Source organism: Streptomyces sp. NPDC005262 (assembly GCF_042872425.1).
Lineage (GTDB): Bacteria > Actinomycetota > Actinomycetes > Streptomycetales > Streptomycetaceae > Streptomyces.
On the sequence record NZ_JBIAKK010000008.1, the window covers coordinates 1 to 56941 of the forward strand.

General features: G+C 70.0%; 52 protein-coding genes and 4 pseudogenes (1 of these 56 cut by a window edge). 33 read left to right on the top strand and 23 right to left on the bottom strand.

What is annotated here, in order from left to right; all coding sequences use genetic code 11:
- Positions 1 to 81, bottom strand: a pseudogene (locus ACFYP5_RS20720) (electron transfer flavoprotein subunit beta); the annotation flags it as partial.
- A 107-nt stretch (positions 82 to 188) separates the two neighbouring features.
- Between ACFYP5_RS20720 and ACFYP5_RS20725 the strand changes: the two are divergent.
- The 5 genes from ACFYP5_RS20725 (at position 189) to ACFYP5_RS20745 (ending at position 5320) form a co-directional block, all read left to right on the top strand.
- Positions 189 to 905, top strand: coding sequence for a TetR family transcriptional regulator (locus tag ACFYP5_RS20725; protein WP_389037932.1), 717 nt, complete (start codon positions 189 to 191; stop codon positions 903 to 905).
- A 110-nt stretch (positions 906 to 1015) separates the two neighbouring features.
- The gene (locus tag ACFYP5_RS20730) at positions 1016 to 1405 is read left to right on the top strand and encodes a Zn-ribbon domain-containing OB-fold protein (protein ID WP_389037934.1); all 390 of its coding nucleotides are present in this window, start codon (positions 1016 to 1018) and stop codon (positions 1403 to 1405) included.
- A gap of 323 nt (positions 1406 to 1728) precedes the next feature.
- Entirely contained in the window at positions 1729 to 3447 is a 1719-nt protein-coding gene (gene ctaD / locus ACFYP5_RS20735) for a cytochrome c oxidase subunit I (protein WP_389038657.1), read from the top strand.
- Positions 3448 to 3483: 36 nt separating this feature from the next.
- A complete protein-coding gene (locus ACFYP5_RS20740; protein WP_389037937.1) occupies positions 3484 to 3825 on the top strand; it encodes a hypothetical protein in 342 nt (113 codons plus the stop codon).
- A 133-nt stretch (positions 3826 to 3958) separates the two neighbouring features.
- Positions 3959 to 5320, top strand: a complete 1362-nt coding sequence (locus tag ACFYP5_RS20745; protein WP_389037940.1) for an NAD(P)/FAD-dependent oxidoreductase — start codon at positions 3959 to 3961, stop codon at positions 5318 to 5320.
- Between the two features lie 281 nt (positions 5321 to 5601).
- Here the strand turns inward: ACFYP5_RS20745 and ACFYP5_RS20750 are convergent.
- From ACFYP5_RS20750 to ACFYP5_RS20775, 6 genes and pseudogenes are all read right to left on the bottom strand, one after another.
- A pseudogene (locus ACFYP5_RS20750) lies at positions 5602 to 6472 on the bottom strand (sigma factor).
- A 160-nt stretch (positions 6473 to 6632) separates the two neighbouring features.
- A complete protein-coding gene (locus ACFYP5_RS20755) occupies positions 6633 to 7631 on the bottom strand; it encodes an aldo/keto reductase family protein (protein ID WP_389037943.1) in 999 nt (332 codons plus the stop codon).
- Between the two features lie 72 nt (positions 7632 to 7703).
- Complete coding sequence (gene rho, locus ACFYP5_RS20760; protein WP_389037946.1) at positions 7704 to 8843, bottom strand: transcription termination factor Rho; 1140 nt, start codon at positions 8841 to 8843, stop codon at positions 7704 to 7706.
- Positions 8844 to 9163: 320 nt separating this feature from the next.
- A complete protein-coding gene (meaB, locus tag ACFYP5_RS20765) occupies positions 9164 to 10150 on the bottom strand; it encodes a methylmalonyl Co-A mutase-associated GTPase MeaB (protein WP_389037948.1) in 987 nt (328 codons plus the stop codon).
- A gap of 12 nt (positions 10151 to 10162) precedes the next feature.
- Positions 10163 to 12364 (bottom strand): methylmalonyl-CoA mutase, encoded by a 2202-nt coding sequence (gene scpA, locus ACFYP5_RS20770; protein ID WP_389037951.1) that lies wholly within the window; start codon positions 12362 to 12364, stop codon positions 10163 to 10165.
- The gene (locus ACFYP5_RS20775) at positions 12364 to 14223 is read right to left on the bottom strand and encodes a methylmalonyl-CoA mutase family protein (protein ID WP_389037954.1); all 1860 of its coding nucleotides are present in this window, start codon (positions 14221 to 14223) and stop codon (positions 12364 to 12366) included. The genes scpA and ACFYP5_RS20775 overlap by 1 nt, the downstream gene beginning before the upstream one ends.
- A gap of 420 nt (positions 14224 to 14643) precedes the next feature.
- On the opposite strand from ACFYP5_RS20775, the gene ACFYP5_RS20780 reads away from it, so the two are divergent.
- From ACFYP5_RS20780 to ACFYP5_RS20805, 6 genes are all read left to right on the top strand, one after another.
- On the top strand, positions 14644 to 14808 hold the full coding sequence (locus ACFYP5_RS20780; RefSeq protein WP_389037957.1) for a hypothetical protein: 165 nt from the start codon (positions 14644 to 14646) through the stop codon (positions 14806 to 14808).
- Between the two features lie 62 nt (positions 14809 to 14870).
- On the top strand, positions 14871 to 15299 hold the full coding sequence (locus ACFYP5_RS20785; protein ID WP_389037959.1) for a DUF6325 family protein: 429 nt from the start codon (positions 14871 to 14873) through the stop codon (positions 15297 to 15299).
- A gap of 91 nt (positions 15300 to 15390) precedes the next feature.
- Complete coding sequence (locus ACFYP5_RS20790) at positions 15391 to 15690, top strand: SHOCT domain-containing protein (RefSeq protein WP_389037961.1); 300 nt, start codon at positions 15391 to 15393, stop codon at positions 15688 to 15690.
- 86 nt (positions 15691 to 15776) lie between these two features.
- The gene (locus tag ACFYP5_RS20795; protein ID WP_389037964.1) at positions 15777 to 16640 is read left to right on the top strand and encodes a tyrosine-protein phosphatase; all 864 of its coding nucleotides are present in this window, start codon (positions 15777 to 15779) and stop codon (positions 16638 to 16640) included.
- Between the two features lie 222 nt (positions 16641 to 16862).
- Complete coding sequence (locus tag ACFYP5_RS20800; RefSeq protein ID WP_389037967.1) at positions 16863 to 17267, top strand: DUF1992 domain-containing protein; 405 nt, start codon at positions 16863 to 16865, stop codon at positions 17265 to 17267.
- Between the two features lie 227 nt (positions 17268 to 17494).
- A complete protein-coding gene (locus ACFYP5_RS20805) occupies positions 17495 to 17986 on the top strand; it encodes a GNAT family N-acetyltransferase (RefSeq protein ID WP_389037969.1) in 492 nt (163 codons plus the stop codon).
- Positions 17987 to 18059: 73 nt separating this feature from the next.
- Here the strand turns inward: ACFYP5_RS20805 and ACFYP5_RS20810 are convergent, their stop codons facing one another.
- Positions 18060 to 18449, bottom strand: a complete 390-nt coding sequence (locus ACFYP5_RS20810; protein ID WP_389037971.1) for a VOC family protein — start codon at positions 18447 to 18449, stop codon at positions 18060 to 18062.
- 220 nt (positions 18450 to 18669) lie between these two features.
- On the opposite strand from ACFYP5_RS20810, the gene ACFYP5_RS20815 reads away from it, so the two are divergent.
- Positions 18670 to 19197, top strand: coding sequence for a DUF6328 family protein (locus ACFYP5_RS20815; protein WP_389037974.1), 528 nt, complete (start codon positions 18670 to 18672; stop codon positions 19195 to 19197).
- Between the two features lie 56 nt (positions 19198 to 19253).
- Here ACFYP5_RS20815 and ACFYP5_RS20820 read toward each other — a convergent pair whose 3' ends face one another.
- Together ACFYP5_RS20820 and ACFYP5_RS20825 are read right to left on the bottom strand one after the other, a co-directional pair.
- Positions 19254 to 20078, bottom strand: a complete 825-nt coding sequence (locus tag ACFYP5_RS20820) for a VOC family protein (RefSeq protein WP_389037977.1) — start codon at positions 20076 to 20078, stop codon at positions 19254 to 19256.
- 116 nt (positions 20079 to 20194) lie between these two features.
- Positions 20195 to 20527: a DUF6479 family protein gene (locus ACFYP5_RS20825; RefSeq protein ID WP_389037979.1), complete on the bottom strand. Its 333-nt coding sequence runs from the start codon at positions 20525 to 20527 to the stop codon at positions 20195 to 20197.
- Between the two features lie 172 nt (positions 20528 to 20699).
- Between ACFYP5_RS20825 and ACFYP5_RS20830 the strand changes: the two genes are divergently transcribed.
- From ACFYP5_RS20830 to ACFYP5_RS20855, 6 genes are all read left to right on the top strand, one after another.
- Positions 20700 to 21086, top strand: a complete 387-nt coding sequence (locus ACFYP5_RS20830; protein ID WP_389037982.1) for a hypothetical protein — start codon at positions 20700 to 20702, stop codon at positions 21084 to 21086.
- A gap of 99 nt (positions 21087 to 21185) precedes the next feature.
- A complete protein-coding gene (locus ACFYP5_RS20835; RefSeq protein ID WP_389037985.1) occupies positions 21186 to 21752 on the top strand; it encodes a 2Fe-2S iron-sulfur cluster-binding protein in 567 nt (188 codons plus the stop codon).
- The gene (locus ACFYP5_RS20840) at positions 21749 to 22735 is read left to right on the top strand and encodes an FAD binding domain-containing protein (RefSeq protein ID WP_389037988.1); all 987 of its coding nucleotides are present in this window, start codon (positions 21749 to 21751) and stop codon (positions 22733 to 22735) included. The genes ACFYP5_RS20835 and ACFYP5_RS20840 overlap by 4 nt, the downstream gene beginning before the upstream one ends.
- Before the next feature lie 19 nt (positions 22736 to 22754).
- Positions 22755 to 24854 carry a xanthine dehydrogenase family protein molybdopterin-binding subunit gene (locus tag ACFYP5_RS20845; RefSeq protein WP_389037990.1) on the top strand — a complete coding sequence of 700 codons (2100 nt, stop codon included), beginning with the start codon at positions 22755 to 22757 and terminating at the stop codon, positions 24852 to 24854.
- A gap of 186 nt (positions 24855 to 25040) precedes the next feature.
- Complete coding sequence (locus tag ACFYP5_RS20850) at positions 25041 to 25517, top strand: ATP-binding protein (RefSeq protein WP_030929128.1); 477 nt, start codon at positions 25041 to 25043, stop codon at positions 25515 to 25517.
- A gap of 209 nt (positions 25518 to 25726) precedes the next feature.
- Positions 25727 to 27154, top strand: coding sequence for an NADP-dependent succinic semialdehyde dehydrogenase (locus ACFYP5_RS20855; protein ID WP_389037993.1), 1428 nt, complete (start codon positions 25727 to 25729; stop codon positions 27152 to 27154).
- Positions 27155 to 27343: 189 nt separating this feature from the next.
- Here ACFYP5_RS20855 and ACFYP5_RS20860 read toward each other — a convergent pair whose 3' ends face one another.
- Positions 27344 to 27667 (bottom strand): plasmid stabilization protein, encoded by a 324-nt coding sequence (locus tag ACFYP5_RS20860; protein WP_389037995.1) that lies wholly within the window; start codon positions 27665 to 27667, stop codon positions 27344 to 27346.
- 423 nt (positions 27668 to 28090) lie between these two features.
- Between ACFYP5_RS20860 and ACFYP5_RS20865 the strand changes: the two genes are divergently transcribed.
- The 3 genes and pseudogenes from ACFYP5_RS20865 (at position 28091) to glsA (ending at position 30574) form a co-directional block, all read left to right on the top strand.
- The gene (locus ACFYP5_RS20865) at positions 28091 to 28621 is read left to right on the top strand and encodes a DUF1269 domain-containing protein (RefSeq protein WP_389037998.1); all 531 of its coding nucleotides are present in this window, start codon (positions 28091 to 28093) and stop codon (positions 28619 to 28621) included.
- A gap of 30 nt (positions 28622 to 28651) precedes the next feature.
- Positions 28652 to 29215, top strand: coding sequence for a hypothetical protein (locus ACFYP5_RS20870; protein ID WP_389038001.1), 564 nt, complete (start codon positions 28652 to 28654; stop codon positions 29213 to 29215).
- A gap of 14 nt (positions 29216 to 29229) precedes the next feature.
- A pseudogene (gene glsA / locus ACFYP5_RS20875) lies at positions 29230 to 30574 on the top strand (glutaminase A).
- A gap of 18 nt (positions 30575 to 30592) precedes the next feature.
- Here the strand turns inward: glsA and ACFYP5_RS20880 are convergent.
- A complete protein-coding gene (locus ACFYP5_RS20880) occupies positions 30593 to 31423 on the bottom strand; it encodes an endonuclease I family protein (protein ID WP_389038004.1) in 831 nt (276 codons plus the stop codon).
- Between the two features lie 219 nt (positions 31424 to 31642).
- On the opposite strand from ACFYP5_RS20880, the gene ACFYP5_RS20885 reads away from it, so the two are divergent.
- From ACFYP5_RS20885 to ACFYP5_RS20895, 3 genes are all read left to right on the top strand, one after another.
- Positions 31643 to 31849: a hypothetical protein gene (locus ACFYP5_RS20885; RefSeq protein ID WP_389038007.1), complete on the top strand. Its 207-nt coding sequence runs from the start codon at positions 31643 to 31645 to the stop codon at positions 31847 to 31849.
- Between the two features lie 61 nt (positions 31850 to 31910).
- Positions 31911 to 33068, top strand: coding sequence for a methyltransferase (locus tag ACFYP5_RS20890; protein ID WP_389038010.1), 1158 nt, complete (start codon positions 31911 to 31913; stop codon positions 33066 to 33068).
- 102 nt (positions 33069 to 33170) lie between these two features.
- Positions 33171 to 34361: an acyl-CoA dehydrogenase family protein gene (locus ACFYP5_RS20895; protein WP_389038013.1), complete on the top strand. Its 1191-nt coding sequence runs from the start codon at positions 33171 to 33173 to the stop codon at positions 34359 to 34361.
- Between the two features lie 164 nt (positions 34362 to 34525).
- Here ACFYP5_RS20895 and ACFYP5_RS20900 read toward each other — a convergent pair whose 3' ends face one another.
- Genes ACFYP5_RS20900 through ACFYP5_RS20910 form a run of 3 tightly spaced genes read right to left on the bottom strand, consistent with a single transcriptional unit; the run spans position 34526 to position 37099 of the window.
- Positions 34526 to 35293, bottom strand: coding sequence for an FAD:protein FMN transferase (locus ACFYP5_RS20900; protein ID WP_389038016.1), 768 nt, complete (start codon positions 35291 to 35293; stop codon positions 34526 to 34528).
- Complete coding sequence (locus ACFYP5_RS20905; protein ID WP_389038019.1) at positions 35286 to 35726, bottom strand: FMN-binding protein; 441 nt, start codon at positions 35724 to 35726, stop codon at positions 35286 to 35288. The genes ACFYP5_RS20900 and ACFYP5_RS20905 overlap by 8 nt, the downstream gene beginning before the upstream one ends.
- An 11-nt stretch (positions 35727 to 35737) precedes the next feature.
- Positions 35738 to 37099 carry a ferric reductase-like transmembrane domain-containing protein gene (locus tag ACFYP5_RS20910; protein WP_389038022.1) on the bottom strand — a complete coding sequence of 454 codons (1362 nt, stop codon included), beginning with the start codon at positions 37097 to 37099 and terminating at the stop codon, positions 35738 to 35740.
- Positions 37100 to 37272: 173 nt separating this feature from the next.
- Here ACFYP5_RS20910 and ACFYP5_RS20915 point away from each other — a divergent pair, with 173 nt between their 5' ends.
- Both ACFYP5_RS20915 and ACFYP5_RS20920 read left to right on the top strand, forming a co-directional pair.
- Positions 37273 to 38010 (top strand): response regulator transcription factor, encoded by a 738-nt coding sequence (locus ACFYP5_RS20915; RefSeq protein ID WP_389038025.1) that lies wholly within the window; start codon positions 37273 to 37275, stop codon positions 38008 to 38010.
- A complete protein-coding gene (locus ACFYP5_RS20920) occupies positions 38007 to 39431 on the top strand; it encodes a sensor histidine kinase (protein ID WP_389038028.1) in 1425 nt (474 codons plus the stop codon). Before ACFYP5_RS20915 ends, ACFYP5_RS20920 begins: the two co-directional genes overlap by 4 nt.
- A gap of 117 nt (positions 39432 to 39548) precedes the next feature.
- Here the strand turns inward: ACFYP5_RS20920 and ACFYP5_RS20925 are convergent.
- From ACFYP5_RS20925 to ACFYP5_RS20950, 6 genes and pseudogenes are all read right to left on the bottom strand, one after another.
- Positions 39549 to 39881: pseudogene (locus ACFYP5_RS20925) on the bottom strand (acetate--CoA ligase family protein); the annotation flags it as partial.
- 164 nt (positions 39882 to 40045) lie between these two features.
- A complete protein-coding gene (locus ACFYP5_RS20930) occupies positions 40046 to 41014 on the bottom strand; it encodes a glycosyltransferase family 2 protein (RefSeq protein WP_389038031.1) in 969 nt (322 codons plus the stop codon).
- A gap of 134 nt (positions 41015 to 41148) precedes the next feature.
- The gene (locus ACFYP5_RS20935; protein ID WP_389038033.1) at positions 41149 to 41526 is read right to left on the bottom strand and encodes a hypothetical protein; all 378 of its coding nucleotides are present in this window, start codon (positions 41524 to 41526) and stop codon (positions 41149 to 41151) included.
- 162 nt (positions 41527 to 41688) lie between these two features.
- Positions 41689 to 44058 carry a glycosyltransferase gene (locus tag ACFYP5_RS20940; RefSeq protein WP_389038036.1) on the bottom strand — a complete coding sequence of 790 codons (2370 nt, stop codon included), beginning with the start codon at positions 44056 to 44058 and terminating at the stop codon, positions 41689 to 41691.
- A 192-nt stretch (positions 44059 to 44250) separates the two neighbouring features.
- Positions 44251 to 45186 carry a LysR family transcriptional regulator gene (locus ACFYP5_RS20945; protein WP_389038039.1) on the bottom strand — a complete coding sequence of 312 codons (936 nt, stop codon included), beginning with the start codon at positions 45184 to 45186 and terminating at the stop codon, positions 44251 to 44253.
- A gap of 10 nt (positions 45187 to 45196) precedes the next feature.
- Positions 45197 to 46162, bottom strand: coding sequence for a DMT family transporter (locus ACFYP5_RS20950; RefSeq protein ID WP_389038042.1), 966 nt, complete (start codon positions 46160 to 46162; stop codon positions 45197 to 45199).
- 269 nt (positions 46163 to 46431) lie between these two features.
- On the opposite strand from ACFYP5_RS20950, the gene ACFYP5_RS20955 reads away from it, so the two are divergent.
- Genes ACFYP5_RS20955 through ACFYP5_RS20965 form a run of 3 tightly spaced genes read left to right on the top strand, consistent with a single transcriptional unit; the run spans position 46432 to position 51237 of the window.
- Positions 46432 to 47319: an oxygenase MpaB family protein gene (locus ACFYP5_RS20955; RefSeq protein WP_389038045.1), complete on the top strand. Its 888-nt coding sequence runs from the start codon at positions 46432 to 46434 to the stop codon at positions 47317 to 47319.
- Positions 47320 to 47346: 27 nt separating this feature from the next.
- Positions 47347 to 49632, top strand: coding sequence for a tetratricopeptide repeat protein (locus ACFYP5_RS20960; RefSeq protein ID WP_389038048.1), 2286 nt, complete (start codon positions 47347 to 47349; stop codon positions 49630 to 49632).
- Between the two features lie 60 nt (positions 49633 to 49692).
- Complete coding sequence (locus tag ACFYP5_RS20965; protein WP_389038050.1) at positions 49693 to 51237, top strand: phytoene desaturase family protein; 1545 nt, start codon at positions 49693 to 49695, stop codon at positions 51235 to 51237.
- 19 nt (positions 51238 to 51256) lie between these two features.
- Here ACFYP5_RS20965 and ACFYP5_RS20970 read toward each other — a convergent pair whose 3' ends face one another.
- Positions 51257 to 51484 (bottom strand): acetylxylan esterase, encoded by a 228-nt coding sequence (locus ACFYP5_RS20970; RefSeq protein ID WP_389038052.1) that lies wholly within the window; start codon positions 51482 to 51484, stop codon positions 51257 to 51259.
- Between the two features lie 3 nt (positions 51485 to 51487).
- Between ACFYP5_RS20970 and ACFYP5_RS20975 the strand changes: the two genes are divergently transcribed.
- The gene (locus ACFYP5_RS20975; RefSeq protein ID WP_389038055.1) at positions 51488 to 51898 is read left to right on the top strand and encodes a MurR/RpiR family transcriptional regulator; all 411 of its coding nucleotides are present in this window, start codon (positions 51488 to 51490) and stop codon (positions 51896 to 51898) included.
- A 226-nt stretch (positions 51899 to 52124) separates the two neighbouring features.
- Positions 52125 to 52760, top strand: a complete 636-nt coding sequence (locus tag ACFYP5_RS20980) for a LysE/ArgO family amino acid transporter (protein ID WP_389038057.1) — start codon at positions 52125 to 52127, stop codon at positions 52758 to 52760.
- A 74-nt stretch (positions 52761 to 52834) separates the two neighbouring features.
- Here the strand turns inward: ACFYP5_RS20980 and ACFYP5_RS20985 are convergent, their stop codons facing one another.
- Positions 52835 to 54694 (bottom strand): serine hydrolase, encoded by a 1860-nt coding sequence (locus ACFYP5_RS20985; RefSeq protein ID WP_389038060.1) that lies wholly within the window; start codon positions 54692 to 54694, stop codon positions 52835 to 52837.
- Between the two features lie 182 nt (positions 54695 to 54876).
- On the opposite strand from ACFYP5_RS20985, the gene ACFYP5_RS20990 reads away from it, so the two are divergent.
- Together ACFYP5_RS20990 and ACFYP5_RS20995 are read left to right on the top strand one after the other, a co-directional pair.
- On the top strand, positions 54877 to 55986 hold the full coding sequence (locus tag ACFYP5_RS20990; RefSeq protein WP_389038062.1) for an NAD(P)H-dependent flavin oxidoreductase: 1110 nt from the start codon (positions 54877 to 54879) through the stop codon (positions 55984 to 55986).
- A protein-coding gene (locus tag ACFYP5_RS20995; RefSeq protein ID WP_389038064.1) for an acyl-CoA synthetase crosses the window boundary here: on the top strand, positions 55983 to 56941 show its 5' portion. The gene runs 592 nt beyond the window's last position; only the first 959 of its 1551 coding nucleotides appear in the window; its start codon is at positions 55983 to 55985; its stop codon lies off the right edge, out of view. The genes ACFYP5_RS20990 and ACFYP5_RS20995 overlap by 4 nt, the downstream gene beginning before the upstream one ends.

A 56941-nucleotide genomic window follows, 5' to 3' on the forward strand; every position in this document is an offset into this window, starting at 1 on the left:
CAGCGTCAGGTCATCAGCGAAATGCCGGTCACCGGTGGCGTCGGGCACGTACTTCACACAGACAACGATCCTCAAGCTCACGCCGGCTCTCCTACCTGGGTGTGGTTCGTAAGGCGACCATATGGCACTCAGTACCCTCTGTAAAGGTACGTAGTGTCAAAAGCTGTGGTTGGTGTTAGGTTCCGGGCATGACCGAGGCGCGCAGAACAGTGAAGAAGCCCCCCATGCGGGAGGTGCTCGCCGAGGCGGCGTTCCAGCTCTTCCTGGAACGGGGCTTCGAGCGGACGACGGTGGACGACATCGTTGCGCGCGCGGGCGTCGGACGGCGTTCGTTCTTCCGCTATTTCCCGTCCAAGGAGGACGTGGTCTTCCCCGACCACGAGAGCTGTCTCGCCGATATGACCGCGCTCCTGGAGGCGGCCGGCGACGGCGACCCGGTGGCCACGGTGTGCGACGCGGCCAGGCTCGTGCTGCAGATGTACGCCGCCAATCCGGAGTTCTCCGTCCAGCGTTACCACCTCACGCGGGAGGTGCCCGGCCTGCGCACCTATGAGCTTTCGGTGGTGCGTCGCTACGAACGGACGATGGCCGAGTACCTCCGGGGCCGATATCTCGGCGACACGGACGGTCCGCTGCACGCCGAGGTGATCGCCGCGGCCGTGGTCGCCGCGCACAACAACGGCCTGCGGGCGTGGCTGCGTTCGGGTGGCGAGGGCGACCCGGAGGCCGCGGTGGACCATGCCCTCGCCTTCGTGCAGCGATTGTGGGGCGCCGCGGCAGGGGGCGCCGCCGTGCAGACAGTGCACCACCGCCAGAACGACGACGTCGTCGTTCTGGTCACTTCCAAGGGCACGCCGATGTGGCGCGTGGTGCAGAAGGTCGAGTCGGCTCTCGCCGAGGACTGACGTCAGGACAGGCACTCAGTACCTTTATTTTTTGGCACTCGGTGCCATAAGGTGCGTCTGCGTCGAGGTACGGCGTCGACGCACCCGAGCCGAGTCCAAGGGGTCGAGACGTGTCTCATTCAGTTTCAGCCGGCAATGCCGCACCGACGGCGCAGAGTGAACCCGGATTGATCTACCAGTGTTGCCGCTGGTGCGGCACGGCTTCCTTCCGACGGTTGTTGTGCCCCGTGTGTGCGTCGAGCGACCTGGATTCCGTACGCAGTGACGGTCTCGGCGTCGTCGTACGGACCGGAGTGGTGCACCGCTACACCGAGTCCGCCCGCAACGAGTCCCTGGTGCGGCTGCCCGAAGGCTTTGTCTTCCGGTGCCGGGTCGTGGGTGCCGCACCGCATCTGGTGCATGTGGGCGCGCGGGTGCGCCCCGTCGTCGGCGCGGACCCGGACGCGGGGGAGCCCCACTTCGAACTCTGTGACCCGGTCGACCACCTCGCATGGCAGTAACGCCGCCGATGACGACCCTGCGCCTTGCGATGCCCCGCATCTGACGCCGCGCGCTGATCCACCAGGGATCACGGGACGGCCCTCGGGCCGGTCCGGGCGGATCGAAACCGGCCGACGCAGTGAGTCGGCACGTCCTGACGAGTGAAAGTCACGCCCCGGCGGGCGCCGGGCCGCCCATGACGGCTCCGCGGCTGATTTGCTGCAGCTGGAAAACTGGCGCGACGCCTCGGGGGGCCGCCCGGCCGCCCCGGTGGGTGTGGCGCTCTGCCGGGTGCCGAGCCCACCCGCGAAGGACCGATCGAAGGAGCGTCGCAGTGACGACGATGGGCACACCTGGGGCGGACGAGACAGAGGAGGCGTACGCGAACGAACTGCCGCTACGCAGCAGGGAACCGGGAAACGTCGTCGTCAGGTGGATGAGCACCACCGATCACAAGACGATCGGCACGATGTATCTGGTCACCTCGTTCTCCTTCTTCGTCGTCGGCGGCGTGCTGGCTCTCGTCATGCGCGCCGAGCTGGCCCGTCCCGGCACGCAGATCGTCTCGAACGAGCAGTTCAACCAGGCGTTCACGATGCACGGCACGATCATGTTGCTGATGTTCGCGACGCCGCTGTTCGCAGGCTTCGCGAACTGGATCATGCCGCTGCAGATCGGCGCGCCGGACGTGGCGTTCCCGCGGCTGAACATGTTCGCGTACTGGCTGTACCTCTTCGGCTCGATCATCGCGGTGGCCGGCTTCCTCACCCCGAACGGCGCCGCGGACTTCGGCTGGTTCGCCTACTCCCCACTGACCGACGCGGTCCATTCGCCGGGGATCGGCGGTGACATGTGGATCATGGGTCTGGCCTTCTCCGGCTTCGGCACGATCCTCGGTTCGGTCAACTTCATCACCACGATCATCTGCCTGCGCGCACCCGGTATGACGATGTTCCGCATGCCGATGTTCGTGTGGACCGTGCTACTGACGGGTGTGCTGGTCCTGCTGGCCTTCCCGGTGCTGGCGGCGGCACTTCTGGTGCTGGAGGCGGACCGCAAATTCGGGGCGCACGTATTCGACGCGGCCAACGGCGGCGCGTTGCTCTGGCAGCACCTCTTCTGGTTCTTCGGCCATCCGGAGGTGTACATCATCGCGTTGCCTTTCTTCGGGATCGTCAGCGAAGTCATTCCTGTCTTCAGCCGCAAGCCGCTCTTCGGCTACGTCGGTCTGATCAGTGCCACCATCGCGATCGCGGGCCTGTCCGTGACCGTGTGGGCGCACCACATGTACGTCACCGGCGGTGTGCTGCTGCCGTTCTTCTCGTTCATGACGTTCCTCATCGCGGTACCGACCGGTGTGAAGTTCTTCAACTGGATCGGCACGATGTGGAAGGGATCGCTGTCCTTCGAGACGCCGATGCTCTGGGCCATCGGCTTCCTGGTGACGTTCCTCTTCGGTGGTCTGACAGGCGTCATCCTGGCCTCGCCCCCGCTGGACTTCCATGTCTCGGACTCGTACTTCGTCGTCGCGCACTTCCACTACGTCGTCTTCGGCACCGTGGTCTTCGCGATGTTCTCCGGATTCCACTTCTGGTGGCCGAAGTTCACCGGCAAGATGCTGGACGAGCGGCTCGGCAAGATGACGTTCTGGACGCTGTTCGTGGGCTTCCACGGCACGTTCCTGGTGCAGCACTGGCTCGGTGCCGAGGGCATGCCGCGTCGCTACGCGGACTACCTCGCCGCCGACGGCTTCACCGCGCTGAACACGATCTCGACGATCTCCTCGTTCCTGCTCGGCCTGTCGATGCTGCCGTTCTTCTACAACGTGTGGAAGACCGCCAAGTACGGCAAGAAGGTCGAGGTCGACGACCCGTGGGGGTACGGCCGTTCGCTGGAGTGGGCGACCTCCTGCCCGCCGCCGCGGCACAACTTCCTCACCCTGCCGCGGATCCGTTCCGAATCCCCGGCGTTCGACCTGCACCACCCCTCGGTACGGACCCTCGACGAGGGTGCCCACCGTCCCGGCGCCACACCCGCGACCCCGGGAGACCGCCAGGCGTGAGTGCGGCCGCCCGCCGACAAGGAGGAAGGAGCCCGAGTGGACCCCGACAAGGAAAGCGCCCGCGGACTGGCACAGATGGAGGGCTATCTGCTCTGGAGCGCCGAGGTCGAGGAGGCACGCAGGCTGGCCCTCCGCTTCACCGACGAGCTGCCCTGGCTCACCACCACCCAGCGTGAGGAAGTGGCCCGCGTGTACACCGCGGACCGCGTCGCCGCATCCCGGGCGATGCTGGCCCGTATCGCCGCCCGCTCCATCGAACTGCGCGGCGAGTACAACGACCGCTACCGCAGGCTCAGGGCGCGCTGTGTGGCGGCCGCAGTCGTCACTGCCGGTGCGGTCAGCGGGACCTGTACGGCGCTCACCCTGCTGACCCGCTGACACCGGGCGCTCGTCCGTTCTGCCGTCCTCAGCAGGCGAACTCGGACCCGGTTCGTGAGGATGGTGGGTGATGGGCGCGCGCGACCGGGCAGGAGAACGGGCGCTCGCGCAGACCCGAGAAGGGACGAACACCGTGGCACGACCCAGGATTCTCGTCGTCGGCGCCGGATTCGGCGGGGTCGAGTGCGTACGCCGACTGGAGCGCGCACTCAAACCCGGCGAGGCGGACATCGCGCTCGTCGCCCCGTTCTCGTACCAGCTCTACCTGCCACTCCTGCCGCAGGTGGCGTCGGGCGTGCTCACACCGCAGTCGGTCGCCGTTTCACTGCGCCGCAGCCGTCGGCACCGCACCCGGATCATCCCCGGCGGGGCGATCGGCGTGGACACGACGGCGAAGATCTGCGTCATCCGCAAGATCACCGACGAGATCGTCGACGAACCGTACGACTACATCGTCCTTGCCCCCGGCAGTGTCACGCGCACCTTCGACATCCCCGGTCTGCTCGACAACGCCCGCGGGATGAAGACGCTGGCCGAGGCCGCCTACCTACGTGACCACGTGATCGCACAGCTGGACCTGGCGGACGCCAGCCACGACGAGGAGGAGCGGGCCTCCCGGCTGCAGTTCGTGGTGGTAGGCGGCGGATACGCGGGCACCGAGACCGCGGCCTGTCTGCAGCGGCTCACCACCAATGCCCTCCGGTACTACCCCCGGCTGGACCCGAAGCTCATCAAGTGGCATCTGATCGACATCGCCCCGAAGCTGATGCCCGAGCTGGGGGACAAGCTAGGGCTCAGCGCCCAGCAGGTGCTGCGCGCACGCGGGGTCGAGGTGTCGCTCGGAGTCTCGGTCGCCGAGGCGGGGCCGGACACGGTGACGTTCACCGACGGCCGGGTGCTGCCCTGCCGCACGCTCATCTGGACCGCCGGTGTCACCGCGAGTCCGCTGGTCGCCACCTTCGGCGCGGAGACCGTACGAGGGCGTCTGGCGGTGACCCCGGAGATGACCCTGCCGGGCTTCGACGGTGTCTTCGCACTCGGCGACGCCGCCGCCGTACCCGACCTGGTCAAGGGCGACGGCGCGGTCTGCCCGCCCACCGCGCAGCACGCCATTCGGCAGGGCCGCACGCTCGCCGACAACCTGATCGCCACACTCCGCCACGAGCCGCTGAAGCCGTACGAACACAGGGACCTCGGGCTCGTTGTGGACCTCGGCGGCAAGGACGCGGTCTCCAAGCCGCTCGGCTTCGAGATGCACGGGATCGCCGCACAGGCCGTGGCCCGCGGATACCACTGGTCGGCGATGCGGACCAATGTGGCCAAGGCACGGGTCATGACCAACTGGATGCTCAACGCCGTCGCCGGTGACGATTTCGTACGCACCGGATTCCAGGCCCGCAAGCGGGCCACCCTGCGCGACTTCGAGTACACGGACTCCTACCTCACCCCGGAACAGGTCCGCCAGCACACCGCCTCGTTGACCGCCCGCGGCTGATCCGGGGCGGGGTCCCTCCGCCGCCGGTCACATCCCTTCGGCGCCGCGGGTCGTGGCACCGGCGGACCGGATTCCGTCGCAGTGACATGAAGCATGAACAGCCACCTGATCGGCGGCGGCCGGCGTACCGCCTCGGTGAAGGACACGGACGGCAACGTGACCGTCCTCGTTCAGCTCACCCGAGGTCATGGACCGTGCTCGCAGGCCTTGCCGTTCGTTCGCCAAGGGGAGCGGCGAGGCCTGCCGCCTTCTCGTAGGGGCCGCCGCGGGCCGCCGGTCTCTCACACACCGCGGATCCGCAGATCCATCCGGGCGATGTGGTCGGCGTCCGCGACGAGGTCGATCGAGACGATCCGCCCGGCCTCGATGGTGAAGCCGATGACGATCCTCGGCCCTCCGCCCGGGGTCCAGACAGCGCCGGGAAGCCCGTCGATCAGGGCGGGCCGTGCCCGAGGCACGCCCCGCGAACGTGCCGGCGACCGCGGCGGCCCCCACTGCCCCCGCCGCGCCCGACAGAGCCGCCGCGGGGTCGACGCGGAGTACGACGTGCGGGTCGAGCAGGGCCGACAGCGCCTCGAAGTCGCCGCCGCGCGACGCGGCCAGGAATGCGTCGACGACTTCGCGCCGACGGGCCATGTCGGTCCCCGGATCCGGGACCGTACCCTGCACCCGCAGGCGCGCACGGGCGGCGAGCTGCCGGGTCGCGGCCGGGGTGAGTTCCACGACGGGGGCGATCTCGTCGAACGGCACGGCGAACATGTCGTGCAGCACGAACGCCAGACGTTCCGCCGGCGACAGCGTGTCCAGCACCACGAGCAGCGCCAGGCCGACCGAGTCGGTGAGCTCCTCCTGCTCCTCGGATCCGATGCCCTCGTCGTGGCGCAGGGCGGGCCCCGGCAGATGTGCTTCCCAGGGATCCTCGCGGCGGGCCTCGCGGCTGCGCAGCATATCGAGGGAGATCCGGGCGACGACCGTCGTCAGCCGGCGGCCGAGGTTCGCGGGGTCGCCGGCGTCGGAACGGGTGAGCCGCAGCCAGGTGTTCTGGACGGCCTCGTCGGACTCGGCGGCCGAACCGAGCATCCGGCAGGCCACTGCCCGCAGCCGGGGCCGGTGCTCCTCGAAGCGGGCTGCCAGAACTTCCTGTTCGTCCATCGGTCACCTTCCTCCGTCGCTCCGTGTCGTACAAGTGACCCATGGGACCAGGCCTCTGCGACACGCTCCGGGTGCCGACACGCCGCCGCGTCGCCCCGTGCGGGAGGCCGGTGACCGCCGGACAGCGGGCACCGGCCTCCCGGAGCCGTGACCGGCCGGCTCAGCCGTTGCCCTCGTGGCCCGCGGTCAGCGCCGGGTCGCTCTCCACCACGGGACCCAGTACGTCGTCGATGGCCTTCAGCAGATCCGCGTCGAACTTCACGCCTGCCGCCTTCACGTTCTCCGTGACCTGTTCGGGCCGGGAGGCGCCGATGATCGCGGCGGAGACGTTGGGGTTCTGCAGCACCCAGGCGACGGCCAGCTGAGCAAGGCTCAGACCGGCCTGGTCCGCCAGCGGCCGCAGCTGCTGGACCCGCTCCAGGACGTCGTCGCGGAGCCAGCCGGCGACGAACGATGCCCCGCCCTTGTCGTCCGTCGCCCGCGAACCGGCCGGCGGCTGCGCTCCCGGCTTGTACTTGCCCGTCAGCACGCCCTGGGCGATCGGCGACCAGACGATCTGACCGATGCCGAGCTCCTCGGACGCGGGCACGACTTCACCCTCGATGACCCGCCACAGAGCTGAGTACTGCGGCTGGTTGGAGACGAACGGAACGTTCAGCTCGCGGGCCAGGCCGTGTCCGGCGCGCAACTGGTCAGCAGTCCACTCGGAGACGCCGATGTAGAGGGCCTTGCCGGAGCGGACCACGTCGGCGAACGCCTCCATGGTCTCTTCCAACGGCGTGCTGTGGTCGTAGCGGTGTGCCTGGTACAGGTCCACGTAGTCGGTCTGCAGCCGGCGCAGCGAGTGGTCGATCGATTCGAGGATGTGCTTGCGGCCCAGACCGCGGTCGTTCTGCCCGGGGCCGGTCGGGAAGTAGACCTTGGTGAACACCTCGATGCTCTCGCGGCGCTGGTCCTTCAACGCCCGGCCGAGGACGGCCTCGGCGCGGGTCTCGGCGTAGACGTCCGCGGTGTCGAAGGTGGTGATCCCGGCGTCCAGGGCGGCCCGGATGCAGGCGGCGGCCGCGTCCTCCTCCACCTGGGAGCCGTGGGTGATCCAATTCCCGTATGCGATCTCACTGATCGTCAGACCGCTGCGGCCGAGTCGGCGGAATTCCATGTGCCTGCTCTCCCTGTACTGGTGCGTGAACACGTCATGCTATGCATGCACCACCGTTCCGGCCGGGAGGACTCAGGCGTCGGGTACGGTGCCCTGGATCCGGCGGAGGAAGGCCGCGTTGTCGGGTGTCTGCCGGATCCTGTCCAGCAGCACTTCCAGCATCGCCTGCGGGTCCCTGGTGTGCAGTGCGCGCCGCAGCCCTCGTACGGCGGTCAGTTCGGCGGCGGGGAGCAGCAGTTCCTCGCGGCGGGTGCCGGACTGAGGGATGTTCACGGCCGGGTGGATCCGTTTGTCCGCCAGTGCACGGTCCAGCCGGAGTTCCATGTTCCCGGTGCTCTTGAGCTCTTCGAAGAAGTAGTCGTCGGCGCGGGACCCGGTGTCCGCCAGCGCGGTGGCGAGGATGGTGAGCGAACCGCTCTCCTCGGTGCGGCGTGCGGCGCCGAAGAGCCGCTTGGGCCCGAGCAGGGCGGCGGCGTCCACACCACCGCTGAGGGTGCGGCCTCCGGCGGACGCCACGTTGTTGTGGGCGCGGCACAGGCGGGTAAGCGAGTCGAGCAGGATCACCACGTCCTGGCCCTGCTCGACGAGCCGCTTGGCTCGTTCCACCGCGAGTTCGGCGAGGGCGATGTGCTCCTTCGCGGGCCGGTCGAACGTCGAGGCGAGGACGTCGCCCCGTACGGAACGACGCATGTCCGTGACCTCCTCGGGGCGCTCGTCGAGCAGCACCACCATGAGATGGCACTCGGGATGGTTGGCTGCGACGGCGGCGGCGATCTGCTGCAGCAGCACTGTCTTGCCGGTCCTGGGCGGGGCGACGATCAGTCCGTGCTGTCCCTTGCCGACGGGGGCGACGAGATCGACGACGCGGGTTGCCGGGCTGCCGCCGGGTGTCTCCAGACGCAGGCGTTGCCCGGGGTGGAGCGGGGTGAGATCGGCGAAGTGCGGCCGGCCGCTCAGCGCCTGCGGGGGGCGGCCGTTGATCCGCTCGACCGCTGACAGGACGCGCGGCCGGTCGCAGAGGCCTTCGACGAGGTCGCCCGTGCGCAGGCCGTGCCGGCGGACGAGGGCCGCAGGCACCTGGATGTCGGCGGGGGAGGGGTGGCCGCCGTCGGTGCGCAGCGCCCCGTGCCCCTGGTGCGTCAGGTCGAGGACTCCTGTCACGTTCGTGGGGAGTTGTTGCCGGTCAAGAGGGTGCTTGAGGGTGGTGGTCATGCGGGGTGGTCCTTTCGCGACATGGCGAATGAAGGGGCCCGGCGGATGCGCGGGGGCGGTGGGATCACGCCCCGGACGACGGGCAGGAAAGTCCGTACCGGACTGGAGGAAGGTGGTGCGGGAAGCTGCCTCGCCGGTCGGAAAAGGACGGACGGAGCAGCTACAGAATGGAGAACCGGCACCGGCGCCCGAATCGGGCGTTACACACGTGCCGTTTCGCACTGTACCACCTGGCGGTCATGGTAGGTGCCGGGAATACGGGAGAGGGCAGTGGCTGCACGGCAGCCACCGCCCTCCCTCGCCTGCCCCGCCCGATCCGCTCAGTCGCCCCGGAAGGCGGCGAGGATCTCTTCGGCTGCGAGCGTTGCCGTCAACTCGCCGTCACGTACGCGCTGTTCGAGCGAAGGCGTGAGCGCACGCACCTGCGGATGGCTGCGCAGGCTGTCCAGCAGTTCGTCGCGCACCATCGTCCAGGTCCAGTCGACCTGCTGGTCACGCCGCTTCGCGGCCAGCCGCCCCGTCGAGTCGAGCAGCGCACGATGCTGCTCCAGCCGCTCCCACAGGGTGTCGAGGCCGGTGGACTCACGGGCGCTGCACGTCAGCACCGGGGGAGTCCAGGCCGCATCTGCCGGGTGCATCAGCCGCAGCGCGCCCGCCAGTTCACGGGCCGCCGCTCGCGCGTCGCGCTCGTGCGGACCGTCGGCCTTGTTCACCGTGATGGCGTCCGCCAGCTCCAGGACACCCTTCTTGATGCCCTGCAGTTGATCGCCGGTGCGGGCCAGCGTGAGCAGCAGAAACGTGTCGACCATCTGGGCCACGGCCGTCTCCGACTGGCCCACCCCGACCGTCTCCACCAGCACCACGTCGTAACCCGCCGCCTCCATCACCACGATGGACTCCCGGGTCGCCTTGGCCACCCCGCCCAGTGTCCCGGCGGTGGGGGAGGGGCGGACGAATGCCGCAGGATCGACCGCCAGCCGCTCCATCCTGGTCTTGTCGCCCAGGATGGAGCCGCCGGTCCGGCTGGATGACGGATCGACGGCCAGCACCGCGACCCGGTGCCCGAGCCGCGTGAGCATCGTGCCCAGTGCATCGATGAACGTGGACTTCCCGACCCCCGGCACCCCGCTGATTCCGATGCGCCGCGCGTTGCCGGAGCGCGGCAGCAACTCGCGCAGCAACTGCTGGGCCAACGCCCGGTGATCGGGGCGGGTGGACTCGACGAGAGTGATGGCGCGCGCGATGTGCGCCCGCTTCCCGTCGAGCACCCCCTTCACATAGCTGTCGATATCGATCGTCGGAGCCATCGGGTCAGCGGCTCACAGCTCATGGCCGAGCGCGGCACCGAGCCGCGTCACCAGATCGAAGGCGGCATCGGGGATCACCGTGCCCGGCGGGAACACGGCCGCCGCACCCGCCTCGTGCAGCGCTTCGACGTCCTGCGGCGGGATCACCCCACCCACCACGATCATGATCTCGTCGCGGCCCTCGGCGGCCAGCTCCTCACGGAGCGCCGGTACGAGAGTGAGGTGCCCGGCAGCCAGCGAGGAGACCCCCACGATGTGCACATCCGCCTCGACCGCCTGCCGTGCCACCTCGGCCGGCGTCTGGAACAGCGGGCCGACATCGACGTCGAAGCCCAGGTCGGCGAAGGCCGTCGAGATCACCTTCTGGCCGCGGTCGTGACCGTCCTGGCCCATCTTGGCGACCAGGATGCGCGGACGGCGCCCCTCCGCCTCCTCGAACCGGCCGACCAGCGTCCGGGTACGGTCCACGGAAGGTGACTCCCCTGCCTCGTTGCGGTACACACCGGAGATCGTACGGATCTGGCCCGCGTGCCTCCCGTACACCTTCTCCAGGGCGTCCGAGATCTCGCCGACGGTGGCCATCGCCCGCGCCGCGTCGACCGCCAGTGCCAGCAGATTGCCTTCGAGACCCGGGCCGGGACCACTCTCGGCCGCCGCCGTCAGTGCCCGCAGGGCGGAGCGGCAGGCTGCCTCGTCGCGCTCCGCGCGCAGCCGCCGCAGCTTCTCGATCTGCTGGGCGCGCACCGAAGAGTTGTCGACCTTGAGCACATCGATCTGCTCGTCCGTCTCCACCCGGTACTTGTTGACTCCGATCACCGGCTGCCGCCCGGAGTCGATCCGCGCCTGGGTACGGGCCGCGGCCTCCTCCACCCGGAGCTTCGGGATGCCCGCGTCGATGGCCTGCGCCATCCCGCCCGCGGCCTCGACCTCCTCGATGTGCTGCCAGGCCCGCCGTGCCAGGTCGTACGTCAGCTTCTCCACGTACGCGCTGCCGCCCCACGGGTCGATGACCCGGCCGGTACCCGATTCCTGCTGGAGCAGCAGCTGGGTGTTCCGGGCGATCCGCGCCGAGAAGTCCGTCGGCAGTGCGAGGGCCTCGTCGAGCGCGTTGGTGTGCAGCGACTGGGTGTGTCCCTGGGTGGCGGCCATCGCCTCCACGCAGGTCCGGGTGACGTTGTTGAACACGTCCTGCGCGGTCAGCGACCAGCCCGAGGTCTGCGAATGGGTGCGCAGCGAGAGGGACTTGGCGTTCCTCGGTTCGAACTCCTTGACCAGCTTCGCCCACAGCAGGCGGGCAGCCCGCAGCTTCGCGATCTCCATGAAGAAGTTCATGCCGATCGCCCAGAAGAACGACAGCCGGGGTGCGAACGCGTCCACATCGAGACCCGCGTCCCGACCGGCCCGCAGGTACTCCACCCCGTCGGCGAGGGTGTAGGCCAGCTCCAGATCGGCCGTCGCACCCGCCTCCTGGATGTGATAGCCGGAGATGGAGATCGAGTTGTAGCGCGGCATCTTCTGCGAGGTGTACGCGAAGATGTCGGAGATGATCCGCATCGAGGGCTTCGGCGGATAGATGTAGGTGTTGCGGACCATGAACTCCTTGAGGATGTCGTTCTGGATGGTCCCGGCCAGCTTCTCGGGCGGCACGCCCTGTTCCTCGGCCGCCACGATGTACAGAGCCAGCACGGGAAGCACCGCGCCGTTCATCGTCATCGACACCGTCATTCTGTCCAGCGGGATGCCGTCGAACAGCTGGCGCATGTCGTAGATCGAGTCGATCGCCACACCGGCCATGCCGACGTCGCCGGTCACCCGCGGGTGGTCACTGTCGTAGCCGCGGTGGGTCGGCAGGTCGAAGGCGACGGACAGTCCCTTCTGCCCGGCCGCGAGGTTGCGGCGGTAGAAGGCGTTGGACTCCTCGGCCGTGGAGAACCCCGCGTACTGCCTGATCGTCCAGGGCTGGTTGACGTACATCGTCGGGTAGGGGCCGCGCAGATACGGGGCCATGCCCGGATACGTACCGAGGAAGTCGAGCCCTTCCAGGTCACGACCGGTGTACAGCGGCTTGACCGCGATGCCTTCCGGGGTCTCCCAGAGAAGTTCGCCGTCGGAGCCACCGGTGGACTCCTTCACCGCCGTGTGCCACTGGTCCTCGGACCCCTCGGCGCCGGTGCCCGGCCCGAGTTCGATGTCTGAGAAGTCGGGGATCCGCATTACGCCACACCCATACGGTCGAGGACGGAGGAGAGCACGGCCACCACGTCGCAGCCCGCGAAGACGTACTCGTCGACACCGGGATACCCGGCGGGCCGGCCCGCGAGGAACACCTGTTGCGCACCGGCCGCCCGCAGCGACGAGGCCACGGCCTCCGCCTGCTCGGCGTACAGCGCGTCACCGGAACACAGGCAAGCCACCGTGGCCCCGCTGGTCGCGAAGGCCTCGGCAGCCGTCGAGGTGTCCACCGACGCCGGGTCGTGCACGGGCTCGATCCCACCCGCCTGGAAGAGGTTCGAGGCGAACGTGGCCCGCGCGGTGTGCGCCGACGCGGGGCCGAGCGCCGCGAGGAACACCCGGGGCCGCCGGCCCGTCGCCGCCAGATGGGCGTCCGACCGGGCACGCAACGCCTCGAACGCCTCGTCACGACGCACCGTGGGCAGCCCGCCCGACGCGCCGTCGGCGCCGGGGGCCGCCGCGCGCTCCACCGGGCGCTCCGCAAGGTGCGGGAACTCGCTGACGCCGGTGACCGGCTCCTTGCGCCGTGCCAGATCCTTGCTGCGCGCCGCCCAGGTCGCCGCCAGCCGCTCACCGATCAGGCCGGAGCCGAGCGCCGCTGCCTGACCGCCCGCCCGCTCGATCTCCTGGAAGAACGCCCAGGCCCCGTCTGCGAGTTCGGTGGTCATCCGCTCCACGTACCAGGAGCCGCCCGCCGGGTCGATCACCCGGGCCAGATGCGACTCCTCCATGAGGATCGTCGACGTGTTGCGGGCGATGCGCCGGGCGAACGCGTCCGGCAGCCCCAGCGCGTGATCGAACGGCAGTACGGTGACGGAGTCGGCCCCGCCGACCCCCGCGCCCAGACATGCCAGCGTCGTCCGCAGCATGTTCACCCATGGATCGCGCCGCGTCATCATCACCGACGACGTCACCGCGTGCTGACGCTGCGCGCCGGCGCCCGCGGCTCCGCACACCTCGGCGACCCGCGCCCACAGCCGGCGCGCCGCCCGCAGCTTGGCAATGGTCAGGAACTGGTCGGCGGTGGCCGCGTACCGGAACTCCAGCTGGGCGCAGGCCGCCTCGACGGAGAGCCCCGCCTCGGTCAGCGCGCGCAGGTAGGCCACGCCGGTCGCCAGCGAACTGCCCAGCTCCTGGGCCGCCGAGCCACCGGCCTCGTGGTACGGCAACGCGTCCACGGTCAACGCCCGCAGCCCGGGATACTCCTTCGCGCACCGCTCGGCCCAGTGCACGGCGGCGGCCGGCTCCGGTGCATTGCCGCTGCGCGCCGCGCGGCCCAGCGGGTCGGCGCCGAGAGCGCCGCGGGCCGACGCCGGGGCCACGCCCCGCTCCTCGTACAACCGCAGCAACTCCGTTGCGGCGGAGTCGAGTTCGCTGCCCGCGTCGAGCACGACCGGGGCCAGATCGAGATAGACACCGTCCAGCGCACGCGCCAGCCCGGATACCGGTACGCCCGTCGCACCGCCGACGGTCAGCCACAACGAGGTGACACCGTTCTCCAGATCCGCGAGCACGGCTTCGTTGAGCCGGGCCGGATCCGTCAGGCTGTGCCGCTGCCGTACGTCCCAGCCGTTCGCCGCGTTCCCCTCGGCCTTGCTGCCGCGGGTGAAGGGGGCGAAGCCCGGAAAACCGGCATCGGGTGCGTCATCGCGCGAGGTGTACAGAGGGCGGGTGATGAGCCCGTCCTCCACTGTGGTGGACAGCGCTTCCTCGGCTGCCGAACCCGCAACGTCCTTGCCCGACTTGCGCAGCACGCCTTCGACAAGGCTCTGCCACTGCTCATGGGCTGGGTCAGGGAATTCGGCGGCCAACGAAAGCCCGTCAGCAGGCAGGACCGTCATGCCCAGATGCTAGGCGAAGGCTCAGATGAGCAGCAGGGGAACCGCCTGTGACCTTGCCCTCTCCGCGCGCACTTGATCCTTTACGGACGGTGGCGTAGTCGGGGGGCCGCCGGCGGGCGGGCCAGCCGTGTCGCGCCGGGCCGGGCATGTGCCGGCCGCCCCCGCCCGGGCGCTGCTCTGCTCGATGCCCCCTCGCTTCACCCGATCGGCCCACCCGCCCCCACGACGCCTCACTCCGCGCACCCCTCCGGCCTGCTTCGGTGGCGCCTGCCTGATCGTCACCCGCGACCCCGTCGGAGCGGTTTCGGCGGCCGACCGTGCCGGCGTGCACGACCAGGGACGCACCTTCCTGTACCCGGCACCGTCCGAGGTCGCCCGGCATCCGCTGTCGCCGCGGCCGGTCGGGATTGCCCGGTTGCCATGCCCCGGCCCGGAAGCCGTGTCCCCGGCGGTATCCATGCGCTCGCGGATTTCGTCGCCGAGATCTCCCACGAGGCGGCGGGGGCGGGCGGCACCGAAAAGGCGGTTGTCCGGACCGGCGTCGAGGCCGCCGCTCAGCTCTCCGTCCCAGGTGAATTGCCATAGTGCAGCACCAAATATCCGAAGTTATGCTGCAGACAATCCATCCGTCAGGAGAGGACACGCCCGTGACTGTGGGACCTGTGGAGTACCTCGTCGTCGCCTTTCCCGGGAGCCGTTTCACCGGGGCCATTGCGCCGGCGCTGGCCGAAGCGGTCGCCTCGAAGGCAGTGCGGATCCTCGACCTGACGTTTGTGTACCGCGGTGAGGACGGCACGCTCGAATCAGTGGAACTGGAAGACCTCGATCCCGATGACCTGGTGCCGTTCGAGCCGGTGGAAGGAGTGGTCAGCGGGCTGTTGAACAGCGAGGACATCCGGACTCTCGGAGAGAGCGTGCCACCGGGCAGCTCAGCCGCGCTGATCGTGTGGGAGGACCTGTGGGCGGTGCCGCTCACAGCGGCCGTCCGGGCCTCGGGTGGTCAAGTGGTGGCGCATGAGCGAATCCCCGCCGAGATCGCGGAGGCAGCCGTGGCCGCCGCCGGTCCCACCGGCTGACCCTGCACGGCCCGCAGTACGCCGTCGCGCCGCACGCACCGCACCACACCTGGAAGGGGCACACATCATGCCGATTTTCCGAGGAGCGGGCATGAACCGCAGAGGACCGGGACTGCTGGGCACCGTGGCGCGCACCGCCGTCGTCGCGGGCACGGCATCAGCGGTCAGCGGACGGGTCCAGCAGCGCCAGCAGCAGAGGTGGGGCGCTCAGGAAGCAGCCGCACAGGAAGAGGCCGTACAACAGCAGACACCCCCGGCCCAGGCGGCGCCTCCCGCGCCCCCGGCGGACGACATCATCGACAGGCTGGAACGACTGGCCGAGCTGAAGAAGCAAGGAATCCTGACCGACGCCGAGTTCGAGGCACAGAAGGCGAAGATTCTGGCCGTTTGATCCGGCCGGGGCGAATCCATTCATCAGCCGTGGCCGCAGTAAGCCGTGCCCGCTATGAGTCGCGTCCGGAATAAGGGGAATCCATCGTGCAAATCGCCAGCGCCGTTGCGGCTTCCACCGTTATCAATCTGCGCGACCTGGGCGGTATTTCGCTGGGCCGCGACCGCTGCTTCCGGTCCGGGGCGGTGCTGCGCTCCGGTCAGCTCAGCGGATTCGACGCGGCCCGCGACGTGGCGGTGACCGCCCTGGGTATCCGGACCGTCGTCGACCTGCGCACGGCGGACGAGCGCATGGCGGCCCCCGATCGGCTGCCGCCCGGAGCCCGGCTGTTCGTCGCAGATGTCCTCGGCGACAACCCGGGCGTGGCACCCGCCCGGCTGCGCGCGCTGCTCAGCGATCCGGTCGCCGCGGAGGAGATGCTCGGCGGCGGAAAGGCCGAGGAACTGTTCGCGCAGACCTACCGGAAGCTGGTCCTGTCGCCAGGCGCCTCGGCCGCGTACCGCGCCCTCGTCGAGACGGCCGCGGACGACCGGGCCCGGCCGGTGCTCTTCCACTGCACGGCGGGTAAGGACCGCACCGGGTGGGCCACCGCGCTGCTCCTGCTCATGGCCGGGGCGTCACGCGATGTCGTACGGGCGGAGTTCCTCGCCGTGAATCCCGTGGCGCGGGCCGCCTTCCAGCCGTATGTGCAGGGCTTCCTCGACGCGGGCGGCGATCCCGAGATCGCGTCCGCGATCATCGAGGTCCGCCCCCGCTATCTCTCGATGGCGCTCGACGCGATGGACGAGCGGTGGGGCGGGCTGGACGGCTACGTGCGCGACGGCCTGCGGATCCCCGAGCCCGTGGTGGAGCGGCTTCGGAGCCAGCTCGTGGTCTCCGCTCAACCGGAACCGGCCGTCTTCGGTGCCCGATCGACCGAAGCGGCCGTCCGCGGAGGACCCTCGGGCTGACCCCTATACCCCTGGCGGGTACGCTCCCGTCCTTCGGCAGGAAGGGATCGTCTGCACCGCCGTCCTCGCGGTCGAGTTGGCGTGTCGGCCGGGCCGCAGACGGGGACGCCCGGCGTCGGACACGTGCGCCGAGCGGGCCTCAGTGTTCCAGGGGGTCCTGCGCCGGGACCTGCTCGGTATCGTGGGAGTACTGGATCAAGGGTTCTCCGAGAGGGGTGCACGTTGACCGAGCGCAAACCCGCCGGCGTCAGCTTCGAATCGTGGGTCGACAAGCAGATCCGTGAGGCCGAGCAGCGCGGCGACTTCTCCCAGCTGCCGGGTTTCGGCAAGCCGCTGCCCGGCATCGACCGCCCGTACGACGAAACCTGGTGGATCAAGGCGAAGATGCAGCGCGAGGGGGTGTCGATGCTCCCGCCGGCCCTGGCCCTGCGGAAGGAGGCGGAGGACACCCGCGCGGCGGTGTCCGAAGCCCGCTCGGAGTCCGAGGTGCGCCGGATGCTCACCGCGGTCAACGAGAAGATCGAGGCGGCGATGCGTCGGCCGCCTCCGGGGCCCCTGCTGAACACGCGCCCGTTCGACATCGACGCCGTGGTCGAGGAGTGGCGTGCGGAGCGCGGTCCGGCCTAAGGGCTGTCCCGCAATCGCTGGCGGGCGTACGACGACAGCTGCGGCACCTCGCTGCGTTGTCGGAACGCCCGAATACGACCGGTATGAGCACGCCCCTCCGCCTTGCGATGCACCGCATCTGACGCCGCGCGCTGATCCACCAGGGATTACGGGACAGCCCTTGGGTCGCGGCGGCGGGCGGTTGAGGCCGGGCGTGCGCCCGGCCTCCGATGCGTAATACTCCCTTTATGAAACCGAGTGTTACGCGAGCGGTAGGCGGGGCAGGTCGCCGCGATGTGCTGATACGACGGGCCGCCGCGCGCGACGCCAAGCGTCTCACCCGGCTGGTCAGGAACTCCCGGGCCTACGAGGGCCCGTACGCGCCCATGGTGGCCGGATACCGGGTGGGGCCCGACTACATCGAGACCCATCGGGTCTTCGTGGCCGTCCACGGCGGTACCGACCGGCTGCTCGGGTTCTACTCGCTGGTTCTCGAGCAGGCCGAACTGGATCTGATGTTCGTCGCCGACGATGCGCAGGGGCTCGGTATCGGACGGCTGCTGATCGCGCATCTGCGCGGCGAGGCGCAGGTGGCCGGGCTCACCGGCGTTCGCATAGTCTCGCATCCACCCGCCGAGGGCTTCTACCGCAGTGTGGGCGCCCTGCGTACCGGCACTGCCGCGGCCAACCCGCCCGCGGTGATGTGGGACCGGCCCGAACTGACGCTTCCGGTCGCCTGACGGACCGCGAAAGAGCCCGGCCGGGACCCGGTGACCCGGAATCCCGGCCGAACGCCTGGTGTGCCGGGAACCGTTACGAGGCGAAGCCGCCGTACGGGCGCGTGATGATCTCCATGGCGTGTCCGGCGGGATCGAGGAAGTAGATGCCCCGGCCGCCGTCATTGTGGTTGATCTCGCCCGGATGCTTCTGATGCGGATCGGCCCAGTAGGTGATCCCGAGCTCCTTGATGCGGGCGTACGACGTATCGAACTCCGCCTCCGAGACCAGGAAGGCGTAATGCTGCCCGACGATCGATTCGGCGGGAATGGTGGCGAAATCCAGCGTGACCCCATTCGCCGTGGCGACCGCTACGAACGGGCCCCATTCCGCACCGATTTCCAGACCCAGGATGTGTGCAAGGAATTCGGCGGATTCCCGGTTGTTCCGGGCGTGAATGATGGTGTGATTCAACTCGACTGACACTGTGGAATGCCTCCAACGGGCATCTCACGGGCACCTCCACGCCTCACCCGGCCGGTGACCGGCGCGCGATGCCGTATTCAAGATCGTAGGCGCGGCCGGCACGTTCGTCGAGGGCATTGCCGACGCGGCGCATTCGGGCTGCCGGTCCGATGTGAGATCTCTACGGTGGGGTAGGAGGCGACGCAACGGGTTCGACACCTACCGCGGACGGAGGCTCACGGTGACCCCCACACCCGGCGAGGACCGCGACGCGGAAAGCGGTCGGGGGCCCGACATCGGCCGCCACGAGACGGCCGAGGAACGGGCGGACCGGCTGTGGACGGATCTGCTCCAGGAGCTCCGCGTCGCCCAGACCGGCGTCCAGATCCTGTTCGGCTTTCTGCTGGCCGTCGTGTTCCAGTCGCGGTTCGCCGCTCTGTCGGACACGGACAGCACCATCTATGTTGTCACCGTGATGCTGGGGTCGGCCACGGCCGCCGCGCTGATCGGGCCCGTCTCCCTCCACCGGATGCTCACCGGGCACCGGCTCAAGCCGCAGACCGTTGTGTGGGCGTCGCGACTGACCGTGCTCGGCCTCGTCCTGCTGTTCTGCACGATGTGCTCCGCGCTGCTGCTCATCCTGCGGGTGGCCCTGCACAACTCGCTCGCACTGTGGCTGGTGGGCGCCATGGCGCTGTGGTTCCTCATCTGCTGGTTCGTGTTCCCGGCCTGGGTGCTCGCACGCTCGACATCGGAAGGCGAGCAGTGACCTCGGACATGCACTCGGCGCGCAAGCGGCCGAACAGCTGACTGCGACCGTTCGGCTCAGATGCCCTCGCCGGCCGGGCTCCGGATGTCCGTGATGGTGAACAGCCCGCCGTCCGGGTCCAGCAGGGTTGCCTCCGCACCGTGTTCCTGTGTCCGCTGCTCGACGACCGAGCCCCCGTGCTGCCGCGCCGCCGACACAGCTGCCGCCACATCGGCCACCGGGAAGTGGACCTGCCAGTGCGGGCGGACCAGCGGATCCGGCGCGGCCTCGACCGCACCGGAGCTGATCCGGGCCAGCCGCCTGCCGCCGCAGTCCACCACGACCTCGTCCGTCTCGTACGACACCTCGCAGTCACCGGGACGTCCGGTCGCCCAGTCGAGGACCTGGCCGTAGAAGATCGCGGCGTCGAAAGCGTCCCTGGTACGCAGTTCCAGCCACGCGTTCGAGTGGTCGTCCGGCGCCGGCGGTGATGTCGCCGCCTCGGTGCGCTCCCAGATGCCGAACACCGCGCCGTCGCGGTCCGCCGCCAGGGCGCCGCGTCCCTTGCCGAGCGCCAGTGGCCCCACCGCCACCGTGCCGCTGCGCTCACGGATGCGCGCCGCGGCCACATCGGCGTTCTGCACGGCGAAGTACGGAGTCCATGCCACGGCGACCCGGATGGCCGTCGCCACCGCCGCGATACCGGCCACCGGCACGTCGTCGCGGCGTGCGACGGAGAATTCCTGCCCGAGCTTTCCCGGCCGGAACGTCCACCCCAGCGTGGCGGCGTAGAACTCCTGCGCCGACTTCAGGTCCCGGGTCATGAGGTTGACCCAGCAGGGTGCCGAAGGTCCGGTCAGCGGTGCCGAGGGGGGCGTGGTCCTGGGTCTGCTTCCCGTCATGGTGCTGCTGCCTTCATCGGTTCTGCGGCACACGCATGCCGTGGCGGTCGGGCCTCTACCAGCCTCACTTCGGTCGATGGGTCGCGCAACACGCGCCGATGCGGACGTGCACCTGCTCAGTCGCGCGTCTCGTCCTTGTCGTGCCGGATGGGCGCGTTCCCGTGGTCTCCCAGTTCGTAGGGGGAGAGGCCGCGCCCGTCGGCCGGGAAGCTGTCGTCGCCGTGGACGTCGCGCTCCTCGACGTGTGTGCGGTGATCGGGCCGTGGCGGCTGCTCATCGGGCCGGGGCGGCGGCAGTTCCTCGGCGCGGCGCCGCCGTCCCAGCCAGACGGCGCCGATCAGCATGCCCACCAGGGCCACACCGACGACCGCCATCACCACGCCGAGCGCACCCCGCCCGTCCGCGAGCGTGACGGCCAGGGAATTGAGGGCTCCATTCGATACGTCCATGCATGCCGGATACCCCGAGTCGGGGCCGTCACTCAGTTATGACCTTGAATTCATGTTTTAAGTGGATATAAAGAGAAAAGAGTTTCATTGCTCGCCGACCGCTTCGTGTCGCCGACACCCAGCCGTGGGGTGAGCCTGGAGAAGGTCAGCACTGCGAACGGAAGGAACCCCCGTGAACAGCACACAGGCGCAGGCGGAGGAGAACCGGTACGGCAAGGAGGTGGCGGTCGCCATCAGCGGATGCTCGAAGGACGACGCACGGATGGTCTTCGACGTGCTGCGGGCCGCCTTCACCACCGACCGGGCCTCGGTGGACGTACCGCAGGACCTGGGAGGAAAGCGACCCACCGTATGGAACGTGACCGTCGATGTGTCCGAGGCGAGGGTGGTCTCGGGCCCCATCGCGATCGACCGGCCCGTGACGCTCGATGCGCAAGGCGGCTACTGGGCGGTCGACGAGCTCAGGAGGCACCTGGCGGACGCCTTCACGGTGCAGGTCGTCGGAACGGTCTCCGGCGACCAGGAGGAGGAGATGCGTCTGCGGGTGGAGAGCCGGTGAGGCGCATACCTGCGCCCGCGGTCGGCGCAATGCACAGATAGGCCTTTCCGTATCTGGTACAAAGCAGCCAAAAGCTACCGCTTTGAGAGGTGCGAACGCGTGGAACACGCAAGCGGGCGGGAGGACGGTGCCGGAAATCCGGAGGCGGCCCTTCACCGTTCGACGCTGACGCTGCACATCAACGGAACCGAACGGACCCTGTCGCTCGACCACCGGACCACCGTCCTGGACGCCCTGCGTGAACACCTCGGCCTCACCGGAGCGAAGAAGGGCTGCGACCACGGCCAGTGCGGGGCGTGCACCGTCATCGTCGACGGCCGGCGCGCCAACAGCTGTCTGCTGCTCGCCGTCGCACACGACGGGGCCGCGATCACCACTGTCGAGGGGCTCGCCGACGGGGACGAGCTGCACCCCGTCCAGGAAGCCTTCCTCGCACGGGACGCCCTGCAGTGCGGATACTGCACCCCCGGCCAGATCTGTTCGGCGGTGGGCATGCTCGACGAAGCGGCCGACGGCTTCCCGTCCCACGCCACCGAACCAGGCCGGCCCGGCGCCACCCCGGCCAGGCTCACCGGCCCCGAGATCCGCGAACGGATGAGTGGCAACCTGTGCCGGTGCGGGGCGTACCCCCGTATCGTCGAAGCGATCCTGGACGTGGCGCCGTGAAGCCGTTCGAATATCTGCGCGCCCGCACCACCGCCGAGGCGGTCCGCGCGAGCGCCGCCCGCCCCGGGGCCGTGTTCCTCGGCGGAGGCACCAATCTGGTCGACCTGATGAAACTGGGTGTGGCCACCCCCGACCTGCTCATCGATGTCCGTGGGCTGCCCCTGGACCAGGTGGCGGACACGGCCGACGGCGGCCTGCGCATCGGTGCGACCGTGAGCAACAGCGACCTCGCCGTCCATCGGACCGTGCGCACCCGCTACCCCGTCCTGTCGCAGGCACTGCTCTCCGGTGCCTCCGGGCAGCTCCGGAACACCGCCACGACCGGCGGAAACCTGCTGCAGCGCACCCGCTGCCCGTACTTCCAGGACACCTCGAAACCCTGCAACAAGCGGGCACCGGGCACCGGCTGCCCCGCACGCGAAGGCGCCCACCGGGATCTCGCCGTTCTCGGCCACTCCGCAGACTGCGTCGCCACCCAACCCTCGGACATGGCCGTCGCCCTGGCCGCCCTGGACGCCGTGGTCCAGCTGCACGGACCGGACGGCGAACGCTCCGTACCCGTCACCGAGTTCCACCGGCTGCCGGGGGACGCACCCGAGCGCGACACGGTGATCCGTCCGGGCGAGCTGATCACCGAGGTGCTGCTGCCGCCAGGTCCGGACGGCGCCGTATCCCTGTACCGCAAGGCCCGCGACCGCGCCTCGTACGCCTTCGCCCTGGCCGCCGTCGCCGCGGTACTCACCGTCCGCGACGGCCGGATCCGGCACGCCGCGCTGGCCTTCGGCGGGCTCGCCCATCGCCCGTGGCGTGCCCGGGCCGCGGAAGAGGTCCTGCGGGGCGCCACCGCCACCGACGAGACCTTCACCCGGGCCGTGGACGCCGAACTCGCGGCCGCCCGGCCGTTGCGCGACAACGCGTTCAAGGTGGAGCTCGCCCGCGGCCTGGCCGTCGACGCCCTGGCAGCACTCACCGCCGCCGCCTGAGAACGTGAGGACTCCCGACATGAGTCAGGTCCCCGAGCCGCTGGGCAGCCCTGTGGTCCGCCGCGAGGGCAGGGACAAGGTCACCGGCGCCGCCCGCTACGCCGCCGAATACACCCCGCCCGGCTGTCTGTACGCCTGGCCCGTACCCGCCACCGTCGTACGCGGCCGGATCACGGCGATCCGCACCGGCGAGGCGCTCGCCCTGCCCGGCGTGCACACCGTCCTCACCCATGAGAACGCCCCGAAACTGAGACAGCCCGACGACCCGGCACTGGCCGTCCTCCAGGACGACCGCGTCCCGCACCGGGGCCGGCAGGTGGCGCTCGTGGTGGCCGACACGTTCGAGGCGGCGCGAGCCGGAGCCGAGGCCGTCCGGATCGAGTACGAGAGCGCCCGACACGATGTCCGGCTCACCGAGGACCACCCGGGCCTGTACGTGCCGCAGACGGTGAACGGCGGATACCCGGCCGTCCGTGAACGCGGCGACTTCGACCACGCCTTCGGCGTGTCCCCCGTACAGGTCGACGTCACGTACACCCTCGGGCCCCTGCACAACCACCCCATGGAACCGCACGCCTCAACCGCCCACTGGTCGGACGACGGGCAGCTGACCGTGTACGACTCCAGCCAGGGCACCGGAACGGTCCGCGACACCCTGGCCACCGTGTTCGGCCTCCGGCCCGATCAGGTGACGGTCGTCTCCGAACACGTCGGCGGCGGCTTCGGTTCCAAGGGCACCGCGCGCCCACAGGCCGTCCTCGCGGCCATGGCCGCGCGCCACACCGGGCGCCCCGTCAAACTCGCCCTGCCGAGGCGCGAGTTGCCCGCCGTCGTGGGCCACCGCGCCCCCACCGTGCAACGCGTCAGACTCGGCGCGGAGTTCGACGGCACCCTCACCTCGCTCGCCCACGAGATCATCACCCACACCTCCACGGTCAAGGAGTTCGTGGAACAGGCGGCCGTGCCGGCCCGCACGATGTACTCGTCCGGACACAGCCGTACGGTTCACCGGGTGGCGGCCCTGGACGTACCCAGCCCCTCATGGATGCGCGCACCCGGTGAGGCCCCTGGTATGTACGCGCTGGAGTCGGCCGTGGACGAGCTCGCCGTGGCCCTCGGCATCGACCCCGTCGAACTGCGTCTGCGCAACGACCCCGCGTACGAACCCGACTCCGGCCGCCCCTTCAGCAGCCGCGGCCTCGCCGCCTGCCTGGAGGAGGGCGCCGCACGGTTCGGCTGGTACGACCGCGACCCGCGCCCCGCGGTGCGCACCGAAGGACCACTGCTGATCGGTACGGGTGTCGCCGCCGCGACGTACCCGGTGTACATCGGCGGCTCCAGCGCCTCGGCGCACGCAGCCGCCGACGGCACCTACCGCATCAGGATCAATGCCACCGACATCGGCACCGGGGCCCGCACCGTCCTTGCGCAGATCGCGGCGTCCGTGCTGGACACCTCCGTGGCCGACGTCCGGATCGACATCGGCAGCAGCGCACTGCCCGAAGCACCGCTGGCCGGAGGTTCCGCGGGTACGGCCTCCTGGGGATGGTCGGTGCACAAGGCGTCCACCGCCCTGGCACGACACCTGCGGGAACGCACCGGGCCCCTTCCCGGCGAGGGCGTCACGGTCACCGCAGAAACCGGGGAGGAAGCGGCGGTGGAATCCCCGTACGCACGGCATGCGTTCGGCGCGCACTTCGCCGAAGTCGCCGTCGACACCCGCACCGGGGAAGTCCGGATGCGCCGCATGCTCGGTGTCTTCGCCGCCGGACGCATCCTCAACTCCCGTACCGCACGCTCCCAGTTCGTCGGCGGCATGATCATGGGGCTCGGCATGGCACTGACCGAGGGCAGCACGCTCGACCCCGTCTTCGGCGACTTCACACAGAGCGATCTCGCTTCCTATCATGTGCCCGTCTGTGCCGACGTCCCGCAGATCGAGGCGCACTGGATCGACGAGGACGACCCGCATCTCAACCCGATGGGCAGCAAGGGCATCGGTGAGATCGGCATCGTGGGCGCCGCGGCCGCTCTCGGCAACGCAGTGCGGCACGCGACCGGCGCCCGGTTGCGCAGCCTCCCGCTCACGCCGGACAAGCTGCTGCCGTATCTGCCGTGAGGGCGGATGTGGGCAGTCACGCTCCGTGGTGAGATCACGGGCCCGCCCACCTTCGTGTTGCGCAACCGGTCCCACCGGGTCACCCTAAGGAGTGACCTAATAGTGACATCTGCTCACTCTTCGTATTCGGGGGTCGTTGGTTCAACGGGGCGAAGCAGATGGGCCTGGATGTGAGGAGCCTCGACGATGACCGTTCCACTCGACCGGCATTATCTGGTCGAACTCCAGGTATCGGAAGAGCGTGTTTCGCAGTTGCGACGAATCGTCGCTGCGCATCTGCGCCACTGGAGTCTCGAACTTCACATCCGGCCGGTGTGCCGGGGTGTGGAGGAGCTGCTGACCAATGTCCACCGGCATGTCGGTGGCGACAACAAGTGCGTCGTCGAACTCCGGTGGTCCGGTCGGCACCTCACGGTCTCCGTCGCCGACAACAGTTCCGAGATGCCGCGCCTGCTCAGCAGCGGCGGCGGTGGTCTCAGCCGTGTCATGGCCCTCAGCCACAGCTGGGGCACCTGTCGGACCCTCGACGGCAAAGTCGTCTGGTTCACCCGCTACGCCGAGGCGCCGCGGAACACCGATCTGCTGCCGCGCGCACCCCTGCCCGGAGTTCGCGAGTTCCTGCTGCCGCCGGCCTCCGAGCCGGCCGAGCCCGCCCTCGTCTGAGAGGCGGGCTCCGACAGGGGTGGCGGGGATCCCTGACCGGACCGGTACCCGAATCCCTACGCGAAGAAGTCTGCTCTGCCCACCGGCGCGGATGACGTGCACAGCGCACGCATGATCCGCGCCGGTCGGGTACCCGCACCGGAACCCGCGTTGCGCGCAGGGGCGTCGCGCGGCACGGTCGAAGAATCCGAGGCAAGGAGACCACAGTCATGCCCATCGCGACGGTCAACCCGGCGAACGGCGAGACCCTCAAGACGTTCGAGGCGCTGGGGGCGGCGGAGATCGAGCATCGGCTCGCGACCGCGGACACCACCTTCCGGGAGTACCGCACCACCGCTTTCGGTGAACGGGCCCGGCTGCTCAACCGGGCCGCCGACCTCCTCGACGAGGACCAGCAGGACATCGCCCGCACCATGACCACCGAAATGGGCAAGCCCGTCAAGGCGGCCCGCGCGGAGGCCGCCAAATGCGCCAAGGCCATGCGCTGGTATGCGGCCAACGCCGAGGGACTTCTCGCGGACGAGCACCCGCCGGCCGCCGACGTACGTGACGCCGGAGCCTCCCGGGCCTATGTCCACTACCGTCCGCTGGGCCCGGTCCTGGCCGTGATGCCGTGGAACTTCCCGCTGTGGCAGGTCGTACGGTTCGCCGCCCCCGCACTCATGGCGGGGAACGTCGGCCTGCTCAAGCACGCGTCGAACGTCCCGCAGACCGCGATGTACCTGGAGGGCCTGTTCCGCCGTGCAGGCTTCCCGCCCGGCTGCTTCCAGACGCTGCTGGTGGGAGCGGGAGCGGTCGAGTCGATCCTGCGTGACCGCCGCGTCGTCGCCGCCACCCTCACCGGCAGTGAGCCGGCCGGCCGCTCCGTCGCGTCGATCGCGGGCGACGAGGTCAAGCACACCGTGCTGGAACTGGGCGGCAGCGACCCGTTTCTCGTCCTGCCGTCGGCCGACATCCCGCAGGCCGCGCGCACGGCGGTGACCGCCCGGGTCCAGAACAACGGGCAGTCGTGCATCGCCGCCAAGCGATTCATCGTGCACACCGATGTGTACGACGAGTTCGCCGAGCGGTTCATCGCGGGCATGAAGGATCTGACGGTCGGTGACCCGCAGCAGGAGACCACCGACATCGGCCCGCTCTCCAGCGAGCAGGGCCGCGCCGACCTGGAGGAGCTGGTGGACGACGCCGTACACCAGGGTGCGACCGCACTGTGCGGTGGCGGCCGGCCCACCGGCCTGGGTGCGGAGCTGGAGCGCGGCTGGTTCTACACCCCCACCGTCCTCAGCGGGATCACTCCCGCCATGCGGATCCACCGTGAGGAGACCTTCGGCCCGGTCGCCACGCTGTACCGCGTCGAGGACCTGGACGAAGCGGTGACCCTCGCGAACGACAGCCCGTTCGGCCTCAGCTCCAACGTGTGGACGCGCGACGCCGACGAGAGCCGTCAGTGCGTGCGTGACCTGCAGGCCGGCGGTGTCTTCTTCAACGGCATGACCGCCTCCCACCCCGCGCTGCCGTTCGGCGGGGTGAAGCGCTCCGGTTACGGGCGGGAGCTGGCCGGTCACGGCATCCGTGAGTTCTGCAATGCCACGACGGTCTGGTACGGCCCCGAGCCGGACGGAGGCGGCTCCGCCTGAGGGGTGTCCAGTAATCCCTGGTGGATCGGCGCGCGGCGTCAGTCGCGGTGCATCGCAAGGCGGAGGGACGTCCGCGGACTGAATGTATTCGGTCGTTCCGACAACGCGGCGAGGTGCCGTAGCTGACGCTGCTCGCCCGCCAGGGATCACGGGACGGCCTCAGCCGCACCGCCCGGCGATGGTGAGGGCTCAGCGGCCGACTGCCTTGGCCAGCTGGGCCTTTGTCATGGTCGAGCGACCCTTGACGTTCTTTTTTCTGGCCTCTTCGTAGAGCTGGTCGCGGGTGGGGTCTTCGGCCCCGCCGTGGGAGCGCAGCTCGGCGCGCCGTAGGGACGAGAGGTCGTGGACCAACGTACGGCTCGCGGTCGTCGGCGGTTTGGAACGGGCGCGCTCCTTGTTCGCCGTGCGTGCCGCGATCTCTTCGGCCCGCTCCTCGCTCACTCCGAGCTCCTGCGCGCTCTCCTTGATGTGCTCGTACTGCCGCTCGCGCCTGGGATTGGATCCGCGTGGCATGGTGCGGTCACTTCCTCTCCGTGGCCTCCGTGCCCGAGAGGGACGGTCCGGGGTGCACCACCCAGTGTCCCAGTGGCTCCGGGAGCGTGCATCGGAATACGGTGCCGTGCGGCCGCCCGTGCGCTCTCGCTGCCGCGGGCCGTATGTATCCCGTCGGTGGCGGCCCGGCCGGCCGCCGACGAGCGGTTGGCGGCCGCTGCGGCCCGCCGACCGGGCGGGGTCGACAGCCCTTCGTACGGCCGGGACCGCATCCGCGCGCCGCTCAATAGCGTGGGCTTCCCGGCCTGCTTGTCGAGGTGTCGCCGAGGGGCACCCGTTCGGGTGCGCGACGGAACGCGGGTGACGTAATTGAGCGGGTCAATTCATGCCTTTTGATCCTAATATGGGCGAGCTGATCGGTTCCGGAATCCGGAGGTATGCGCGATGTCCACCCTCACCGTGTGGAAGTTCCAGTCCGCCGAAGGCGCGGAGGACGTGGAGAACACACTGAAGGCCCTCCAGAAGGAGGGACTGATCAAGATCCTCGACGCCGCGGTGGTCAGCTGGCCGATCGACAAGGCGAAGCCGAGAACGAAGCAGTTGCTCAACCTGGTGGGCGCCGGCGCCTTGAGCGGCACGTTCTGGGGGATGCTCTTCGGGCTGATCTTCCTCATGCCGCTGCTGGGCGCGGCCATCGGCGCGGCGGCCGGGGCGCTGGGCGGCAAGCTCGCCGACGTAGGCATCGACGACGACTTCATCGCGGAGGTCAAGAAGCAGGTGACGCCCGGGACTTCGGCGCTGTTCCTGCTCACCACGAACGAGGTGCCCGACCGGATCAGCGACGCGCTTCCCGGCGGCGGCGCCGAGCTTCTCCACAGCAACCTGGACACCCTCAGCGAGGCCCGGCTCCGCGAGATCTTCGGCGACGAGCCGAGTGATCCGGTGCCTTCCTCCCGTCCAGCCGTATCCCCCTGACTCTCTTTTCCGAGCAGACCCGGAGTGTCCGTGAACCAGCCCAGCCCTCTGCGACGCGCCCTCGGCGGCCGCACGGCCCGCAGCCTGACCCCCGCCGTGCTGGCCGCGGTGCTCATGGCGGGTGCCGCCGCCTGCGACTCCGGTGGAACGTCGCCGGGAACGGCCAGGAGCACCCGTACGGTGTCCCCGGAGCCGCACGAGTCGCCCTCCGCCAGCGCCTCACCGCGCACCCAGACCGACTTCGAGGCTTCGGTCTCCGCCGAGCTCGAACGCAGCCGGCAGAGAGCCAACCAGCAGCTCGCCGGAGTCAAGGGGCAGGGCAACGCGATCAAGGACGTCTCGGTGAACGGGCTGCCGATCGCGGCGGGTGAGCAGTTCCGCAGCGCACTGGTCCGCGTCACCAACCCCACCCCCAAGGCCGCTTTCTACGCCGTCCGGGTGGAGTTCGTCGACGCGTCGGGGAAGGTGCTCGACTCGGTGGTGCTCGGCTTCCCGGACGCCCCGCCCGGCCGGGCGGTCAGCGAACACGCGAACAGCCGTAAGGCGGCCGGAGTCAAGACGTTCCCCCGGATCGCCCAGGCCGAGCGCAGCTGACGGCCGGGAGCGAGGTGAGCTCCGCAGCCGGTGCGGTGACGGATGCGCTGCGTGAACTGCGCACCCGGTTCGCCGGTGTGCGCGACGGCGAACCGGCCGACTACATCCCGCAGTTGGCCACGGCCGACCCGGAGGCTTTCGGGCTGGCCCTGATCAGCATGGACGGCCATCGCTACAGCACGGGTGAGGCCGACGTCCCGTTCACCATGCAGTCCGTCTCGAAACCCTTCGTCTATGCCCTCGCGCTGTGCGAGCTCGGACTCGACGGCGTGTCCCGGTGGGTGAACGCCGAGCCCAGCGGCGAGGCCTACAACGCCATCAGCCTTGAACCGGGCACCGGCCGGCCGGACAACGCCATGGTCAACGCCGGTGCGATCGTCACCACCGCGCTGGTCCCCGACACCGCCGACGCTCCGAGGTTCGACCGCATCCTCGTGTCTGAGCCGGTTCGCCGGCCGGCAGCTGGACGTCGACGAGGCGGTGTACGCCTCCGAGGTCGCCACCGGCGACCGCAATCGCGCCCTCGCGTATCTGATCCGCAGTGCGGGCCCGCTGCCGGTCGACCCGGTGGGAGCCGTGGAGACGTACTTCCGGCAGTGTGCGGTACGCGTCACCACGCTGGATCTCGCCGCCATGGCCGCGACCCTCGCCAACGGCGGCGTGAACCCGCTCAACGGTGACGTGGTCGTCGAGGAACCGGTCGCCGCGCAGGCGCTCGCCGTGATGGCGACCTGCGGCATGTACGACACGTCGGGCGACTGGCTGCTACGGGTGGGGCTGCCCGCCAAGAGCGGGGTGTCCGGTGGCCTGATCGCAGCGGGACCGGCCCGGTTCGGCCTGGCGGCCTACAGCCCGCGGCTGGATCCGACCGGCACGTCGGTCCGCGGGCGCATCGCGCTGGGGGCGCTGTCGGAACGGCTCGGCCTGCATCTGATGCACAACCCGGCGCTCGCCGCCTCGACCGTCACCCTGGTCACCACCGCCGACGATCTGCCGTCCGCCCCGACGGAGGAGCAGGAACGCGCCCTGCGGGAAAAGGTGGCGGTCGTCGCCGCGCAGGGCGCCCTCGACTTCACCGCGGCGGAACGCGTGCTGTACGCGCTCGACGAGTCCGGGCCGGAGGAGACCGCGTCCGTGGTCCTGGATCTGCGGCAGGTGACCGGCATCGACACGGTGGCGAGGTCGATGCTGTGCTCCGGACTGGCCCGGCTCACGGATGGCGGACGGCGCACGGCCGTGGTCGACCCCGCCGGCCACCTCGGAGTGACGGGCGGCGACCCGACGGCCCCCCGGCGCTTCACCTCGCGCGAGGAGGCCGTCGAGCGCGCCGCGCGGGAAGCGGGACGCCCGACGACCTGATGGCGGCGGACCGCGCTGCTACCAGATGGCCTCGACCCACTCGGGGTGGTCGATGAACGGGTTCCTGTTGTGCTGGTACTGGTCGAATATGACGTCGTTGCGCCGCTCCTCGAAGGAGTCCGGCGGGTCCTCCTGGCTCCACTGCTTCAGTACGGAGAGCCTGCCGATGTTCGGCGCCGAGCCGTTTTCCACCCGGTCGTTCGGTTCGAGGTCGGGGAAGGCGTCGTCGCCCTCGTACCGGACCGCCATGTAGAGGATCATGCGGGCGACGTCCCCCTTGACCGCGTCGCGCGGTTCGAAGGAGTCGCTGTCGGTGTAGTTGCCCGCCGCCCCGCTCACCGCGGTACCGCCGTTGTCGAAGTCCTTGTTGCCCCGGATGGAGTTGACCGTGACGTCCTCCGGGCGCAGGTGGTGGATGTCGGTGCCGGGTCCGGTGCTGGTGCCGAAGTCGCCGTGGGACTTGGCCCAGACGTGCTCGCGGTTCCACTGGCCGACCGCCCCGCCGTTGTCGCTCTTGGGCTCGGAGCGGCCGGTGTAGAGGAGGATCACGTTCGAGGAGTTGGCGGGGTCCTGGTCGGTGTTCTTGAGCGCGTCCCAGACCTGGCTGTAGGAGATCTTCGTCTGCACGCTGATGATCGAGTGGAGGGCGCTCTTCAGCTGCGTTCCGGTCTTGCCGAGCGCGTCCTGGTAGTACGTGTCGTCGAGCGCGGCGAGTGGCGTCGCGGCCACCGGCGTGGTCCGGGATGCGGCGGGCGTGGCGGGTGCGGCGGCCGCGGTGCCGGCGAGTACCGCGAAGGCGGCGAAAGTGGCCAGCAGCGGTCGCCGGTAAGGAAGGTGACGACGGGACATGTGGGGTGTCCTCTCCGGAAAAGCAGGCACCGCGGCGCCGTCACGGGGTGGGGGACGATGCCGCGGTGTTCGTGTGTGGTACGTGGTCAGCGGGAGCCTTCCACACGCACGGTGACCGAGGTGTGAACGCTGTGTACCTATCATGTGCAGGTCAAGTGGGCTCTCGGATGCGGTCCTGGAGCCGCAGAGCGAGAATTGCGGCAAGGACGAGGAGGCGGCATGAGCGAAGAGCCCGAATCCGTACCCGTATCCATGGCTCGGGGCGTGACCCCGGACAGCCTCTTGCACACCGGCGGGACCAGCCATCCGTCGGCCGAGGATCTGGTGCTCGCCTCCGGGCGGGACCTGACTCCGCAGAATCTCGAGTGGGCGCAGCGCCGACTGGCACGAGAGGGCCGGGCGGCGATGGAGAAGCAGCTGCCGTAGGCGGCCGGTGCGGCGGGGAGTGTGTGGGCGCTCCCCGCCGCTCGGCTAGCCTGAACGGACAATGAACCGTTTGACGACGTCACAGGGCGGGTTCGACCTCGCCCGCTTCCCCGAGCACCCGCGCGACCCGTTCCGCGCCTGGGACGCTGCCGACGAATATCTGCTGCGGCAGCTGGAGGGGATCGACGGAGCGGAGCCGGTCGACCTGTCCGGCACCGTGGTCGTGGTGGGCGACCGCTGGGGTGCGCTGACCACCGTGCTGGCCGGGCACCGCCCCGTACAGATCACCGACTCGTACCTCGCGCAGCGCGCCACCCTGGCGAACCTCGCACGCAACGGTGACGACCCGGACACCGTACGTCTGCTGTCGGCCAGGGACACGCCGCCGGAGCGGATCGACGTCCTCCTCGTACGCGTCCCCAAGAGTCTGGCGCTCCTGGAGGACCAGCTGCACCGGCTCGCCCCCGCCGTGCACGCCGGCACCGTCGTCATCGGCACCGGCATGGTGAAGGAGATCCACACCTCCACCCTCAAACTGTTCGAGCGGATCATCGGTCACACCCGCACCTCCCTCGCGGTCAAGAAGGCCCGACTGATCTTCTGCACCCCCGACCCGGCTCTGGCCCGCACCCCCAGCCCGTGGCCGCACCGCTACGACCTGCCCGACGGCATCGGCGCCGTCTCCGGCCGGACCGTCGTCAACCACGCCGGGATCTTCTGCGCCGAGCGCCTCGACATCGGCACCCGCTTCTTCCTGAACCATCTGCCCGAGCGCAGCGGCCGGGACCGCATCGTCGACCTGGGCTGCGGAAACGGGGTCGTCGGCACCTCCGCCGCGCTCGCCAACCCCGAAGCGACGGTGACCTTCATCGACGAGTCGTACCAGGCGGTCGCCTCGGCCGAGGCCACGTTCCGGGCCAACCTCGGGACGGACGCCGAGGCCGACTTCCTGGTCGGCGACGGGATGGCGGGCGTACCGCCGGGCAGTGTCGACCTGGTGCTCAACAACCCGCCGTTCCACTCGCACCTTGCGACCACCGACGCCACGGCCCGGACCATGTTCCACGGGGCGCGCACCGCGCTGCGGCAGGGCGGCGAGCTGTGGGTCGTCGGCAACCGGCACCTCGGGTACCACACCCAGTTGCGCCGCACCTTCGGCAACTGCACCACCGTCGCCGGTGACCCCAAGTTCGTCGTGCTGCGCGCCGTCAAGCGCTGACCGGCGGACGAGGCCCCATGGCCCTTCCGGATTCTTGCAACACGTTCTACTGTGTGCGCCGCCGCACACGGGCGATGCGACCGCGAGACTCCTGGAGGGGCCGTGCACCTCGAATACACGCCTGAGCAACAGCAGTTGCGCGCCGAGCTGCGCACGTACTTCGCCGGACTCGTTCCCGACAACGCCTACAGCAGGTACGACGACCCCGCCGACCAGAAACGCTTCTACCGCGAGACGATCCGTCGCCTCGGCGCCGACGGCTGGCTCGGTGTCGGCTGGCCGACGGAGTACGGCGGACGCGGCCTGTCCCCGATGGAGCAGTTCATCTTCTTCGACGAGGCCGCCCAGGCGGGCGTACCGCTGCCCCTGATGGCCCTCAACACCGTCGGCCCGACGATCATGCGGTTCGGCACGGACGAGCAGAAGGCCTATTTCCTGCCGAAGATCCTGGCCGGCGAGATCGACTTCGCCATCGGTTACAGCGAACCCGACGCCGGCACCGACCTGGCCGCCCTCAAGACCCGGGCCGTACGCGACGGCGACGAGGACACCGGCCATTACACGGTCAACGGTCAGAAGATCTGGACGACCAACGGCGACACCGCCGACTGGGTCTGGCTCGCCGCCCGCACCGACCCCGACGCCCCGCCCCACAAGGGCATCACGATGCTGCTCGTCCCGACCGGCGACCCCGGCTACTCCTGCACCCTGATCAACACCCTCGCCTCGCACGACACCACCGCCAGCTACTACGAGAACATCCGCGTCCCCGCCTCGCGCCGCGTCGGCGACGAGAACAAGGGGTGGCGGCTCATCACCAACCAGCTCAACCACGAACGCGTCACCCTGGCCGCCCACGGCACCATGGCCATCCGCGCCCTCCACAACGTGCAGCGCTGGGCCACCGACACCGAGCTGGCCGACGGTCGCCGGGTGATCGACCTCGGCTGGGTCCGCACCCGGCTCGCCCGCACCCACACCCGGCTCGATGCCATGAAACTTCTCAACTGGCAGATGGTCTCCGCCGTCCAGGAATGCACCCTCACCCCGCAGGACGCCTCCGCCGTCAAGGTCTACGGCTCCGAGGCGCGCCGCGACGCCTACGCCTGGCTGATGGAGGTCGTCGGCTCGGCCGGACCTCTCAAGGAGGGCTCGGCGGGTGCCGTCCTGCACGGCGAACTCGAACGCGGCTACCGGTCCGCCGTCATCTTCACCTTCGGTGGCGGCAACAACGAGATCCAGCGGGAAATCATCTCGTGGATCGGCCTGGGGATGCCGCGCGTGCGCCGCTGACCGGTGGTGACGAGGCTTTTTGGTTGGCACAGAAGATGGATGGTCAGCACCTCTGGACTGACAGGGGAACAAGTAGAGCTCCTACGGCGCCTTCGATGGTGAAGCCGCGGCCGTGACCGGGAAGTGCCCGTTCCCTGCGGGCGGGAATGAGTCCGTGCCCCGTCTCATGATCCATATCGCCGGAATCCTGGGGTTCGCCATTCCTGGCCGTCGGGCAGAACCGCGAGTGCTTCGTAGCCGTCCAGTGTTTCCACCCAGCCCTGTGCCCCGTCGCCTCTGGCGAAAGCGGCGGTGGCGTAGGTGTCGGTGAGCGTCAGGCGGGGTCCGACGAGGGTGAGTGAGGCGAACGCGACGGCGGGTGTACCGCTGTGCGGGTCGACGATGTGAGCGCCGCGTTCGGCAGTGCCCGAGGTGGCCACGGCCAGGTCGTGGCCGGCGGTGATGACGGTGGCCAGTTCACCGGGGCGTAGCGGGTGGGCGATGCCGATGCGCCACGGAGTGCCAGGGCCGGCCTGACCGCGGAGCCGCAGGTCACCGCCGCCGTTGACGCACGTGTGGTGCGCGCCCGCGTCGTAGAGAAGCTGGGACGCCGTTTCGGTGGCCCAGCCTTTGACGAGACCTGAGGGGTCGAGGGTGCCGGAGGGGGCGATGCTGAACCAGCCGTCGCTGTCGTGGGTGGCCTGTGCGCACAGGGACAGGACCTCGTGGACTTCGGGCGGACAGTCCTGAAGGCGGATCTCACCGCGGTCGAGGCGGCTGATGTGGCTGTCGGGCCGATAGGTGGAGAACACGGCGTCGACCCGGTGGAGGTGGTACACGGCCTCGGCGAGCGCGCGGTGGATGGCGGGGGTGGGCTTGTCACGGATATCGAAGGAGAAGACGGTGCCCATGACGTGCTCGACGTGGCGCAGCCCGCGCGCGGGGTCAGGCATGGGCCCGGTCCAGGGCGCTTTGGAGGGACTGTATGTAGCCCTCACTGGTGTAGCTCGCACCGGAGACGGCATCGATGTGCGCGCTCTGAGCCCCGAGGGCCTCCTGGGTGAGGCGGGGCAGGGCGTAGGAGGCGATCTGCTGGTCGCGGCCGTTCCGGTCCGGTGCCTGAAGAACCTTGACGGACGTGATCTTTCCCTTGGAGAGGGTGGCGGCGACCTGCACGGTTCCGTACTGGGTGTCGATGGGGTCCCCGGTGAACGTGCCCGTCCCCGAGGGCGAGCCGGGCGTGGCCCCCGAAGAGGTGTGGGGGGAGGAGACGGTGGGAGAGCGGGGGGACACTCCGGCGACGGCGGGGAGCTGGTGGGGTTTGAGGGCAAGCAACGTCACGACGAGGGCGCTGATCCCAATGGTGGCGAGGACGGCTGGGCGCATGGCGGTTCTCCTCAGAACGCGAAGGACTCGTGGTGGATGCGCCGTGCCGGCACACCGGCGTCGCGCAGGGCTGTGATCGCGGCCTGGGTCATGCCGGGAGGGCCGCAGAGATAGACGTCGTGTGCGGCCAGGTCCGGCACCAGATCGGTCAGGCCCCGGGCGGTGAGCGGTGAGGAGTAGGTGGTCGGTTCGTCGACGACGTAGTGCACGCGGGCGCGTCGGTGGGTGGCTACCGCGTCGAGTTCAGTGCGCAGGGCGAGGTCGGCCGGGCGGCGGGCCCGGTAGACGACGGTGACCTGGCCCGGCAGTGTCTCGAAGAGCGCGCGCAAGGGGGTGATGCCGACACCGCCGGCCAGAAGGAGGACCTTGGGGGCGGTGCGGCGCCTCGCGGTGAAGGCGCCGTAGGGTCCCTCGGCCCAGACCCGCGTGCCGGGTGCCAGGCGGGCCAGCGCGGCGCTGTGCCCGCCTGCCGTCTTCACGGTGATGCGCAGGTGGCCGGGTTGCGCGGGGGCGGAGAGGGAGTAGGGGTTGGCAGTCCACCACAGCCCGCGTGTCAGGAAGCGCCAGCGCAGGAACTGCCCCGGCTCACCTCCCAGTTCGTCCAGGTGGTCGCCGGTGAGGTGGACGGATACCACGCCCGGTGCCTCAGGATGGACCGCGCTCACGCGCAGGTGGTGGCGCAGTCCACACCGGACGGGGACCGCGAACCGGTACCAGGCGACCAGCGCCGCGACGCCGAGGAACAGCGAGTACCAGGCGGCCTGAGCCGGGCGGTTGCCGACGAAGTCGGCGCCGTTGGAGAGCTGGTGCCCGAAGGTGAGGAATACGGCCAGGTATGTGGCGAAATGCAGGTAGTGCCATGTCTCGTAACTCAGCCTGCGACGGGCCGCGCGGGCCGAGATGACCCCGGTGGCCAGGAACAGGAGGAAGCCGGCCGTGCCTTTGAGGAGGTCTGGATAGTGCAGGACGAGCGAGGAGGTCTGGCTGACCAGCTGCGTGTGGGAACTCAGGGAGTAGCCCCAGATGATCAGCAGGGTATGGGCGAGTGCCAGGGAGATGGTGCAGCGGCCGCCGAACGCGTGCCAGCGGGCGAGCCGGTCCGTACCGACGGTGTGGTCCAGAAGCGGCATGCGGGCCATGAGGGCCAGCAGGACGGCGCAGACGTACCCGGCCAGGAGCCCGGTGATGCGTCCCGCACCGGTCAGCCAGCCTGCCGGGCCGATCACCGAGGTCGTGTCGCTCCACCACAGGGCGAGCACCCCGGCAGCGCCGGCCCAGATCACGAGCGGCGCCAGGATCGGCACGACGCTGCGGCGCGGGCGCCGGTGGCGCATCCCACGGCTTGCGTACGTGGTGGTGGATGTGGCGGTCATGGCGCTCCTCCGGATGAGACACGCTCCGGTGACGGGCGGCCAGCCTCACAGCCCAACTTCTGTGTACCTTCTGAATCGGCCCTGTCGGGCCGCCCTCGGCGCCGATTTTCAGAGGAAACTCAGAGACACGGCTTGCCTTGCTGTGCTGTGTGCTGAGGGATGCTGAAGGAACCATGGACGAGCCGCGTACGACCTCGCTTCTGCACCGCCCCGACGGAGAGCCCGTACGGGTCCTCGTCGTCGACGACGAGCCCGATGTCACGGATGTGCTGGCCGGGGTCATGACCGGGGAGGGCTGGCAGGTCCGCACCGCCGCAGACGGCGTGACTGCGCTCGCGACGGCCCGTGATTTCCGGCCCGATGCGGTGGTCCTGGACTGGATGCTGCCCGACCTCGACGGCCTGCACGTCCTGCGGTCCCTTCGGCGCGAGGCACCCAGCGTGTGCGTGCTGTTTCTGACCGCCCGTGACGCCGTCGAGGACCGTATCGCCGGCATCACCGCAGGCGGTGACGACTACGTCACCAAGCCCTACAGCCTGGAAGAAGTCCTGGCCCGGCTTCGCGGGCTGCTCCGGCGGGCCGGGATGACTGCCGAGCCGGGCACGAACCGGCTCACCGTCGGGGACCTCGTCATGGACGAGGAAGCCAGGGAGGTCAGACGCCGCGGGACCACGGTCGACCTGTCCCGCACCGAGTTCGAACTCCTGCGTTTCCTCATGCGCAACCCGCGCCGGGTGCTGTCGAAGGACCAGATCCTCGACCGGGTCTGGGCCTACGACTTCGGCGGGCGCGCCCATGTCGTCGAGCTCTACATCAGTTATCTGCGCAAGAAGATCGATGCCGGACGCACCCCGATGATCCACACGGTGCGTGGTGTCGGCTATGTCCTCAAGCCGGCGGACTCCCCGTGAGGTGCCTGCCGCCCCGTACCCTGCGCGGTCAGCTCACCGCCGGACTCGTCACTCTGCTCGCTCTCGCCTGCCTCGTCGTCGGCATCACCACCGCCCTCGCTTTGAGGGGCTTCCTGATGGGGCGGCTCGACGAACAGCTGTCCGCCTCCGGCGGCCGGTTCGCCGCCAGCCTGGAACACGAGGCCGAGCCCGACGCGGACAACCGTCCCGACACGCGCGGTCAGGCCGAGGCGACCTTCGGCGCCCGCCTCCTGAACGGCACCGTCACCCAGGCAGCCGTCGTCGATGAAGCCACCGACCGTCCCCTCCATCTCACCCTCCGGGATCGCCGCGTCCTGGCGGAGGTCCCCGTCGACGGAAGCGGACACAGCATCCGCCTCTCCACTCTGGGCGGCTATCGCCTCACGGCCGTTCACGGCGACGACCAGGACATTCTGATCACCGGCCTGCCCCTGCACCCGGTGGAAGAGACCGTTCACCGCCTCGAAGCGGTCGAAGCCGTCCTGTTCGGCGCCGCCCTCGTAGTCACCGGCATCGTCGGTGCTCTATGGGTGCGGATCTCCCTGCGCCCCCTCCAGAGGGTCACCGCCCAGGCAGCGGAGGTCGCCGGGCTGCCGCTCGCCAGCGGCGAGGTCGCCATGCCGGAACCACTTCCCGACACCGACCCGCGCACCGAGGTCGGCCAGGTCGGCACCGCCCTCAACCACATGCTCGGCCGCGTCGAGGACGCCCTGATCCGCCGCCAGGCCAGCGAGGAGAGGCTCCGGCACTTCGCCGCCGACGCCAGCCACGAGCTACGTACCCCCGTCGCCAATATCCGCGGCCACGCCGAACTCGCCCTGCGCCGGCACGGCCCCGTCCCCGCCGAAGTCCGCCACGCCCTGGAGCGCATCGACGCCGAGTCGCAGCGTATGACCCGCCTCGTCGACGACTTGCTCCTCCTCGCCCGCCTGGACGCCGGACGCCCCCTCGAACACGAACCGGTCGATCTGACCCTGCTGATCCTGAACGCGACGGAGGACGCACGCGCCGCAGGACCCGGCCACCGCTGGCTCCTCGACCTCCCCGAAGAACCGGTCACCGTCGCCGGCGACGCCCACCGGCTCCAGCAGGCCATCGCCAATCTCCTCGCCAATGCCCGTACCCACACCCCGCCGGGCACCGAGGTGACCATCGCCCTCACCACCGAGCCGGCCAACGTTTCCGTCAGCGTGAGTGACAACGGGCCCGGCATCCCCGAAGAGATCCAGCCCGAAGTCTTCGGCCGCTTCGTCCGCGCCGACCACGCCCGCTCACGCAGCACCGGCAGTACCGGTCTGGGCCTCGCCATCGTCCATGCCGTCATCACCGCCCACGGCGGAACCGCCACCGTCACCAGCCGCCCCGGACACACCAACTTCCGCCTCACACTCCCCAACTGACACCGGTCGCCCTGCCCGCACACCGATAGAGCAGGCCCGATCGCTCGCTACGGTGCGCATGACGGCGCCGATCTTCGTGGGTTCATGGCTGGTCTCCTTCGATCTGTGGGGACCAGGTCAGCGCAGCCGACGTAGATACGGGTCGTGGGCATGGCGCGGGACGAGCCGGATGCGGGCGTCGAGCGTCGTGATCCCGTGGGACCCGGCGAGTACTGGGTTGAGGTCGGCGTCGGCCAGCTGGGGCAGGTCCGAGGCCATTCGCGACAGCCGATGCGGCAGCTGCTCCAGAGCACCGAGGTCGGCGGTGGGACGACCGGCGCAGCCGAACAGCAGCGGGGAGCAGCGTGGCGAGGTCAGCAGGTCGTGCGCGTCGAGCTCGGTCAGCGGGGCCGGCCGGGCCGCATGGTCGGCGAGCAGTTCGGTCGCCGTACTCAGCCCGAACACCACGAGATCTGCATGGCCTGGACGTCTGGGTTTGGTGTGATAGCCCTCCTGACCTGGGCTGTACCAAAGTGCCAACTATCTTTCTGATTCCGTACCTAAGTGGCCGGGGCTAGTTGGCATCAGCGCAGGTCACGAACGCCCCCGATGCCAACTAGCGCTCCTGGGCGCTGTCAGACGGCGGAAGCCGCCGGGGCAGGACCCCTCTCCCGGGGCGGCGGGCCGGCGATGCCGGTGTGGGCGGCCAGCGCCTTCTCCAGTCGCTTGATGTGGTAGTACTGCACCCGCGTGGTGCGCTGCAGGGCCATGACTGCCGTGAGGAACTGATCCATCTCGGCGGCCCGGGTGAGGATGTCGTCGGGCACGTGCTCGTCGTGCAGGCAGGTTTTCGCGTCCTGGCTGAGCACGGCTTGCGCCCAGCCGCGGGTGATCGGCTTGAACAGGCCCGGGTGGTTGGCCACGATCCGCGCCCGGATGGCCAGGTCGTTCTCGGCGGCTTCCAGGTGCAGCCCGGTGTCCTTGTTGCGGGCCCCGAAGAGTGCCTCATGGATGTGGTGAGCATCGAATCCGTGCTCGACACAGCCGATCCAGAAGTCCCAGTCCTCTCCGGCCCGCATGCTCTCGTCGTATCCGCCCACGGTCTGCCAGGCGACACGGCGGTACAGCGAGCAGTAGAACATGATCAGTCGCTGCAGCAGCAGTTCTCTGCTGTAGGCGGGGAGAGGCATCGCCTGCGGGGGCAGATCGTCGTCGGTGAAGGTGAACACATCGGTCGAGGCGATGGCGATGCCGGGGTCGCTTTCCAGTACCCCGACGGTCTTCTCCAGCATGGTGGCCGCGATCACGTCGTCGGCATCCAGCGGAAGGATGTAGCGGCCGGTACTGGCCTCGATCCCGGTGTTGCGCGCGGCAGAGACCCCGGCATTGGACTGCTGGAGCAGCCTGATGCGCCGGTCGGGGTGGCGGGCGATCAGGCCCTGGGTCACCTCGACAGTGTCGTCGGTGCTGCCGTCGTCGACGATGACGAGTTCCCAGTCGCGAAACGTCTGGGCAAGGACGCTGGACACCGCCTCGGGCAGATAGCGGGCGTAGTCGTGGCAGGGGATGACCACCGAGACCACAGGGTCGGAACCGTGGGGCATGCGTCGTCCTTCGCTTCGGAGCGGGAAGGAGATGGATTCAGGGGTGATACGGATGGTCGGTCGGATTCCGGCAGGTCGGGCGGTGCCCCCGGCGTTCGAGGGCCACCACCGGACCGGACCCGCTGGACCACTCCCTAGCTGTGCTGCTGTTGGAACCAGGGGAAGTAGTTGTCGTACCCGTGCTCGTGGTGGTGCCCGTAGTAACAAACGGTCACGTTGCCCACCGGAGTGCTGTACTGGCCGTAATCGGTAACGGTCATGTTGCCCACGGGGGTGCAGCAGTGGTGGCCGTAATCGGTGATCGTGACGTTGCCCATCGGCGTGCAGGGGTGCATTGACCCGGGAGTGAGGGTCACGTCGCCCATCGGCTGTTCCTGGTACCCGTACTTCGCCGACGTCGTCAGCGTGTCCGGACCGGCGGTGGCGGCGTAGGCGGCCTCCGCGGTGTTGAGTAGTCCGGCGGTGGCCAGCGCTGCGGGGAGCGCCAGGGAGGTGATGACACGGGCCTTCACAGTGGGCCCCTTTCTCTCGGGGGGTGGGGGAGCTGCCCGGTCATGCCGGCGAACTCCACGGCAGGGCAGTAGCGTTACCGTAGGATTTGCATACATAAAGTGTCAAAACGATTACTCCTTGTTGCGTAATGGCTGTGTCGGCGCCTCTGTCACCCCTGTCGGTCAGGAATGGGACGTGGCCCCGGCGTGCGCGCGCTCCGGGACGTGGTGCGGGTGCACCACCTCCAGGTCGGGCAACGCCCAGCAGGCGGTGCCCATGTCCCGTGCCATCGCGGCCAGTCCCTCGGTCTCGATGAGGTGCTGGTAGGGGAAGGGCGGGAAGATCAGACCGTCGCGGTGCAGGTCGGCGCGGACCAGCAATGCGGTGCCGCCGACCGAATCGACGCGGACGAGTCCCTGCCCGCGCAACTCGTCGAGGTAGGTCCGACCGAACCCCTTGGGGGGCTGGAGGATGCCGTCGCGAAGCCATTGGGACCAGTTGAGCGTGCCGGCCCTGGGCTGAAGGGCGAAGGTGTTGAGATCGTACGTGGGCCCACCGGGCGCGGTGGCACAGTGCGGGACGACGATGTTTTTGCGCGCGCCGAGCAGGCGCTGCACGAGGTCGGCCGGGTAGCCGGTCACATCGACGTCGAGCCAGAGCACCCACTCCTCGTCGGCGAGGGCCCGGGAGAGCAGCTGGTTGCGCACCTTGGCCAGCACTGATCGGCGTCGGCGCTGGATGCCGGCCTCCCAGCGGGGTCCGGCCAACTGGAGGCCGAAGTCGCGGCGTACGAGGGTGACGCGCCGGTACTCCGCCTCGAGACGAGGCAGGACCTGCTGGAGCAGTTCCGGTGTCGTGTCCTTGCTGTCGCCCTCCAGCAGCCCCAGCGAGATCGCCTCGCGTGGGTAGTCCAGGGCACGAAGGCTGTCCAGATAGCCGGGCAGGAACGCAGCCGCGTCCTTGAGGGGCGTGAGCACCAGTACCAGGGGCCGCTCGCTCGCCGGGGCCCCGGCGGGCTCCACCACCGCCTGCGGTCGCCCGGAGGTTCGGGCGGCGGGGCCGGTCTCGGCGTGGGCGATGTCCGCCGGTTCGATCGGCAGCCGGGTCGCCATGGCCAGCAACCGCTCGGCGTAAGCAGCGGGTTCGGCCCAGATCTCGGTCGCCACCGCGAAGTGCTCCGCGAAGTGTGACTCGTCGAACGTATTGTTCCCGTGGCACACATACGTGTACAGCTCGGGCGCGTCCATCGATACGACCCGGCAGGTCCGGACCACCCCTTCCGCCACCGGGGTGTCCTCGCCGCGGCGTTGCGCCGGGTAGCGCGGGAGGTGGTCCTTCGCGCACACCATCGACCCTTCCCAGACCCGCGCACAGGAGACCGCGAGCTTGCTGCGGGCGGGCCACCACAGCCGCTCGCGGGCGAGGAAGCACGCCTCGGCGCCGAGCGCGAGAATCGCGGCCATCTGCGCCTCGACCCGCTCCGGGTCATACAGGTCGTCGTCGTCCCACTGGCACACGTAGGGCCCGGTGGCCCGGTCCACCGCCTCATTGCGCAGTTCGCCCAACGTCCGCCCCTCCGGGGGGAGCCGGTGATGGCGGATCCGCGGGTCACCCAGGTCGCGGATGTGTTGTGCGAGGGCGTCATCGGTGCCGTCCTCCACCACGACCAGCTCCAGATTCGGATAGGTCTGGTCAAGGAAGCATCTGATCGCACGTCGCGCCGTCGCCGAGCGGTCCTTCGTCACCATCAGGCAGGACACCGTGGGCGCGGGCGCGCCCGAGGCCCAGCGGCGGCGCTGCGCGTCGAGGCTGATCAAGCCGTCGGCGACCGGTTGCATCTCCTGGCTTGCCCAGAACGGGAACCGTTTGCCGGCCGAAGTCCGTGGCGTCCCGGAGGTGTTGTACGTCCAGCTGCCCGACCAGTGATGCACGGCGTAGGCACGGTCGTAGTCGGCTTCCTGCGGCCCGAACAGCTCTGTCGCGTACGGGCTCACTTCGGGATACAGGACCTCCGGTTCGAGAACCGTGATCGACTCAGGCTCCGGGGCGTTGTCGATCGCTCTGGTGAGGAAGAACGGGCCTGTCACGTCCAGAGTGCTGGGCAGCTTGTGGGTGGCGACCATCTGGCGGTGCACATGGGCCCAGAACGGGTGGCCCGGCCGTGACGCGATGAACGCGTTGCCGACGATGCGGTCGAATCCACGTCGGCGGGCCAGCAGTAGCCGGGTGTGTGCGTCAGGCTCGCGGCCGAGGACGAGATCGTGCCCGTCCAGGATTTCGGTGACCGGCTTCAGGCACTCGAAATCCAGATCCACGTAGAGCCCGCCGAAATGGTCGAGCAGGAAATAGCGAATTGCGTCAGCCCGCATGATCGCTTCGGGATAGCCGTCGTAGACCGGCAGGAACCACGGATAGTGCTCCTGGAGGAATGCGTGGTTGTCCGCGTCGGTCCACAATCGGTAGTCCCAGCCTGGATGCTGGATGCGCCAGGAATCGGCCCATTCCCGCCATTCCGGGGGAACATCCGTGTCTTTCCAGGTCTGGTGAATCAAGGCAGGAATTTTAATATGCGCAACCATTTGCGCAGTATGCCGGTCGGCCGGGCCGCCGGGATTTACAGGAGGACCCGGCGGAAAGAATTTTCACCCGGGCGGCCCACCCGCGGGGGACGCGGCGTACGACTGGCGCGCACATGGGTGGCGTGGGCGAGTGCCGACGGGAAGACGTTGTCCGGCGCTCCGGTCTCAGGCCGGGGCGGTCAGGGAAGCGGCGGCTGTCTCCCTGAGGAGGTCGAGCAGATGCCGCAGGCCCGGGCGGCGGGCGGTGCCGGTGCGGTTGGCGGTGTAGATCGTCCGGGTGACGGGCTGCATCAGCGGGTGCAGGCTCAGCGGTGCGTTCGCCTCAGGCAGGGCGAGGCGGGGCACGAGTGCGACCCCGGCTCCGGCGGCCGCGAGCGAGGTGAGCACGGAGAAGTCGCTGCTGCGCACCCGGATGCCGGGGACGAATCCGGCGGCGCCGGTGGCGCGTTGGACCATCTCGTAGCAGGAGGTCTCCGGACCGGGGGTCAGCCAGGGGTCATCCGCCAGGACGGACAGATCGGCCGCCTCACCCTCGGCCAGGCCCAGCGCCGTCGCCCGGGCCGGCGCGAGGGCGAGCAGGACCGGGTCCTCCATGAGCGGGGAGGGCTCGCATCCGGCGGGGAAATCTCGTGGCAGCACGGTGTAGCCGTGCACCACGGCCAGGTCCACCTCCCGCTTGCGCAGGGCTGCCAGAGCGAGGTCGGGTTCCTGTTCGACGAGGTGCAGTGAGAGCGAGTGGCTCCTGCTCTCCTCGGTTCCCAGGCGCGCGAAGACGGCGGGCATGAGCCGGCGGGCGGCGGAGGCGAAGGAGGCCACGCGCAGGACGCCGTGCTCTCCGCCTCGCAGGGCCGCGAGGTCGGACTCGGCGGCGGCCAAGTCGCCCAGGACGACCTCGGCATGTGCGACCAGCAGCTCCCCGGCGGCAGTTAGGCGCAGGGTGCGCCCGTGTTTCTCGACCACCGGTACGCCGGCCTCGCGCTCGAGGACCGCCAACTGCTGGGAGACGGCCGGCGCGGTCAACTGCAGTACGTCGGCGGTTGCGGCGACCGTGCCGTACGTGGCGAGGTGCTGCAGGATCCGCAGGCGTCGCACATCAAGCATGAAGACATCCTTACAAAAGTCGACCACACGGGCCAGGACGACTTCTTTCCTGGCCCGTGTGGTCGGCAGGGGCGGTGCGCAGGGTGAGATCCCGTCGGTCCCGCGTCACTCCGGAGCGGCGACGGTTGATCAGTACGACGCCGGCGACGGTGACGGCGCCGCCGGCCAGTTCGATCACGTGCGGGACCTCGCCCAGCCACACGAAGGAGACGACCAGCGTCACGGGCGGCACCAGGTACAGCGCCGCGGTCGAGGTGGCCAGCGGCAGGCGGGCCACGGCGTAGCCCCAGATCACGAAGCCGAGAGCGGACGGCAGGAGGCCGAGGAAGACGGCGGAGAGCAGGGCGTCGGCAGGGGCGTGGGCGCTCGCACGGATGGTCGCCGGCAGCAGCGGCAGGGCGAAGACGGTGCCCGCGACCATGGCATAGGTGGCGACTTCGAGGCCGGTGCGGCGGCGCAGCAGCGGCTTGGTGGCGAAGTGGTAGGTGCCCTGGACGACGGCCGCGGCGAGGACGACAAGGGCTGCGGCAGTGAAGCCGGAGAGGCCGTCGGCCAGGGTGACGACAGCGGTTCCGGCGACGGCGACGAGGCTGCCGATGACGACGTTGCGCGTCAGCGGCTCGGCCAGGAAAGCGCCTGCCAGCAGGACGCTGAATACCGGCGCCACGGCTATCAGCAGACTGGCGGTGCCGGCCTCGACGTGGATCTCCCCCCAGTTGAGCAGCACCTGGTAGGCGGTCATCCCGGTCAGTCCGCACACGGCGATCAGCGGCAGGTCGCGCCGGTGGGGCAGGCGCACCCCGGCGAAGGGCGCTACGGCGACCAGGGCGGTGGAGGCGATGGACAGGCGCAGGAACGACAGGGCTGCCAGCCCCAGGCCGTCGACACCGACGCGGATCGCGGGGAACGCGGAAGCCCAGAGCGCGACGGTTCCGGCCAGGGCCAGGAAGCGTGGGGAGGCGAGAGGAGTGAGCACCCCTTCAGACTCCCCGTAGCAATGAAAAAGATCCAGTTAGGCTTTTTTAGGCCTTACGACAGATTTTCTTATCCATTCAAGGCTCGTCGCTGCACTCCTGCGAAGCTTTCCGTGCTCGACGTCGATGGCGGCCGGGTCGGCGTGGCGGTCGTCGCCGGGGTGTGACCGCGCAGGAGCGGGGCCCCTGGAGCATCAGCCCGGTAGCAGCGCATCCTGTGGGTGCACACGTCATACGTAGGGACGCGGCCGAGAGGGAGGCAGGAGCAGACATGGCGCACGCCGATCCGGGGCTCTTCGGACCCGAAACCGTCACCTGGCAGCTGCACGGCGACCCGATGATGTGGATCGCCGGCGTGCGCGCTCTGTACCTCCAGGCGCTGCACCCCCGCGCCGTCCGCGGCGTCATGCAGAACTCCGACTTCCGCAAGGACGCGTGGGGACGGCTGATGCGCACTGCCGGCTTCGTCGGCACCATCACCTACGGCACCACGGACGCCGCCGAGAAGGCGGGAGCCCGGGTCCGCAGGATCCACCGGCTCCTCAAGGCCACCGACCCGGCGACCGGCGAGACGTACGGTGTCGACGAACCGGAGCTGCTGCTGTGGGTGCACTGCGCCGAGGTCGACTCCTACCTTCAGGTGCAGCTCCGCTCCGGCCGGTCCCTCACCGCCGCGCAGGCCGACCGTTACGTCGACGAACACCGCACCAGCGCCCGTCTGGTGGGCCTCGACCCCGGCGGCGTACCCGCGACCACCGCCCAGCTCGCCGCCTACTTCGACCGGGTGCGGCCCGAACTCGCCGCGGGCGCCGAGGCGCTCGACGTCGACGACTTCCTCCGCCGTCCGCCCGTCCATGCCCTGCTGATCCCGGCGCGTGCACTGCTGTGGCGGCGCGTGGCGGCACTGGCCTACCAGTCACTGCCCCCGTACGCGCACGACCTCTACGGCAGGCCCGCGCCACCCCTGCGCACCGTCGACCGGCGCCTGCGCGCCACCGGAACCGCCCTGCGCTGCATCCCGTCGCGGCTGCGCTGGCAACTCCCGCCCGGCCACATCGTGCAGGCGATGGAACGACTCGGCCCCGGTAGCCGCCCCGCCCCCTCCAAACTCCGTGACGGGGCAGCCATACTGGACGGGCCGGGGAGGGCGCAGCAGTAGGCGAAGCAACGGGGGCGACAGCACGCGATGGCGGACACCAGGCTGATCCAGAGCCGGTACCGGCTGCTCGATGTGATCGGGCGCGGGGGCATGGGCGAGGTGTGGCGTGCCCGCGACGAGTCGCTCGGCCGTCATGTGGCCGTCAAATGTCTCAAGCCGATGGGGCCCCAGGATCAGTCGTTCACCCGGATCCTGCGTGAACGGTTCCGCCGCGAGGCCCGGGTGGCCGCCGCCCTCCAGCACCGGGGCGTCACCGTCGTCCATGACTTCGGCGAACACGACGGTGTGCTCTACCTGGTGATGGAGCTCCTCGACGGCCGCAACCTCAGCCAGCTCCTGGAGGACAACGAACAGCATCCACTGCCGGTGTCCGACATCGTCGACATCGCCGAGCAGGTCGCCGACGCGCTCGGCTACACGCATCAACAGGGCATCGTGCACCGCGACCTGAAGCCCGCCAACATCATGCGGCTGACCGACGGCACGGTGAAGATCTGCGACTTCGGCATCGCCAGGCTCGGTCACGACATCGGCTTCACCTCACGCCTCACCGGTACGGGCATCGCCATGGGTACCCCGCACTACATGTCGCCGGAGCAGATCAGCGGCGGCCATATCGACCACCGCAGCGACCTCTACTCACTGGGCTGTGTGCTGTACGAGATCGCCACCGGAGTCCCGCCGTTCGACCTCGACGACGCCTGGGCCGTCCTCGTCGGGCACCGCGACACCCAGCCCGAACCGCTGCGCACCCACCGCGCCGAACTCCCCGGCTTCTTCGACCGGGTCGTGCTGGAGCTGCTCGCCAAGACGCCGGAGGAGCGGCCCGCCGACGCGGGCGACCTGCGGCAGCGGATCGCCGTCGGACGTACCGGTGAACAACGGCACCTCCCGCCGGCGAGGCATCCCCAGCCGTCGGGGCAGGTCCGGCTCGCCCCGCCGGTACCGGTCCTACACCCCGGCCGGCAGCCCCACGGCCCCGGGCCGCGACTGCCGTCCTGGACCCGTGGCATGACCGTCGGGCACAGGGCGTCCGGGGCCACGCACCTCGGCCTCGCCCTGCCCGACCACTCCGCGGGCCTGACCGGCGAATGGACCACCGGTAGCGACCTGCGAGCCCTGACCGGAGGCGTCCCGCTCGCCCGGCCCGAGCGGCCCACACCCTCGCCGGACCTGCTCTCCACCCTCGCCAACCGGCACAGCGCGGGCCTCAACCTGGGCCGGCTCGGCCACTGGGAGGAAGCCGGCGAGGTGCACCGCGCGGTCGCCGCCGAACGGGAGCACGCCCTCGGCCCCGACCACCCCGACACCCTCTCCAGCCGGTTCGAGGTCGCGTTCACCCTCAGCCGCACCGGCCGCGCCGTGGACGCTCTGCGCGAGTTCGACCGTGTCGCCCAGGGCCGCGAACGGACCATGGGCCCCGACCACCCCGAGACGCTCGCCGCCCGGCAGGAGGCGGCGTACGTACTGGGACAGCTCGGCCGACACTTCGAGGCGCATCAGGTGTACGCCGCGGTCCTCGCCTCCAGGGAGCGGTCGATGGGCCCCGACCACCCCGACACCCTGCGCTGCCGCCACAACCTCGCGTTCAACCTCAGCAGGCTCGGGCGTCTGGAGGACTCTTACCGGATGGCCCGCGACGTGGCGCACGCCCGCAGCCGGCTGCTCGGCGCCAGTCACCCCGACACCCTGGTCACTCTGTTCGAAGTCGCTTACACCTTGGGGCAGTTGGGACGCTGGTCGGACGCGCTGCAGACCTACCGGCAAGTCGCCCGGGCCCGCGCGGAGACGCTCGGCGCCGACCATCCCGACTCGCTCTCCGCACGCTACGAGGTCGGCATCAGCCTCGGCAGGCTGGGCCGCAGCGCGGAGGCCCTGGAGCTGTACCGCGCCCTCGTCGACGACCGGACCAGGGTGGGCGGCCCGGCCGACCCCGAGACGCTCCGCGCCCGCCACGGCCTCGGCGTCAATCTGGGGCGACTGGCCCGCTGGGAGGAAGCCCTCGCCGAGTCGCGCGATGTGTGCGCGATCCGGGAGCGCATCCTCGGCCCCGACCACCCCGACACCCTCGTCAGCCGTCGCGAGGTCGCGGTCGGCCTGGGCTGGCTGGGCCGCTGGGCCGATGCCCTCACCGTGTACCGAACGGTCGCCGAGACCCGCGAGCGCATCCTCGGCGCCGACCACCCAGACGCGCTCGCCAGCCGGAACGACGAGGCGCACTGTCTCGAACAGCTCGGGCGCGGCACGGAGGCGGTCGAGCTGTACCGCAAGGTCGCGGCGCTGCGCCGGCAGCGGGGCGTCGAACCGCACTGACCAGGAACTTCCGCCCCGCCGCCTCTGGTCAGAGGCGATCGTCCCGTGTTACCAAGGGCCATGCCCGCACCTGACACGTATGACGCAGTGATCGTGGGCGGTGGCCACAACGGTCTGGTCGCCGCCGCCTATCTCGCCCGCGCCGGACAGTCCGTCCTCGTCCTCGAACGCCTCGGCACCACCGGGGGAGCGGCTGTCTCGACCCGTCCGTTCGACGGAATCGACGCCAGGCTGTCGCGCTACTCGTATCTGGTGTCCCTGCTGCCCCAGAAGATCGTCCGCGATCTCGGGCTGGACTTCGCCGTACGCAAACGGACCGTCTCCTCGTACACACCGACCGTGCGGGGCGGCCGTGCCACCGGACTGCTCGTCGGCGGGGACACCACGAGGGAGTCCTTCGCCGCGCTCACCGGCGGCGAGCGCGAGTACGCGGCCTGGCAGCGCTTCTACGGCATGACGCAGCAGGTCGCCGAACGGGTCTTCCCGACCCTCACGGAGCCGCTGCCCGACCGGGACGCGCTCCGCGAGCGGGTCGGTGACCCGGAGGCCTGGCGGATGCTCTTCGAGGAACCGATCGGGGTGGCCGTCGAGGAGAACTTCGCCGACGATCTCGTACGCGGAGTCGTGCTGACCGACGCCCTGATCGGCACCTTCGCGGACGCGCACGACCCGTCCCTGCTCCAGAACCGCTGCTTCCTCTACCACGTGATCGGTGGCGGCACCGGCGACTGGGACGTCCCCGTCGGCGGCATGGGCGCGCTCACCGATGCCCTCGCGCGGGCCGCCCGGGAGGCGGGTGCCGAGATCCGGGTCCGGCACGAGGCGACCCGGGTCGAGACCGACGGCACCCGGGCCGAGGTCACCGTCCGCTCACCCGACGGTGAACACCGGGTCGCCGCCCGCCGGGTCCTCGTCAACGCGTCGCCGCAGGCCCTCGCCGCACTCCTCGGCGACGAGCCGCCGGCCCCCTCCGAAGGCGCCCAGCTGAAGGTCAACATGCTGCTGCGCCGGCTGCCCCGGTTGCGGGACCGTTCCGTCGACCCCCGCCAGGCGTTCGCCGGAACCTTCCATGTCGCGGAGGGGTACGGGCAGCTGGCCGACGCCTACCGGGACGCCGCATCGGGCCGGCTGCCGGCGGCGCCCCCGTCCGAGATCTACTGCCACTCGCTGACCGACCCGTCGATCCTCGGTCCCGACCTCGCGGCCCGCGGCTACCAGACCCTCACCCTCTTCGGCCTGCACACGCCCGCTCGGCTCTTCGCAGCGGACAACGAGACGACACGCACCGCCCTCCTCAAGGCCACGCTCGCCGAACTCGACGCGCATCTCGACGAGCCGATCGCCGACTGTCTGGCCGTCGACGGGAACGGCGAGCCGTGCATCGAGGCGAAGACCCCGCTCGACCTGGAACGGGATCTGCGGTTGCCGGGCGGTCACATCTTCCACCGGGATCTCACCTTCCCGTACGCCACGGAGTCCACCGGCCGGTGGGGCGTCGAGACGGCGCACGCCAATGTGCTGCTGTGCGGGGCGGGCGCCGTGCGCGGTGGCGGGGTCAGCGGGGTTCCGGGCCACAACGCCGCAATGGCGGCGCTGGGCCGGTGACCCGCCTGCCGGACCGTACCTATTGACCGAACACGCCGCGCAACGCGCCCAGCTTGCGCGGCAGGTCGTACTCCGCGCCGCCCTCGTGCCCGTTGTACGTGAACACCTCGATCGCGGCGGGTCCGGCGTAGCGGTGGTAGGCGGCGAACACCGTCGCCGACGGGCAGATCTTGGCCATCAGCCCCACCGAGAACCACGCCGGAGCGGTCGATTCACCCACCTGCTGGCGCAATATCTGGGCCTGCATCTCATGCAGCTGCGCGGTGACGTGGTGATCCTGCCGGACCGGGACGTGGAACGGACCGCGGTGCTCGCGGGTCTGGGCAGACAGGACGTGCTCGTGGTGTTCGACTACCGCCGCTACGAACCCGACAAGGTCGTCATCACCGAGCTGGCCAGGGAAGGTGGCAGCAATATCGTGCTGTTCACCGATGCCTGGCTCTCGCCGGTGACCAATCTCGCCGACGTCGTCCTGCCCAGCCGGGTCGCCGCTCCGTCGCCGTACGACAGCATGGTGCCGACGCTGGCTACGGTCGAGACGGTCCTCGCGGGCGTACTCGGGCAGCTCGGCGAGGAGGGGCGCGTCCATCTGGAGCACAGCGAGAACGTCGCACGGCGGGCCGGGATCCAGCCCGCCGACAAGAGGCCGGACGCCCCGTAGCCAGGGGGAAGGCACGGGCCCCCGACCACGGGTTCGCCGGTCCGGGGAAGTCATGGGCGAGCAGTGGGGTGGCTGCCGGAAATTGCGTTGCCCGCGCCCCGGCCCGCCACCATCATCTGCTCATGAACTCGATCGCCGTCCTCCTGTCGCCGACCCTCGCCGCCGCCCGACCGGTCCGGGGCCAGCAGCAGCCCGGCCCACCGCGGAGGCCGACCTCCCTGCACGCGTGATCGCCGCCTCGGTCGCGGGGCTCCTGGCCGGCTTGGGCATTGCCATGCCGATCGGAGCCGTAGGGGCCTACCTGGTGACCCTGACGGCCCGGACGTCTCTGAAGACCGGTGCCGCAGCCGCGCTCGGTGTCGCAACGGCCGACGGCCTCTATGCGCTGGTCGCGGTCGTCGGAGGTTCGTCGCTCACCCGTGTCATCGAGCCCGTCGCACTGCCCCTTCGCTGGGCGTCGGCGCTGGTGCTCGTCGCGCTGGCGGCAGTGGGTGGGGCCACGGCAATCGGCAGGTACCGCAAGCGGCATTCGGCGGTCCGGGCCGACGGTCCACCGCTCGGCCCCGCGCGGGCCTATCTGGGGCTGCTCGGAATGACGATGCTGAACCCCACCACCGTGATCTACTTCGCGGCGCTGGTGCTCGGCAGCCGGACGGCCGCTGCGGATCCGGACCGCTGGGAACAGTCGGTGTTCGTCCTCGCGGCCTTCGCGGCATCCGCGGGCTGGCAACTGGTGCTCGCCGGTGGGGGAGCGCTGCTCGGCCGTGCGCTGACCAGCCATCGTGGGCGGCTCGTCACCGCCCTGGCCTCCAGCACGCTGATCACCGCACTCGCCGTCCATCTGCTCGTCCCGTCGTCATGACGCCGGGCTGCCGGCCGAAACGGCCGGCAGCCCGGGCCCTGCTCAACGTCGCCCGCCGGGCGCGACGGCCCGCCTCAGTCCGCGGACACCGTCCATCCGTTGGCCTCGATACGCCCCGCGTCGGCGGACCTGCTGTCGTCGAAGACCGTACGGCCGTGGTCCTCGACCCGGATGCCGTCCACGTACGCCCCGCGTCCGACGTACAGCTGGTCCGTGGTGTACCGCCACCGCAGCCGCACCTCCTTGTCGCGCCAGGCGGCAAGGTCCGCTTCCAGCCGGTGCCAGACCCGGCCCGACCAGCCGGAGACGGAGCCGGCCGGATGCGGTTCGGGCTCCGTCCCGTCGTGTTCGGCCTCCGTCGGCACGGTGGTGAACGGCACCGGCTGCCAGCTCGCCCCGGCGTCCGAGGAGGCCTCGAGGAACAAGAAGTCGGAGCCCGGCTCGGTGTCCCACCACAGCGCGCAGCTCAGCGCGGCACGCGATGTCACCGGACGCAGCACGGGCAGTGCGAGCGTGGCGGAGGCGGCGCTCGCCATGCCGGAGAACCAGGCGGTACGGCCCTGGGCCGGGCGCACCGCCACCGCTCGCGCCATCTGGTTCGCGGTGGCGACCCGTGGTGCGCTGCCGGAGCGCCAAGTGCGCACCGGGTGGACCGAGTTGCCAAGCACGATCAGGAACGAGTCGGTCGTCGGATCGAGGACCACGCTGGTGCCCGTGAAGCCGGTGTGGCCCGCGGTGCGCGGGGTGGCCATCGCTCCCATGTACCAGTGCTGGTAGAGCTCGAAGCCGAGCCCGTGCGCGTCCCCCGGGAACGCGGTGTTGAAGTCGGTGAACAGGAGCTCCACCGACTCGTCGGAGAGGATTCTCGCGTGCCCGTAGACGCCGCCGTTGAGCAGCGTTCGGGCGAGGATCGCCAGGTCCCAGGCGCAGGAGAAGACTCCGGCATGGCCCGCCACCCCGTCCAGGCTGTAGGCGTTCTCGTCGTGCACCTCGCCCCAGACGAGGCCGCGGTCCAGGCCGGACCAGGGCAGCCGGGCGTCCTCGGTCGCCGCGATCTTCGGCTTCCAGGCGGCGGGCGGGTTGTAACGAGTGCGGTGCATACCGAGCGGAGCGGTGATCTCCTCGCGGAGCAGGACATCCTCGGTGCGGCCGGTGATCTTCTCCAGGACCAGCTGCAACGAGATCAGATTGAGGTCGGAGTAGAGGTACACGGTGCCGGGCGGGTTGGCCGGCACCTCGTTCCACAGCAGCTCCAGCTTGCCCTCCCGCGTCGGCGCCTTGTAGAGCGGAATCCAGGCACGGAAACCCGACGTGTGCGTCAGCAGCTGACGGATCGTGATGTCCTGCTTGCCGCCGCCCGCGAAGTCGGGCAGATACGAGGCGACCTTCGCCTCCAGCTCCAGCGCCCCGCGCTCGATCTGCTGCACGGCCAGGATCGAGGTGAACAGCTTCGACACCGACGCCAGATCGAAGACCGTGTCCTCGGCCATCGCGATCTGCTGGTCCGCCGGGAACTCCACCCCGGTGTCGGTCTTCTCGTCGTACGCCGCGTACCGCACCGCCTTGCCGATCGGCCGGTGCAGGGCCACCGTGCCACCGCGCCCCGCGAGCAGCACCGCGCCCGCGAACCACGGGTGCTTGGGGGAGGCGCCGAGGAACTTCTCGGCGTCGGTGACCAATTGGTCCAGCGGACCCTGCAACAGGCCCGCGCGGGCGGCGGAACCGCGCCGCAGCGTCGGCCGGCCGTGCGCGGCACTCGCGCCCGGCCCCGATGCCGCCGCCTCCGGTGTCCCCGACGATCCCGCCGCGGACTCCATGGCCGACGCCGTCTCCGCGAACGGAATCGGTGCCAGGGCGAGCGCCCCGCCCAGTGCCAGCATCCCGCCGCTCAGCCTGCGCCGGCTGATTCCTCTGCCGGTTGCGTCCTCGGTCATCCGGAACCCCTTCCTACCGGGTGAAAGTAACTTTCGTCATCCAGTCCTGTGGTGAAACTTCCTGCCGTCGCAGAGATTACTGTCACCCCTGCCGTCCCGGAGGCTCCCGGCGCCACAAAGAATCTGACACTGCATCAGAAAACCTCTTCCTTCGGATGTCCGACTGCGGCATCCTGCCGCCCATGGAGACGGAGCTGAGCAAGAAACTGGGAGTCGAGCACGCCATCTTCGGCTTCACGCCGTTCCCGGCGGTGGCCGCGGCCATCACCCGGGCCGGCGGGTTCGGCGTACTCGGCGCGGTCCGCTACACCGCCCCCGACGAGCTCGCGCGCGACCTCGACTGGATGCAGGAGCACACCGAGGGCAAGCCGTACGGCCTCGATGTCGTCATGCCCGCCAGAAAGGTGGAGGGGGTGACCGAGGCCGATGTCGAGGCGATGATCCCGGTCGGACACCGCCGGTTCGTCCAGGACACCCTCGCCAAGCACGGCGTACCCGAACTCGCCGAGGGCGAGGCCTCCGGCTGGCGGATCACCGGATGGATGGAGGAGGTCGCCCGCAACCAGCTCGGCGTCGCCTTCGAGTACCCCATCAAGCTGCTCGCCAACGCACTCGGTTCGCCACCCGCCGACGTCGTGCAACGCGCACATGACGGGAACGTTCTCGTCGCCGCCCTCGCCGGGAGCGCCAGACACGCCCGGCACCACGCGGAGGCGGGCATCGACATCGTCGTCGCCCAGGGGTACGAGGCGGGCGGCCACACCGGTGAGATCGCCTCCATGGTCCTCGTCCCCGACGTCGTCGACGCCGTGGGACCGCTCCCCGTCCTCGCCGCCGGAGGTATCGGCAGCGGAGAGCAGATCGCCGCCGGACTCGCCCTGGGAGCGCAGGGCGTCTGGCTCGGCTCGCTCTGGCTGACGACCGAGGAGGCCGACCTGCACTCCCGCGCGCTGACCCGCAAACTCCTTGCCGCAGGTTCCGGCGACACCGTCCGCTCCCGCGCCCTCACCGGTAAACCCGCACGTCAGCTCCGTACCGAATGGACCGACGCCTGGGACGACCCTTCGGGGCCCGGCACGCTCCCCATGCCGCTCCAGGGACTGCTGGTCGCCGAGGCCGTCTCCCGCATCCAGAAGTACGAGACCGGCGCACTGCTCGGCACCCCCGTAGGCCAGATCGTCGGCAGGATGAACACCGAACGCAGCGTGCAGGCCGTCTTCGACGACCTGACCAGCGGCTTCGAACGCGCCGTGGACCGGATCAACCGCATCGCCGGACGGAGCGTCGCATGAACCAGCCCGCGAACGGCTTCTGGGCCCAGGCCGCAGCAGACCCCGACCGTACGGTCCTCGTCTCGCCCGACGGGCAGACCTGGACCGCGGGCCGGCTGCACGCCGCTGCCAACCGCCTGGTCCACGGGCTGCGTGCAGCAGGGCTCCGGCAGGGCGACGCGTTCGCCGTCGTCCTCCCCAACGGCGTCGAGTTCTTCACCGCCTACCTCGCGGCCACCCAGGCCGGCTTCTACCTCGTACCCGTCAACCACCATCTCGTCGGCCCCGAGATCGCCTGGATCGTCTCCGACTCCGGCTCCAAGGTGCTGATCGCGCACGAGCGGTTCACCGACGCCGCGACCGCCGCCGCGGACGAGGCGAAGCTGCCCGCGAGCCACCGGTACGCCGTCGGCGAGGTCGACGGCTTCCGCCCCTACGCCGACCTGCTCGACGGGCAGTCCTACGTCCCGCCCGACGACCGCACACTCGGCTGGGTCATGAACTACACCTCCGGCACCACCGGCCGGCCGCGCGGCATCCGCCGCCCGCTGCCCGGCAGGCTCCCGGAGGAGAGCCATCTCGGCGGATTCCTCGGCATCTTCGGCATCAGGCCGTTCGACGACAACGTCCACCTGGTCTGCTCGCCGCTCTACCACACCGCCGTACTCCAGTTCGCGGGCGCCGCCCTGCACATCGGGCACCCCCTGGTGCTGATGGACAGGTGGGCGCCCGAGGAGATGCTGCGGGTCATCGACGCCCACCGCTGCACGCACACGCACATGGTCCCCACCCAGTTCCACCGCCTGCTGGCCCTGCCCGACAAGGTGAAGGAGCGGTACGACGTCACCTCGATGCGGCATGCCATCCATGGCGCGGCCCCCTGCCCCGACCACGTCAAACGCGCCATGATCGACTGGTGGGGACGGTGCGTCGAGGAGTACTACGCCGCCAGCGAGGGCGGCGGGGCGTTCGCCAC

Coding starts and splice junctions, on each gene's coding strand:
- ACFYP5_RS20960 (WP_389038048.1), top strand. CDS start 47,347: ATGGCGGACACCAGGCTGATCCAGAGCCGGTACCGGCTGCTCGATGTG.
- ACFYP5_RS20930 (WP_389038031.1), bottom strand. CDS start 41,014: ATGCCCCACGGTTCCGACCCTGTGGTCTCGGTGGTCATCCCCTGCCAC.
- ACFYP5_RS20820 (WP_389037977.1), bottom strand. CDS start 20,078: ATGACGGGAAGCAGACCCAGGACCACGCCCCCCTCGGCACCGCTGACC.
- ACFYP5_RS20965 (WP_389038050.1), top strand. CDS start 49,693: ATGCCCGCACCTGACACGTATGACGCAGTGATCGTGGGCGGTGGCCAC.
- ACFYP5_RS20885 (WP_389038007.1), top strand. CDS start 31,643: ATGAGCGAAGAGCCCGAATCCGTACCCGTATCCATGGCTCGGGGCGTG.
- ACFYP5_RS20755 (WP_389037943.1), bottom strand. CDS start 7,631: ATGGAATTCCGCCGACTCGGCCGCAGCGGTCTGACGATCAGTGAGATC.
- ACFYP5_RS20880 (WP_389038004.1), bottom strand. CDS start 31,423: ATGTCCCGTCGTCACCTTCCTTACCGGCGACCGCTGCTGGCCACTTTC.
- ACFYP5_RS20985 (WP_389038060.1), bottom strand. CDS start 54,694: ATGACCGAGGACGCAACCGGCAGAGGAATCAGCCGGCGCAGGCTGAGC.
- ACFYP5_RS20855 (WP_389037993.1), top strand. CDS start 25,727: ATGCCCATCGCGACGGTCAACCCGGCGAACGGCGAGACCCTCAAGACG.
- ACFYP5_RS20850 (WP_030929128.1), top strand. CDS start 25,041: ATGACCGTTCCACTCGACCGGCATTATCTGGTCGAACTCCAGGTATCG.
- ACFYP5_RS20865 (WP_389037998.1), top strand. CDS start 28,091: ATGTCCACCCTCACCGTGTGGAAGTTCCAGTCCGCCGAAGGCGCGGAG.
- ACFYP5_RS20825 (WP_389037979.1), bottom strand. CDS start 20,527: ATGGACGTATCGAATGGAGCCCTCAATTCCCTGGCCGTCACGCTCGCG.
- scpA (WP_389037951.1), bottom strand. CDS start 12,364: ATGCGGATCCCCGACTTCTCAGACATCGAACTCGGGCCGGGCACCGGC.
- ACFYP5_RS20905 (WP_389038019.1), bottom strand. CDS start 35,726: ATGCGCCCAGCCGTCCTCGCCACCATTGGGATCAGCGCCCTCGTCGTG.
- ACFYP5_RS20860 (WP_389037995.1), bottom strand. CDS start 27,667: ATGCCACGCGGATCCAATCCCAGGCGCGAGCGGCAGTACGAGCACATC.
- ACFYP5_RS20845 (WP_389037990.1), top strand. CDS start 22,755: ATGAGTCAGGTCCCCGAGCCGCTGGGCAGCCCTGTGGTCCGCCGCGAG.
- ACFYP5_RS20900 (WP_389038016.1), bottom strand. CDS start 35,293: ATGCCTGACCCCGCGCGCGGGCTGCGCCACGTCGAGCACGTCATGGGC.
- ACFYP5_RS20955 (WP_389038045.1), top strand. CDS start 46,432: ATGGCGCACGCCGATCCGGGGCTCTTCGGACCCGAAACCGTCACCTGG.
- ctaD (WP_389038657.1), top strand. CDS start 1,729: ATGGGCACACCTGGGGCGGACGAGACAGAGGAGGCGTACGCGAACGAA.
- ACFYP5_RS20725 (WP_389037932.1), top strand. CDS start 189: ATGACCGAGGCGCGCAGAACAGTGAAGAAGCCCCCCATGCGGGAGGTG.
- ACFYP5_RS20910 (WP_389038022.1), bottom strand. CDS start 37,099: ATGACCGCCACATCCACCACCACGTACGCAAGCCGTGGGATGCGCCAC.
- ACFYP5_RS20970 (WP_389038052.1), bottom strand. CDS start 51,484: ATGCAGGCCCAGATATTGCGCCAGCAGGTGGGTGAATCGACCGCTCCG.
- ACFYP5_RS20805 (WP_389037969.1), top strand. CDS start 17,495: ATGAAACCGAGTGTTACGCGAGCGGTAGGCGGGGCAGGTCGCCGCGAT.
- ACFYP5_RS20890 (WP_389038010.1), top strand. CDS start 31,911: ATGAACCGTTTGACGACGTCACAGGGCGGGTTCGACCTCGCCCGCTTC.
- ACFYP5_RS20780 (WP_389037957.1), top strand. CDS start 14,644: ATGCCCCGGCCCGGAAGCCGTGTCCCCGGCGGTATCCATGCGCTCGCG.
- ACFYP5_RS20945 (WP_389038039.1), bottom strand. CDS start 45,186: ATGCTTGATGTGCGACGCCTGCGGATCCTGCAGCACCTCGCCACGTAC.
- rho (WP_389037946.1), bottom strand. CDS start 8,843: ATGACCACCACCCTCAAGCACCCTCTTGACCGGCAACAACTCCCCACG.
- ACFYP5_RS20790 (WP_389037961.1), top strand. CDS start 15,391: ATGAACCGCAGAGGACCGGGACTGCTGGGCACCGTGGCGCGCACCGCC.
- ACFYP5_RS20775 (WP_389037954.1), bottom strand. CDS start 14,223: ATGACGGTCCTGCCTGCTGACGGGCTTTCGTTGGCCGCCGAATTCCCT.
- ACFYP5_RS20975 (WP_389038055.1), top strand. CDS start 51,488: ATGCAGCTGCGCGGTGACGTGGTGATCCTGCCGGACCGGGACGTGGAA.
- meaB (WP_389037948.1), bottom strand. CDS start 10,150: ATGGCTCCGACGATCGATATCGACAGCTATGTGAAGGGGGTGCTCGAC.
- ACFYP5_RS20990 (WP_389038062.1), top strand. CDS start 54,877: ATGGAGACGGAGCTGAGCAAGAAACTGGGAGTCGAGCACGCCATCTTC.
- ACFYP5_RS20915 (WP_389038025.1), top strand. CDS start 37,273: ATGGACGAGCCGCGTACGACCTCGCTTCTGCACCGCCCCGACGGAGAG.